We start from the raw sequence: 57,671 nt of genomic DNA, 5'->3' as shown, positions 1-57,671 counted from the left end.
ACCCACGTCGCCGACGGTCTCGAAAACCCGCTCGCTGGCATTTACTTTGCCAAGATGTACGAGGTTCAAAAGTATCTCTCCCGGACCAACCATATGTGGGACGGCTTCTGGATTCTCGCCAATCGGGACAACTTCGAGATGTTGCCTGAGGACTTGCGTGACATTGTCGTCACCGAGATCAATCGCTCGGCTCTCGTGCAACGCGCTGATGTCGAAAAGCTGAATTCCGAACTCCAGGCAGAGCTGACGAGCAAGGGTCTTGAATTTATCGACGTCGATGTTTCCAAGTTCCGCGCGACGCTGCAAGCTTCGTCGTTCTACTCCGATTGGAAGGGGCGTTTTGGCGAGGAAGCATGGGCGTTGCTGGAGTCTACCTCGGGCAAATTGATCTGAGGCGTTGACATGGCTACTTCTGAAAATGTCAGCCCCCCGGTGATCGGCGCGTGGCCAGTCCTGGCGAAAGCTGAAGCGGGCGTGGTGCGCCTGATTGAATTGATCGCCGCAGCACTTGTTGTCGTCGAGGTACTCGTGCTGTCGGCGGGCGTCTTCGCCCGCTATGCATGGGGCGAGCCGCTCATCTGGTCGGACGAGCTCGCCTCCATGTTGTTCCTCTGGCTTTCGATCGTGGGCGCGGTCCTCGCTTTTCACCGCGGACAGCACATGAGGATGGGCGTTATCGCGGACGCGATGCCGCCCGTCGTAAGGGCAAGACTGGAGGTGGCTGCACTTGTCTTTTGCCTTTCGGTCTGCGTGCTTCTTCTGCCCAAGGCCACGGCCTACGCTCTTCATGAAGTTCCGGTCGTCACTCCCGCGATGGAAGTTTCGGTCGCATGGCGTTCTTTTGGTCTTCCGATCGGACTTGGCCTGATGCTTATCCTTGGCGTGACCAATGCCCTTCAGCGCATCACGCTGAGCGATTTCCTGATCGGGGTCCTTGTAGCCGCGTGCTTGATAGGGTTGGCGATTGCGGCGAAACCGTTGATCATGGCGATGGGCAACTGGAACCTCGTGCTTTTCTTCGTAGCCTTCATCGCACTAGGTGTGCTGAGCGGCGTACCAATCGCGTTCGTGTTCGCTCTCGCTGCCATCAGTTATGTGGCCCTGGGTACGAGCCGTCCGATAAGCGTGATCGCGGGTCGGCTTGATGAGGGAATGTCGCATCTTCTCCTGCTGGCGGTCCCGCTGTTCGTGTTGCTGGGTATGCTGATGGAGGTTACGGGCATGGCAAAAGCGATGCTGAACTTCCTGGCGTCCTTGCTCGGACATGTCAGAGGCGGCCTGTGTTACGTCCTCGTAGCGGCAATGTACTTGGTATCTGGGATATCGGGTTCGAAGACCGCCGACATGGCTGCTGTCGCCCCGGCACTGTTCCCGGAGATGAAAGCGAGAGGATCAAAACCGGGCGATCTCGTGGCCCTGCTTGCGGCTACGGGTGCGCAGACGGAGACGATCCCGCCGAGCCTCGTATTGATCACCATCGGATCGGTTACGAGCGTATCGATTTCGGCCCTGTTCATAGGCGGTCTTCTGCCGGCTTTCGTCTGCGGATTGATGCTTTGCGTTGTCGTCTGGTGGCGCTATCGCAACGAGGACATGTCGGGTTTTCGCAAGCCGCCAGCCAGGGAGATCTTCCGCACATTCCTGATTGCGCTTCCGGCTTTGGCCCTGCCTTTTATCATCCGTACAGCGGTTGTCGAAGGCGTTGCTACCGCCACGGAAGTCTCGACAATCGGCATTGCCTACTCGCTGCTGGCGGGCCTCCTCGTTTACCGCCGGTTCGACTGGAAGCGGGTGGGTCCGATGCTGGTGGAAACGGCGGTCTTGTCCGGAGCCATCCTTTTCATCATCGCGGCGGCAACGGCTGTGGCCTGGTGCCTGACTCAATCGGGTTTTTCGCGTGGGCTGGTTCAGACGATGGCGGGTCTACCCGGAGGAGCGCCGATCTTTATGATCGTGTCGATCGTCGCGTTCATTGTGCTCGGTAGCGTGCTGGAAGGCATTCCCGCGGTGGTTCTGTTCGCACCCCTGGTATTTCCGATCGCCAAGGGATTAGGGATCCACGACGTGCACTATTCGATCGTGGTCATTCTCGCCATGGGAGTGGGCTTGTTCCTCCCGCCGTTCGGCGTCGGTTATTATGCCGCCTGTGCAATCGGCCGTGTGAACCCGGTGGAAGGGATAAAGCCGCTGTGGGGGTACATGATCGCCCTGCTTCTCGGGCTTGCGATCGTCGCAGCGGTGCCCTGGATCTCGATCGGCTTCCTATGACGTGCGACCGTAGGCGGCCGGTAGAGAAGTCGGCCATTCTACGGTCGTAACCATGTCGGATAAGGCGGAATGCCGGCCTGGCAACGTGCTTCAGAAGCATGCTGCTGGCTCCGCAATATGCCCGGGAAGAAATGTAGCGCCCACCGGAAGATCGTGACGTCCTCGCGGTTTTCCGTGGCTTCTTCCTCAAGGAGCGGTGCGCTCTTCGAGGGAAGAGGTAACATCTATCCTCCGACCGCTTAATGAACACCGTTGGCGGCCTGACGCAGAGCCACTCACATGACAATGAGGCAGCCAAGGCGATCCACGATAATCTTGCCGATATTCGGATGCGAGCCGCGTCCCGCAGTCAGGGAGCCAAGAGTTCTTTCGAACTCACCGAAAGCCAACGAGATCTGATGGCCGGAGCAACGCGGTACCCCGAAACCGGTTGTTTCGATTGATGAATCGCAGGGCCGAGCAAGATCATTTGTTGAGCGATGCTCATTGAAATGGACTTGCAATTCAATTGTCCTAGACCTGCCACTTGATACCTTTCAGATGCAGACAAAGCCGAAATCCGTCGCAAGACAAGCGCGGTCTGCAGACGCATTTTTACAAACGGGGAGGAGTGAAATGGGAAATGAAAGTTTCGAGATCGACCGCCGCAACTTACTATTGGCAGGGGGAGCTGCTTTGAGTGGAGCCGTTTTCGGTGCGAACAGTGTAGCGGCTCACGCTGGGGCGAGCCCGGTTTCCGGGGCACAAGCTCCGGACTTTTATCGATTTGCCATTGGGGACGCCCAGGTAACCATCGTATCAGACGGCCCACTTCCGCTCGGCGACCCGACACAAAGCTTTCTCGGCGTCCCGGCCGACGAGATAAGATCCATGCTAAACCACAGCTTCCTGCCCACGGATGAGGTCGTTCTCGCTCAGAACGCACCTGTCGTAAACATCGGTGGCAAGCTGATTTTGTTCGACACGGGGATGGGATCGCTTAAGCAATTTGGCCCGACGACTGGCCGTCTCAAGTCTTGCTTGGCCGCCGCGAATATTGCGCTGGAAGATATTGACGCTGTCGTCTGTTCGCATGCTCATTGGGACCACGTCGGCGGAATCTGGGGCGACGACGGGAAACCAACGTTTCCAAACGCCCACGTGTACATCAGCCAAACCGACTACGATTTCTGGACCGACGAGAAAAAACTTGGAGGCGATCTCAACGGTCTTGTTAAAGCCGCGATCCACAACCTCAAACCCGTGCGGGACCGCATGGTTTTTTTCCAGGACGAACAAGAGTTTCTTCCTGGTATTCATGCCATTAGCGCTCCTGGACACACACTCGGCCATAGCTGCTTTATGATTGAGTCAGCAGGAAAGACGATGTGCTATGGCGGCGACCTCACTCATCATCCTGTGCTTCTGTTCGAAAAGCCTTTGATGGAATTTGCGTTCGATACCGATCCCAAACTGTCGGCTCAATCGCGTGTGCGCATTCTGAAAATGCTGGCCTCCAATAGAATACCCTTCATGTCCTACCACTTCCCATGGCCGGGCTACGGGCACGTTGGCATAGCGGGAGAGGGCTTCGAGTATTTTCCTGAGCCACTACATCTTAGCCTGTTAGACTGAGTGGTAGAGGAGGGCGCGAGGGCAATGCCTTCGCGTCAATCCTATCCGGAGGGCAGTCGAACGAAATCATCACATGGCGGAAGTTACGCAACAAGCAGTGTGCGCCTTCATCGCGTTGCTAGACATCAAGTCTCGCGGGAACGCCAACTGAAATCAAGAGCGATCGGCGGACCGCACCTAAAGGCCATTCCTGATCGGAAACATATCCTCGCCGTAGTGGTGAAGCCTTGTGTGATGCCGTCGGCATAACCAGCGCACCTTTAAAGGGTCGTCGTATTGATCATGATGGGCGTCGACCGTTTCAATCCCGCAGACCTCACATGTTTGCTTTTCCAGCTCGCCTGCCTTTACGGCTCGCTGTACAGCAAGATGAGCATCATATTTCGCTGGATTAGCACGGCGCCAATTTGCTTGGCGGGTGTCGGTTTTCAGCATCGCCGCATCCTGTGCCTGTAATTTTGCGCTCTCGACCGATAGATACCTGGAAAGGGCTGCAGGCTCAAGTTTCCGCACAGAGCGACGGCGTCTGTCCGTGGCTCCGCGTCCGAAAACAAGATTTCGCATTGCCAGGAATGATCAGGGTTGGGCCATCGAGTTCCAACTTTGCTGCCCGCAATCTTCGCACCGGTGGATACGATATCGCTCGTGTCGATCGGTGCTCCCGATCTCAGCGCGCTGGATGACTAAGCTTGAAATTTCTGCTCGATACATACGTCCTGAAGGAGATCGGTCGAGCCGAACTGCACGAGAATGTGGCAGCCCTCGATACGATTGACGATTCCGATCTCGCGACAAGCGTGAGCTCAGTTCGAGAGACTGCGAAAGGCATCAAAAAAAATTGTAGGACCGACGCTGTCGCGAACGTGTCCGCCAACGCTTCCGACGCCTATGAAGGTCGGTATCCTTCCTGTCGATGACAATATCGCCCGTCTTGAGCCATTCTTTCACTCATTCACCGAGCTTCACCGCCACTGCGCTCTTTTTAGGACTCAACCACCACGATTCTCTGCACGATTAGAGCGCTAAGACAGCGCCCTTTTGCATGACAGTTCCACTCAAACGGATGTCGGTGGCCGAGAACCCAGCCATAACTGCAAATTCCCCCGTCTCTATCCGCCAGCACCGCTCGGTCGTGTCGAAGAAGGCAAATGTTCGGGCGTCAAGAATGAAACTGAGCCTTCGTTTCTCACCGGGTTCCAGGGCGATTTTCGAGAAGGCTTTCAGTTCTTTGACCGGTCTGGGTACAGATGCTTCAACATCGCCGACATAGATTTGCACCACTGCCGAACCTGGCCGCTCGCTGACGTTGGTCAATCCCAGTGTCACTGTCACCGCGCCGGCAGCATCCGGCAGCCCTACCGTCAGGTCTGACATCGCAAAGCTTGAATAACCGAGACCATGACCGAAGGGGAACAGTGGCTTAATGTCCTGGCGATCGTAGTGCCGATATCCAACGAACACACCTTCGTCATATCGCACATGGCCATTCTTGCCTGGATAGACCGCGTCATCCTCGGTATGTGTGGGATTGTCAGCCCAGCGCACGGGGAAGGTCTGTGCCAGTCGGCCCGAGGGCTCGGCCTTGCCGAGGAGCACATCGGCGATCGCGTTGCCAGCTTCCTGGCCGGGATACCAGCATTGCAGTACTGCACGAGCACTGGAAAGCCAGGGCATTTCCACCGGTCCACCAGTTTGTAGGACGACAATCGTGTTAGGATTGGCCGCAATTACCGCCTCAACAAGCTGGTCCTGCAGACCAGGAAGCGCAATGCCGCGGAGATCGGAGCCCTCGGTATCCCAGTCGCCCGTTCTGCCCACGAAGACTACCGCATGATCAGCCTTCGCGGCGAGGGCTGCCGCCTCGGCAATCTCCGCTTCGGCCGAAAACCTGCCTATTCCTACCCGAATTGCGGCGATATAGAGGTTGACGTGATCGTGCCGGGCGTACTCGGCGACGACCTCGTATTTACGGCCGGCTTCGAGCGTGATTTCACCCACGACCTCCTCGCAGCCTTCTTCAAAGAATGTGGTACCACGTGTCCAGGAAGCCCAGGCGTCCACAACAAGCCTGCCGTCCACATAGACACGGCCAAGCCCCGCCGAGGTCATGCCGACGCGATAGACGCCGGCTTCTGAGGCTGTGAAGACGGTGCGCATTCGGGCGGAAAAGCGATGCGGATCGACGGTGCCCCCGGCCACGGGGGGCAACCATACACCGAGGCTCGACGGTTCCTCGATAACCTTCACGGGCTCGCCAGCAAGCTCCCTCCCTTGGAAAAATTCGAAGGTTGTCGGGTTTTCGATCAGCGGCTGAAACCGATAGTTGCTGCAACCCTGAGCGTAGAACACGTTCTCCTCACCCAGGGCGTCCGCCAGCCCCTGCCACGGACTGACGACATAGTGGGGGTTCAACTGCGCCGAGCCGCCTCCCATAATCTGCGCGATCTTGGCATTGGGTCCAATGATGGCGACCGTACCTTGCTGAGCCAATGGCAGGATGCCGTCATTCTGTAGCAGAACTGCGCTTTCCGCTCCCGCGCGCCTGATGAGTGCCCTATGTTCCGGCCGATTAATGGCGTACTCCTTAAACTCGCGATGATCGTTGATTGCGCCGGTGCGTTCCATCAGGGTCAGGATATTGTGCACACAGGCGCGGACGGTCTCGACACTTACCTCGCCCGCGTCGATCGCCGCCAGAAGCTTGGAGCCGCGGTCGCGGGTCGGGCCCGGCATCTCCAGATCCAGCCCAGCATTCACGGTGGGTGCGGTCGAACGCGAGCCGAACCAGTCCGACATCACCACGCCGTTAAAACCCCAGCCACCGCGCAGTACCTCGTTCAACAGCCAATGGCTTTCCGCCGTGTAAGTACCGTTTAGTTTGTTATATGAAGACATCACGGCCCAGACCTTTGCCCGCTTCACCGCCGCCTCAAAGGGTATTAGGTAGACTTCGCGCAGAGTGCGTTCATCGATATCTGAAGAGATGGTTGTACGTTCGATCTCGGACTCGTTGCCAGCGAAATGTTTTATCGTGGCACCCACTTTCTTGGACTGCAGACCTTCGATATAGCCGACGGCAAGTTCCGCCGTCAGTATCGGATCCTCAGAGAAACACTCAAAGTTTCGGCCGTTTGTGACGCTGCGCTGGATGTTAACGGTCGGCGCCAGCGAGACATGGGCCCCTTTGGAAAGAACCTCGTCACCTAGCGCACTGCCGATTTCCCTGGCTAGGTCCGGGTTCCAACTCGCTCCGATGGCAATGCCTACCGGGAAAGCCGCTGCAGTCACACCCCCGACAAAAGACCCCGCCCCGCGGGCGCCGTTGGGGCCGTCCGTCAAGCGCAATCTCCCTATCCCTAGGCGGTCGATGGGCGGTAAAGACCAGAACGTATCGCCGGAAAGTAGCGAGACCTGCTCGGCCAAGGTCATATTATCGAGCAATGCTCTCGTATCAGTCATCTTCTCTGCTTCCTCAATCTCAACACTTACCGTTCCCAGATCGGGCATCTCGCTATGCATATTGGGAAAGCTGGTGAGGTCGCCGTCATCCGTGGAGCCGTCCATCCATGAGAAGGACCCGTTTGTTCCCCAAGGCGCCGTCACCACGACGACGACATGTTCGCAGCCTTCACATGGCCGAGATGCCGTCACCGCTTTCCACTGAAAACAAGGACATCGCGGTTTGATCGATGTCAGCGGTGAAAGTTGTGCCGGCTGCGGCAGTGCCGGTTCTGGAGTTATTCCTCCGCAAGTTCGCGAGACAATCTGATAAACCTGAACATGCTTTATCAGACAATCTGTTGACAGACAATCCTCAGTCGCGCAGCCTCGTGTCGTCATTGATGATTCGATGCTTCCATCGGAGGCGGATCCCGATTGATGAAGCTTCTTCACCGCCTATGGACAAGGATGGACCACAATGGACAGGCTGTTGTCCCGTTTCCGGCTACAGACAAAAGTAATCATTTTCGTACTGCCTTTCATAATCAGTATTTGCGCGGTGGGGTTTTTGGGGCACTACGCCGCGGGTCTCCTACAAAGCCGCCTGGAAACCTCAAGCCAGGTGATGCAGGTGCTCTCGGGTTTCCGTGACGTCTCCGCCTCGATGAGAGAGTTTCTCGACGAGGCGTCGGAAGAAAGGCGCGATCGCGTGAAGGCTGACCTGCTCGCGCAGCAATCGCATCTGCAGGCTTTGGTGACGAATGCCGGAGCTACGGCGGAAAGCGAAGGCCTCCAGTCGGCAAACGCGATTATGCTGGACGTGGTGAACAATTTTGGTTCTCTCTGGAGCATCCATGAAAGCGAAGAGAAACTGATAAGCTCGATCGCCAATCATTCTGAATCGCTGGTTTGGTCGCAGAATGAAATGCTCAGGCTAGCAGACGAGTTAAGGAAGTCCGGCGAGCAGTCCGAGGGCGCCGCCAAATCGATGTTGCGCGATGCCGACAGGGTGACAGGCTATGCAACCTTCTTCCTTGATCTTGCCGCGGGCTACCAATCCGCCGGAACGACCGAGCTGAAACTCAAATATTTGGGCGGCAAAGTGGGCGAGTTGCGTCGGAGCGCCCGAAATCTGCGGGCTTCCTTGCCATCGGACGCCACAAAACTGTCGAGCTCGGTCGATGGCGCGGTGAAAAGCGTAACACAACTTCTGTCGCAGGGCGCTTCATCGGACAACACCGTAGGCCTCGACACCGCAATGTCCGCGTTCAAGGAAATCTCCGTCGCGATTAACGCGGTAGCGAACCAGCAAACAAAGAAAGCAATCGTCGAGTTCGCAGGTCTCGACCAACATTTGGCGAAGATCAGCAGCGCCTTGGACGGCAGCCGAAGACTTTCGGACTCCAGCTATCTCATCAGGATAAACCTTGCGCGCTTCATAGCCGACCCTACCGAACAAAACCGTGCGCAGCTCGTCCAGAACTTTGACAGAACGAAGAAGGAGATATTGGACATCTGGAGTGCCGCTTCCGACCTCGACCTTTTCAAGGCAGTCCAGAATACGGTGCCGCCGGCGGTAGAGGGTATGACGCAGGACAGTGCGAAGCTCGTCGAGATCTCGGAAGTGAGGCGTGCGCAATATAGGCAAACGACAGACCAGTTGAACACCATATGGGGCCACCTCACGACGTTTGCCGACGCCCAGCGCGCAAGAGCCATTGAAGAGACGGCTTACGCGAATGGCATTGGCCTCATCACGACATTTGCTGGCGTCCTCGTCGCACTTCTCGCTGGCTTCGGGATGATTGCGACTTTCAAAAAACCTGTCGTCCAGTTGACCGACGACATGCGGCGTTTGGCGGAAGGGGACCTTGACATTGAGATCGGCGGTTCTGAGCGCGCTGATGAGCTCGGAGAAATGGCCCGGGCGCTCTGTGTCTTCAGGGAGAATGCCGCGAGGAAGATCGAGATCGAGAACGACGCGGATCGTCAACGATCGGCTTCCGAAGCTGAACGTCGGCACAACGAGGCGGAGAAAGCCGAGATCGACAAACAGATCGGCGACGCCGTCGACAGTCTTGCCGCTGGGCTGGAGAGGTTATCCAACGGTGATGTTTCTAGCACGATCGATCAACCGTTCTCCGGGCGGCTGGAACAATTGCGACGGGACTTCAACAATTCGTTGCTGCGTTTGCAGGCGACGATGTCGGAACTTCGCGGCAACATCGTGCTCATTCGGCAAAATGCAGACAACCTCAGCAGTGGCGCCGATGATCTCTCCCGCCGCAGCGAGCGTCAAGCCGCGTCGTTGGAGGAGACCGCGGCCGCTGTTCATCAACTCACCGCGACGGTGCGTTCCTCGACAGAGCAGGCACAAGCCGCAGCCCAGCTGGTAAAAGAAACCAAGCAGGCCGCGGATGCGTCTGCTTCAGTGGTCACGAACGCGGTTGACGCTATGGGACGAATAGAAGCGGCTTCCGGGCGCATTTCGCAAATCATCGGCGTCATCGACGAGATTGCCTTCCAGACCAATCTCCTGGCACTCAATGCCGGTGTCGAGGCCGCGAGAGCTGGAGAAGCGGGGCAGGGCTTCGCTGTCGTGGCCCAGGAAGTCAGGGAACTTGCCCAGCGGTCGGCTCTAGCCGCCCAGGAAATCAAGGAACTCATAGCAAGATCAAGCGAGGAAGTCGCCTCGGGATCGCGATTGGTGAACGAGGCGGGCAAGGTGCTGATTGCGATATCGTCGAATGTTGCCGGAATTTCCGAAAGGGTTGAGCTTATCGCTGCGGCGAGCAGGGACCAGGCGGCTTCGCTTATCGAAGTGAACCAGGCCGTTGGCGAGATCGATGACAGCACCCAGCGAAACGCTGCCATCGCCGAGCAAGCCCACGCCGCCACCCAGGAACTCACAAAAGAGACCCAGCGGCTGATGCAGCAGATCGAACAGTTCAACATCGGCAGGCCAAGGGGTCACGTGCTTTCGATCGTTTCCTGACTTCGTAGACAATCACCACTATTGTGTTGACAGATTTTCATACAATCTGTCAAATAGTGCAGCCAATCTGGGAGGATAAGCGGCGTGCTCAATGACCAAGCGCATCAGACTAAGTTGCCCTATTTCTATCCGTTCAAGTTCGGAAGCGGCGAAATAACGGTACTTTCGGACGGACCGTTGGAATTGGGCGACCCACGGGAGAATTTCCTCGGGGTCGACGCAGCCACGGTGACGGAAATGCTCGACAGGAACTTCCTGTCCAGTTCGTCGGTGACCCTCGAGCAGAACATCCCGCTGGTCAAAATCAACGGAAAGACCATCCTGTTCGACACCGGGATGGGGACGTCGAAGATTTTCGGGCCGACGACCGGTCGCCTGCTGAAGAGCATGCAGGAGGCAGGGATCGACACTTTGGAAGTCGATGCCGTGGTGTTGTCCCACGCACACATCGACCACACCGGCGGACTTTGCGATCAGGACGGCAAGCTTAATTTTCCCAACGCGGAGATCTTCATAAGCGAAAGCGACTTCGATGACTGGACCGACGGAGGAAAGCTTGATGACGGTTTCAAGGCCCAGGTGGAAAATGCCCGGAGGAACCTTCTTCCACACCGTGATCGGATAACGCATTTCGTGGACGGTCAGGAGTTTCTGCCGGGCGTGCAGGCAGTGCACGCTCCAGGCCACACCTTGGGCCACTTCTGCTTCCTCATGCAGTCGGGCAACGATCGGCTCTGCTTCCTCGGCGATCTGACCCATCATCATATCCTGCTGATGGAACGCCCGTGGATGGAGTTCAAGTACGACACCGATCCCAAGCTCTCGGCGCGGTCGCGCACACGGGTGCTGGATATGCTCGCGACAGACCGCATACCAGTGATGTCCTATCACTTTGCGTGGCCCGGGCTCGGCAACGTCGCCCGGGAGGGGGAAGGCTTCCGCTACGTACCCGCCGCCATGCAGATGCTCTCGAGATAGGAATACGCGACAATGCAGATGAAATCAGTCATTCTCCGAGAGTCAGGGCTTCCCAAGCCGTATGCAAGTTCGCGGCCTCTCAGTGTCGAGACCGTCGACCTGGCGCCTCCGGGCAATCTTGAGGTCCTGGTGAAAATCAAGGCCGCTGGTGTGTGCCACTCCGACCTGTCGGCGATAAATGGCGACCGCCCCCGTCCATTGCCTGTCGCGTTGGGGCATGAAGCGTCCGGCATTGTCGAAGAAATCGGACCCGGTGTGGATACAGTGAAGGTTGGCGATCACGTCGTGATGTCGTTCCTGCCCATCTGCGGACACTGCGATTACTGCGCGGGAGGACGCGCAAGCCTCTGTGAGCCGGGCTATCGCGCAAACGCCGCCGGGACATTGTTGAACGGTAGCAAGCATATCCGTCTTCGGGGCTACGATATCAACCATCACAGCGGTGTATCGGCGTTTTCGGAATACGCGGTCGTGTCGGCGCACTCGGTCGTTAAGATCACCAAAGACGTGGACGTCACCATGGCGGCCTTGTTCGGATGCGCCGTGATGACAGGCGTCGGTGCCGTCGTAAATACATGTGGCGTGAAGCCGGGGCAGTCGGTCGCCGTCATCGGCCTGGGAGGCGTGGGGTTGTCGGCCGTCCTCGGAGCGGTGGCTAGCGGGGCAAGCGAGATCGTCGCCATCGATTTGATGCCGGAGAAGCTTGAGTTGGCTAAGGCGCTGGGCGCGACGCGTACCTTCCTGGCAACCACGCCGGATGTCATCGGCGAGGTCAAGGAAGCGACCCGCGGGGGAGTGGACTACGCCATCGAGATGGCAGGGTCGAGCAAAGCGTTCGAAACCGCGTATGGCATTACGCGGCGCGGCGGCACGACGGCCACAGCGGGTCTGGCGAACGTGAACACCAAATTCGAGATCTCGCCGCTTCCTCTTGTCGGGGAAGAACGCGTCATCAAAGGCAGCTACATGGGGTCCTGCGTACCTTCGCGCGATGTTCCCCGCTATATCGACCTGTTCCTCAAGGGTAGGTTGCCCGTGGAGAGACTGTTGTCCAGCACTGGCCCGCTTGAGGAAATCAACGAGGCCTTCGACCGGTTAGACCGTGGCGAGGTGATCCGGCATCTGCTGGTTCCTTGAGCCTGCGGAAGGAGCGAGAATTTGACCGACTGGAAAGTCCTGGCGATACATTACGGCACTGCGGTTCGGCCCGTTGGCGAACTCGGCCTGGAAGCAGGAGATCCCCACGACGCCCCGGGCAGGATCGAGTATTTCGTTTGGTTGATCCGCCATGGTGAACGTCTGATCCTGGTTGACACCGGGTTTAGCCCGCAGGAGGCTGAAAGGCGCAGGAGGACCATGTTGATCCATCCGGTCGAGGCGCTTCGCCAGCTCGGGATTTCCGCATCGTCCATTACCGACGTCGTCATCACGCATCTTCACTATGATCACGCGGGAAACCTTGCGGACTTCCCCGAAGCCCTGTTCCACTTGCAGGATCGGGAGATGGCCTACGGTACAGGACGATGCATGTGCCATGATCGTCTTCGGCGTCCCTTTGCAGTGGACGCCGTAGTCGATGCGGTCCGCCTGACGTTTTCCGGCAGGGTGTGCTTCCACGACGGGAACGGCGAGATTATGGAGGGGCTCACTATCCATCTCGTCGGCGGTCATTCTAGGGGCCTTCAGGTCGTGAGGCTGGACGATGGCAATGACGTCGTCGTTATCGCATCGGACGCACTCCATTTTCAACGCTATCTGGAGCATGACGACGTCTTTCCGCTTTTCGCCGATTACGCCGACGTACTGGAGGGATACCGAACTCTCCGTGAGCTTTCAGGACCGTCCGGAGTACTCGTTCCAGGCCACGATCCCGCAGTCCTGACGAGTTTCCCATCGCTGTCACCGGATCTCGCATTTGCAAAGGTTCTGCGGTAATGGGGACGCATGGAATGTCCGGTAAGAGGCCAGGCTAGGGTGTTCTTCGCTTTCGTCAGACAATCGGGTTGTCTCATCGGGATAACCCACCATATAGTACCATGACTTGCGCGGCCGGTTCCGGCCTTGGTAAAACGGACTTTTGGATCCCATGGGTGATATGGATTTACAGATTGCACGGCAGAGTGCCACTTTGCGCACTCAGGTAGAAGATAAACTGCGGCAGGCGATATCCAGCGGCCGTTTCAAGCCGGGTCAGCGCCTCGTTGAGCGAGAACTCTGCGAGTCGATCGGTGTCGGACGAACATCAATCCGCGAGGCGCTTCGACAACTCGAGGCCGAGGGCCTCATTACCAGCTATCCGCACCGCGGCCCCGTCGTCAGCACTATCACTTACGAAGAAGCCGCTCAGCTTTACAGCGTCAGGGCTTTGCTCGAGAGCTATGCTGGAAAGGAATTCGCTGAAAACGGAACCGCCCAGGATATCCATACACTCAATGAGGCGGTTGCTGAGTTTGCGGAAGCCGCGGCAAACGGCGGCGGTAGCAGGCTCATCAAGGCGAAAACCGCGTTTTACGACTGCCTGATGCAAGGGAGCGGAAACGTCTTCGTCAAGCAAATGCTGACATCGCTCCACAATCGGGTGACGCTCCTGCGCATGACGTCGATGACGCAGCCGGGGCGCTTGAACCACAGTGTGGAAGAGATAAAGGAGATCGCTGCGGCCATTACCGACCGAAACGGACCGAAAGCCGCCGCAGCCTGCAAGTACCACATCGATATGGCGGCCAAGGTCGCGTTGGACTACCTGCGTAAAACCTCTGAAAACGACGGCGATTGAAGAAGCGGCATTAGCCGGTATTGACAGATTGTCTGATAATCTGCTTATTCGAAGTCGTGGCGCTGCCGACGCGTGCGGCCTGGCGCTCGTTCGAACAGGGAGGTTGCTTTGGGCATTTTTAATGAATTGCGGTCCCGCATGTCGGAGGCTCTTGGGGATCAGGAATTGCCCCGGCTCACTCCGGACCTGACGATAAAGATCGCCTTCTACGTCGGCGATCAGGTGATCGCCCTCGATTTCGCTGAAGGCGGCGCGGAGATCTCGGGGGAAAGCAGTGACCCCCAGGTGACAGTGAGGGCCACCACGGACGCCTGGGATCAGGTTCTGATGACGCCGCCGCCGGCTACCTTTCACTCCTTCACGGCGTTGCAGCTTGCAAACCCTCTCTTCGAGATCGCCGGCTCACCGCTCGACCTCGCGAAAGCACGCCCGGCTCTCGAACGGGTGTTCGAGCTCGTCGTCACGTCCCCCGAGATGAAAGCGGAGCGTGCGCAACGCGACCTGCGTCAAATTCGGGGGCAGTATGCCGTGGTCAATATCGATGACGTCCCCCATGAAATATATTACGAAGAAGCAGGTGAGGGGGTGCCGGTCCTGTTTCTTCACACCGCCGGAGCAGATAGCCGCCAATTCATGCCTCAGCTGGCGGACACCGAGCTTGCGAAAAGCTACAGGCTGATCGCGGTTGACCTACCATTCCACGGTCGGTCCATGCCGCCGCTGACGTGGGACGGAGCACCCTACAAGCTCACGGCATCGCTCTACCTGAAATGGTGCACGGCCATTCTCGAACAGGTGGTTCGCGAAAAGGCGATTGTCGCGGGTGGGTCCATGGGCGCGGCAATGTCGCTGGTTCTCGCGGCGGAACGGCCGGAGCATATCCTCGGGATCGTGGCGATCGAGCCACCTTTCCGCTCCAAGGGACGACGGAACCCCTACCAGCACAACGTAAACGTACACGGCTCACTTCATAACTCGGCATATGTCAGAGGGATCATGAGCCCACTGAGCCCCGCGGGGGAGCGCAGGAGGTCAAGCTGGATCTATTCGCAGGGAGCACCCGGAGTTTACCCAGGCGATCTTTCCTTCTACAGCGACGAGTTCGACGGAGCAGTGACAGCTCCCCGCATTGACCCGTCACGCACCCCGGTGGCGCTGCTCTCGGGCGACTACGACTACTCAGCCACGCCGGCCGACGGTGCCAAGCTCGCCGAACTTATTCCGGGATGCCTCCACCTCGTTATGGGCGGACTAGGTCACTTTCCAATGTGTGAACACCCGAACTTCTTCCGGAGCTATCTTGTCAATGGGCTCGATTTCGTACGGCAAGCCGCTCGCTAAGCGGTTGGATTGACTCTGGTCGCCCGGTGCAGCCGCCGGGCGATCGCATGCGAAAGCGGGCGGGCGCATACCGAGGCTTTGCAATTGGCGTCTCAGGGCCGGCATCGCAGGCGGCATCCCTCACGCGCTCCCGAGAAGTTCCGGTGTGGAATTGGGAAAATTCCCGCTATCTGGGGGAAGGATCAGGCGCGGCGATGCGCCTATAAAGCGCCGTAGCGACGTCTCATCGCAGGGTCTTGATCACGCAGCTTTGCGCGTGATCTCTATCTTTCCCCACCGCGGGTCTCTGTGTTTCCGACACGTAGTACCACAGTAAAAATGCCTCCCGTGGTCAAGAAGGAGGCACCCGCCAGCACCTATGTGCTTCAGCGCACCAAGTGGTTCCCGATCGACGATCCTCCGTCGACCGTGAGAATGCTTCCGGTCGCAAACCGCGAGCGGTCCGAAGCGAGAAAGAGCATCGCCTCGGCGATCTCTTCCGGGTTGCCCATCCGGTGCAAGGCTGCACGGGCGTTGAAGTCTTCCCGCAGGGCTTGTGGGTCCGCCGCTTCCGCAAAAATCTTGGTGAAATAGGGCGAGTCGATCGTCCCGGGGGCGACAGCGTTGACGCGGATCCCGTCTTTTGCGTGGTCCAGTGCCATGGCTCTCGTGAGTGCCGAGATCGCGCCTTTCGACGCTACGTAGGCCGTGCGGTTGGCGATGGCTGACACGGCGGTGTATGAGGTCGTGTTAATAATCGATCCGTTGCCCTGTTCCGCCATAATCGGAACCACGTATTTCGAGCAGAGGAAGATCCCCTTCACGTTCACCGCCATGATCCGGTCCCAGTCGGATTCGGCGATGGTGGTGACGTTTCCCGTCATTCCGAACCCCGCGTTGTTGACGAGAACGTCAATACGCCCCCATTTTTCCTTAACTGACCTGACCAACGCCTCGACTTCGGCGGAGGAAGACACATCGGCTTTTAACGCGATCGCATCCGTCCCAATTTCTCGGGCGACGTCTCGTGCTGCATCGATGTTGACGTCGACGACGCCAACCTTAGCGCCCTGGCGCGCAAACAGTTCAGCTGTTGCGCGCCCGATCCCGCTGCCAGCCCCGGTCACCACACAGACTTTCGATTCTAGATCCATAATCGTCTCCTCTTTCACTGCCCAAGAAAACATTTTCGCAGACAATCTGTCAATGACCAACAAAACGTGTTGACAGATTGTCTGCCAATCTGCTTATCTTAGGTCACGAATGACTTGGGGGAGGTAACGATGGCTGGTGCTGAAATAGCAGCGCAAGCGGCGTTCAAGACTGCTTTACGCCGGTTCACATCAACAATTTGCCTGATCACGACGGAATGGGAAGGTGCCCGTTACGGCATGGCTGCAACCGCCGTCCAGTCAGTGACGGCTGACCCTCCGACCCTCCTGGTTTGCATCAACCAATCCGCTTCGATCAGCGGCCCGCTCAAGCTGGCGGGGAAATTCGCAGTGAACATGCTGCATCTTAGCCATGCGCCTTTGGTTCCGCTGTTCAGTGGAAAACTGAAGGGGGAGGAGAGGTTCGCTCACGGTGAGTGGATCGGGGCTGGCGGAGTTCCCGTCCTCGGCGACGCCCAGGCCGCATTCGTTTGCAGCCTCAACTCCGCAGTCTCCGTTGGCACCCATGACGTCGTTCTCGGGGAAGTCATCGAGGCCCGGTTTATCGAGAATATTGCCCCGCTCCTCTACGAGGACGGGAAATTGGTTAGATCGGCAGCGCTGATCGATGCTGCCGCCTGAAACGTTTGGCCGAGCATTCGGCCTATGACATCCACCAAATGCCTTTCGGCCGATAATGAGGAGTTTGATCCGTGACTATTGCCACCGATATGAAATCGCAAGTGAATGGGCGTCCCGTCAGTGAACGGTTCGAAAAGGGTCTGCAGACCCGTCGGGAGGTTCTCGGCGGTGCATATGTGGACGCTTCGGTAAACAAGGCGACCGAGTTCAACTGGCCGATGCAGGAGCTTGTCACCGAGTATTGCTGGAACGAGATCTGGAACAGGCCCGGCCTCGACCGCCGTTCGCGCAGCCTTCTCAATCTTGGCATGATTTCCGCCCTTAACCGCCCCCACGAGTTGAAGCTGCACGTTCGCGGCGCGATCAATAACGGCCTCAGCAAGGACGAGCTTCGCGAAGTTTTCCTTCAGGTCGCGATCTATTGCGGCGTGCCCGCGGCGATCGACAGCTTCCGCGTCGCGCAGGAAGTCTTCGAGGAGATGGGTATCTAATCGCCCGGCTTTCGGGCCGGGAACAGACTAACTCTGTGGAGGAGACTTCAATATGACGACCAGCGATGATTTCCGCGCCGCCGGAAACCCGATGTTTAACGGCAACAAGCTGAAGCTTGGCGTATTCGGAACGAATTGTTCCAGCGCTTGCGCCATCACCACCGCGGAATCAACGTTCGAACCGACCTTCGAACACAATGTCGAAATTGCCAAAAAGCTCGAAGCGGCCGGCTGGGAATGCATGGTGCCGATCGCCCGGTGGCGCGGTTTCGGCGGGCCGACGAACTTCAACGGCGTGAACATGGACACGTTCACGTGGGCCGCGGCCCTGGCTGCCGTGACCACGAAGCTGCAGTTTTTCTCGACGACGCATATCCCGACCCTGAACCCGATCGTCGCGACGAAGATGGCGACGACGATCGACAACATTTCGAAGGGCCGATACGGCCTGAACCTGGTGACGGGTTGGTTTACCCCGGAAATGGAGATGTTCGGCGTTCCGATGATGGAACACGACACCCGCTACGAATATGCCACGGAATGGATGGAAATCGTCGAATCTCTGTGGACGAAGAACGGCGTCACCTTTGACGGCCAGTTCCTCAAGGTGAAAGACGCGTTCAGCGAGCCGAAGCCCTATAACAAAGAGACGGGTCGCCCGGTCCTCATCTGCGCCGGTTCGTCGGGCAAGGGCCTGCACTTCACGGCCAAGTTCTGCGACTTCAACTTCGGCTTCATGCAGGACATGGAATCGGGCGCAGCGTGGGTGAAGAAGGTGAAGGAGCTGGCTCGCGAGGAATACAAGCGCGAACTCGGAACCTTCACCGCGTGCCCGGTCGTCGTTCGCGAGACCGAAAAGGAAGCCCGGGATTACTACGACTACTACGTGAACCAGAAGGGCGATTGGGAAGCCTGCGAAAACATCTGCGAGGTTCTTCAGGTTCAGTCACAGAACCACTCGGCAGAGATGTACCAGAAGTTCAAGGAGCGCTTCATCGCTGGCTGGGGCGGCTACCCGATCGTCGGAACGCCGGAACAGGTCGCCGACAAGCTCGTCGCATTGAGCAACACGGGCGTCGACGGCGCGCTTCTCACAATGGTCGACTACAACGAAGAGCTGCCGTTCTTCAACGACCGCGTCATGCCTCTGCTGAAACAGGCTGGCCTCAGGAACTGACCGTTCCGCGGGCGGCGCAAGTCGCCCGCCACCAATCCGAAATCGAAACACTTTTAACCAATTCCGTGGCTCGACGCCAACGGCGTCAACTGCTGTAGCGGATGCACAGAGGGGAGGAGACCCTACACATGCTAAAGAAGGTTTACACCGCATTGAGCGTGATCACCGGGCTAGGCCTGATGACCACCGCCGCATTCGCGGACGGCTTAGACTCGCTACCACCGGACCAGAAGCAGCTTTACGAGCTCGTGGACCCGGCAATTCCCCTCGGTGGTACGCCGCTCAAGGATTTTGTGGCGAAGCGGCCGCCGCCATGGAAAATCGGCTACGCATCCACTTATGCAGGCAACACGTGGCGTGCCCAGATCCTCACTGAATTGAACGAGGTTCTGCTTCCGAAATACAAGGAGGCTGGACTGGTATCTGAGCTTGTCGTCACGCAGTCCGACCTGAAGGACGCGACGCAAATCCAGCAGATGCGCCAGATGGTCGACGACGGCGTCGATGCTATCATCATCTGCTGCTCGAACGTAACGGCCATCAACCAGACCATCGAATACGCGCACTCCAAGGGCGTTCCGGTGTTCTCGTTCTCGGGTTACGTGACATCGCCCTACGCGATCAATGCGACCGAAAACAACACCCAGGGCGGTTATACGGCCGCGAAATGGCTGGCCGAGGAAATCGGCGGCAAGGGCAACGTGCTGACGGTTTCGGGCATCCCGGGCTTCGCATCATCCGACAGCTTCAATGTCGGTGCCAAGAAGGCGTTCGACGAGTATAAGGACATCACCGTCGTGGGCGATGTCGCCGGCAAGTGGACCGATCAGGTCGCCCAGGTCGAAGTCCAGAAATTCCTCGCGACCAACCCTACCGAAATCGCTGGTATCCTCGTCCAGTCGGCCTCGGAAAACGGTGTCGTCAACGCGGTCCAGCAGTCCGGGCGCGACATGATGCCAATCGTCCTCGGCGGCGAGGCGTCGGCGGCGTGCTACTGGCGCAATAATCCCGACTTCATCAGCCAGAGCTTCCATTTCTGGCCGCCGCGGGCTGACGCCCGCCTGGTGTGGGACGTGATGATGAGGACGCTCCAAGGCCAGGGGCCGAAGATCCAGTCGATCCTGCGACCGGCTCTTCCCTACACGATCGACGATGTGAAGGAAGCAATTCCGGAAGATTGCGATCCGAACTCCACGGCGTGGATCGAGCCCAAGGGCGATGCATGGTGGCCCGCGGACGTAGCAGCACAGTACTTCGAGCGCCCGGAAGATCCGCTGGCCTGGCGGCCGAAGAAGTAATCGACGACCTCCCAAGTTGTCCCGCGACCTCCGCGCCGGCTTCATCCGTCGGCGCGGAGGACCCACGATAAGGAACCAGAAGTTGGAATTCCACAAGATACAGCGTTTGCCCCCTTACGTCTTCGAGCAGGTGAACCGTCTCAAGTCCAGCGCGCGCGCGGCCGGAGTCGACATCATCGATCTTGGAATGGGCAATCCCGATCTTCCCACGCCAAGCTGGGTTGTGGACAAGCTATGCGAAGCGGTGCAGCATCCGCGCACGCACCGCTATTCGGCTTCCAAGGGCATTATCGGGCTTCGCCGCGCCAAGGCTGCGTATTACGCCCGCCGGTTTAATGTGAAGCTTGATCCGGATACCCAGGTTGTTGCGACGCTCGGGTCCAAGGAGGGGTTTGCGAACATGGCACAGGCCATAACCGCCCCCGGGGATGTCATTCTCTGTCCGAACCCTTCCTATCCGATTCATACGTTCGGATTTCTCATGGCAGGGGGCGTGATAAGGTCGGTACCGGTCGAGCCGGATGAGACCTTCTTCCAAGCTCTCGAAATGGCGGTGCGGCATTCGGTACCGAAGCCTCTGGCGCTCATCATAAGCTACCCGTCAAACCCCACCGCTCGCGTCGCGACGCTCGATTTCTATAAGGACGTCATCGCCTTCGCGAAGAAGCACGATCTCATCGTTCTGTCGGATATCGCCTACGCTGAAATCTACTTCGACGGTCCCCCGCCGCCGTCTGTTCTCGAAGTCCCCGGCGCGATCGACGTGGCCGTCGAATTCTCCTCGATGTCGAAGACATTCTCGATGCCCGGTTGGCGCGTTGGGTTTGCGGTGGGTAACGAACGGCTCATCCGAGCGTTGACGCGCGTGAAATCGTACCTGGACTACGGAGCATTTACGCCGATACAGGTCGCCGCCGCTCATGCCCTAAACTCGGACGGGGAGGACGCCGCGCGGGCAAGAGACATCTACAGGACGCGCAGAGATACACTGGTGAAGACCTTTGCCGATGCCGGCTTCGACCTTCCAGCTCCTGCGGCGACGATGTTCGCATGGGCGAAGATACCCCCGCATTTCCGACACCTTGGCTCGCTGGAGTTTTCGAAACTCGTGCTCGAGAAGGCACAGGTCGCGATTTCGCCGGGTATCGGTTTCGGTGAGATGGGTGACGAATACGTACGGCTGGCTTTCGTGGAGAATGAAGACAGGATCCGGCAGGCCGCACGGAACTTGAAGCGGTGGCTTTCTGCAAGCGCGCGACAGCCACAACTCGATAAAGCGATGAAAGGATTTTGAAGATGCCGATCCTCGGATCTTGCCAATGTAAAGCGGTACAGTATGAAGTGTCGGAACTGGACGGCCCGATGTGGAACTGCTTCTGCCAGACGTGCAGAAAGTCCCATGCGGCCGATCATAACACTGCCGCCAAGGTGAAGAGTGAGAACTTCAAGCTGATTTCCGGCGAGGACGTCCTTCACAGCTTTGAGTCGACGCCTGGAAAACTGAGGTGGTTCTGCTCACGGTGTGGTTCGCACGTTTATGCCGAACGGCCTGCCAACCCGGAGATGAAGGTGCTGCGGGCAGGCACTTTTGACACTGATCCTGGTTCAGTTCCTATGTCCAACGTCTGGCTGTCCCACGCCAGGCCGTGGCTTGCCCAAGACCCCGCGAAGGAAAACTTCGAAGAATTCCCGTGATCCTTTCACGGTTGCGCACCCCTATGGGCTGATCGACAATGAGTGCGGTTTGCCCGGGCACCCCCGAGAAGGGGCTAAATCGAGTGGCACTTGCCGCGTTCGAAGCGTGGAGGTTGGGCTGTGACGTATCCCCCAATTGAAACGGTCGCCTTCATCGGAGTGGGTGCGATGGTAATTCCCATGACCGGACACCTTCAACAGCGCTTTGGTCTTGGCTTGATAGCGAAGGCCGCCAGATCGCTTCCGATCTGGCGGACGAGTTCCGGTTGAGAACCACTGACCAGACGTCAGGTGCGTGGCAACGCGCTTTCGCAAATATCGGGGCGTCTAGCGACCATATCATCGTGATTTCATCGAAGCCAACTCGACATCCCGACAAGGGCATGACGTCTCTATTGACAGATTAGCAGACAATCTGTCATTCTGCTGTTCGCCGGGTGAGTACTCGGAGCATTCAAGGACGGCAGTCACAATCCAGCAAGAGGCCGGGCATCGGATGCCCTGGCGCGATTTGCTGCTGCCTAAAGGGAGGATGGGCATGACGAATGACGTCGCCGTAAGCATGACGGCCGTTGCCAAATCGTTTGGCGAAACGAAGGCTTTGAAGAAATGCGATTTTGTCGCCAGGGCTGGAGAGGTGCACGCGATCGTTGGCGAGAATGGCAGCGGCAAGAGCACCATGGCGAAGATCATGTCCGGAGTTATCGCTGCCGATGCAGGATCTGTCCTGATCCTTGGCAAGCCCATCGCCTCACCAGTCGATGCCAAAGGGGTTGGGCTCGCTACGATCTTCCAGGAAGTCCTTGTCGCCGATGAGGCGAGTGTCCTCGACAACCTTTTCGTGGGAAGCGAGGACCTGTTCTCGCTTCGGAAATCCTCCAGGGAACGTGAAAGCGTTGCGCAAAGCCTTCTGGACCGCCTGGTCGGAAAGCATATCGATCTCAGGCAGAACGTCGGTGATCTTCCGCTCAGCATCAAGCAATGGATCGTGATCGCCCGGGCCGTTCTGAGGAAACCCAAGGTCTTGATCCTGGACGAGTCCTCGGCTGCACTCGATCTCGATGCGACCGTCCGGCTCCACGAAGAGATCGATCGGCTCCGGTCCGAGGGGTGCGCGGTAATCATCGTCACGCACCGCATCGCTGAGCTCGTCCGTATCGCCGACCGGGCGACAATACTGAGAGACGGTTTCACCGTCGGTGTCCTTGAGAAATCCGAGATCACCGAGGCGAACCTCCTCCGCATGATGACCCCTCAAGACCGCCAGATTTCCGCCGCCGCTTCAACGTCTGCAGCGGGCCTGTTGGGTGATCGCAGGGAGGTTCTTTCCGTGCATGGCGCGCGCCCCCAAGAGGCATCGCAACCGTTCGACTTCGTCCTCCCGCAGGGATCTATCGTGGGCGTTGCGGGACTGGACGGCCAGGGCCAGGACGCCTTCGTGCGACTGGTCGCGAGGATTATATCGCCGTTCGGAGGGGAGGTCCGGATCCTGGATCGGGAGAGCACCGGTCTCGTCAAAGTCAGCACGCTCGACGACGCCGCGAACAAGGGCATTGTGTACGTATCCGGAGACCGGAAGCGGGAAGGAATTTTCCCGCAGCAGAGCATTTTCGAGAACCTCGCCATCGGTATCTACCAAAAGAACCTGGGGCCGTTCGGTGTCATCAGGCGGAAAAAGCTGAAGCAGACGTTTGCCCGGGAGGTCGAGCGGCTCCGCGTCAAGATCGGACACCCGGACAACCGGATTACGTCTCTTTCGGGGGGTAACCAGCAGAAGGTCCTGATCGGTCGTGCCTTCGCCAATGATCCCAGAGTGATCGTTCTTAACGACCCTGCTCGAGGCGTGGACCTCAACACCAAACGCGACCTGTATCGCGAGCTTCGGCTGTTTGCCGAAGGTGGCGGCTCGGTAATCTACCTTTCGAGCGAGATCGAGGAGTTTCTCGGTTTCGCCGATCGCGTTGATGTCTTTCACAAAGGGAGCATCCATCGTTCCCTCGACGGCCCTGACATCAACGAAGAAACCATTCTCGCTGCAATGTTCGGTCGCTCGGTTGCCGACACCATGGAATTCTCCAAAGAGAGAAAGGCACACTGATGTCGCAACGTTTTGGATTTCCTGCGCTCGACAGGTCGCTGACCGTACCGCTCGTTCTTTTCGGAGTGTTGCTCGCCGCCGCAGCCGTGCTCTCGCCGCGGCTGTTCACCGCAACCGGAATGGGCGGAGCAATCATCGTCGCAGCACCTTTGATCCTCACGACGCTGGCCCTGACACCGATCGTGATGGCAGGCCGCGGTTCGGTCGACCTTTCCGTTGGCCCGCTGATGGGTTTCGTGAACGTCACCCTGATCGGCTGGCTCTCGGCAAGTGGTTACACGTCTCCGCTCGCGGTGATTTGCTGGGTGGTGGCAGTCGGCGCACTGTACCAGTTGCTGCAGGCGCTCATCATCATCTACGTCCGGGTCGCCCCCATCATCGTCACGCTCTCCAGCTTCCTCGTCCTTTCAGGCTTGAACCTCATGGTCATGTCAAGGCCGGGCGGTGTTGCGCCGGACTGGATGATGACGTGGGGAGCAGGAACGACGATCTTATCTCCGGTGCTGATCATCGTCTTGGCGGCGTTGGCTCTTTGGGCCGTTATGCGCCGGACCACCTTTTACTCTCACCTCCGCATGACAGGCGCTGACGAACGGATGGCCTACACGAGCGGGGTGAAAGTCGACACCGTACGCATCTGCGCCCATCTCCTCGGCGGCGTCTTCGTCGGCCTTGCCGCGCTCAGCTATACGGCATTGATCTCTTCGGGCGATCCTACTCAGGGAAGCAGCTACACGCTCCAGGCGGTTACCGCCCTGGTGCTCGGTGGCGCAAACCTGGCTGGCGGGAGAGGGGGAGCTTTGGGGTCCACGCTTGGTGCGCTGAACATGTTTCTCATCTCGTACCTGCTATCCGCCTTCAGCTTCGGAAGCGTGACGGGGTTCGTGACGCAAATGGCTTTCGGCCTGATCCTCGTGGCATCGCTCCTCGTCAACGTATTCATGACGGCCCGGCGCACGGCTTTCTAGAAAGGACTGGTAATGACTTCACTCGCAACGGAACAGACGATGAGCCAAATCAAAGGACGATCGGTAAAGCTGCAGCGCAGTATCGTAATTGGCTTTGGTCTGCTTGTCGCACTTCTCGTGCTGGGTACGATCCTTGTTCCGGGGTTTATCTCGCCCCGTAACGCGCGTTCGATATTGCTGCTTGCCGCTTTCCTGGGGCTTGCATCGTTGGGACAGACGCTATGTGCCATGGTCGGCGCGCTTGATCTCTCCATTCCCTATGTCATCGGGGGAGCGAATATTCTCTTCCCAAGCCTGTTGGTCACCGGGATGCCTGCCTGGCTGGCCGTGATCGTGGTCGTTCTCCTGGGAGCAGCAATCGGGCTTGCGAACGGCTTTTTGAGCTTCAGGCTGCAGGGCCAGGCTCTCATCATGTCCCTAGGGGTCGGCTTCGCATTTGTCGGCGCGGTACAACTCTACACCTCCATCGGTTCCGACTACGGCGGAACGGTTTTCGCCCCCGTACCGGACTGGCTCCGGAATATCGCAGCGTTCAACGGGAAGACCTTCGGGCTGCCCCTGCCGCCCGTGGTGCTGGTGTGGCTCCTCGTGGCGCTCGTCACCATCTGGGCTCTGTATAACACATGGTTCGGCCGCTCCATCTACGCCGTCGGCGGCAGCAGGACTGCAGCGGCACGGCTTGGCATTTCCGAAACCAAGGTCTGGACCAGCATTCACGGTATCAGTGGGTCGATGTCGGCACTGACGGGCGTATTGCTGCTCGGGTTTTCCGGCGGCGGCTTCGTTGGCGTCGGAGATCCATACCTCTTCACCACCGTTGCGGCCGTTGTGATCGGCGGCACCTCGCTGCTCGGTGGCGCAGGCGGATACGGGGCAACCGTTCTCGGGGTACTCGTATTGACGATATTGACGTCTCTGCTGGTTGGGCTCGGCCTCAGCTTTGCCGCGCAACAGGCGATCGTGGGTCTGCTGATCGTGCCGATGGTGGCCGTCTATGCGCGTACCCCGCATATCCGCAACCAGATCTGATCGGAGGGCCGGCAAAATGAAGATTGTCGCGATAACCGGCAATGTCTCGCGCCCCTCCAAGACGCGGGCGCTCGGGGAATATGCACTCTCGAGCGCCCCTCCCGGCTACGCCCGATATCTGTTTGACCTGGTCGATGTGCTCCCGGTGTTAGGAACCACCCTGTGGCGTTCGGAGGCTCCTGCTGAACTTGCGAACGTTCTTGACGCAATCCAGTCTTCAGACGTCCTCGTTGTGGGGACACCGGTCTTCAAGTCCTCGATGACCGGTCTTCTCAAGCATCTTTTCGACCTCTTCGAAATGACAGCTCTGCAGGGGAAACCCGTTTCGATATTCGCAACGGGTAAGGCCGAGGCCCATGGCGAGCATGTCGAGGCTCACTTGCGTTCATTGATGGGCTTCTTCAAAGCCGAGATTCGCGGTGACTTCATCTATGCGATTGACAGCGACTTCCCGGATTCGGCACCGTCTGCGGAACTTCGGGAGCGCGTCGACCGCCAACTCGCACGCACTCTGGGCCATGTTTAGTTCAAGGAGAAGAACATGAATTTTGCTTCCATCGAGAGCGCGGTTAAAGCAATCGCCGCCGGAGAGATGATCATCGTCGTGGACGATGAAGACCGGGAAAACGAAGGCGACATCCTCGTTGCCGCGGACAAGGTGACGAATGATCATGTTGCTTTCATGATGCGTTATGCGCGCGGCCTGATCTGCGTGCCGATGAACGGGGACCGGTTAGACGAACTGGATATCCCGCTCATGGTGGAGCGCAACTCGGATTCCATGCAGACGGCGTTCACGGTCTCGGTGGACCTGATAGAAGGCGTATCAACCGGTATTTCCGCAGAAGACCGCGCCAAGACCATCAGGGCGCTTGCCGACGCATCGACGATGCCGGAGGACCTCTCCCGGCCAGGCCACATATTCCCCCTGCGGGCAAACCCGTCCGGTGTTCTCGGACGCCCCGGCCATACGGAAGCCGCGGTGGATTTCGCTCGGCTCGCCGGGCTCGAGCCAGCGGGTGTTATCTGCGAAATCGCCAACGACGACGGCACTATGGCGCGTCTTCCCGAACTCAGCGAATTCGCCGCGCGCCACAACCTTCTCATGGTGACCATCGAAGCCCTGATCGATTATTGCCGCGAGATCGATGAACGCGGCCCTCGTTTAGAGGACGCGGGCGCGGCGGCGGCGCTGTCGAATGTTTCGTATCTGGCAAGCAGACGTACTACATGCCCCCAGCGGGAGAGCGGAACTACTGCGTTCGCAGTCTCTGATACAGCACAAGAAAAGTGCGTTTCCCAGGTGCCAACGGGGGGAACGGACCTTGGGTTCGCTGTGCGATGATTGGGCATGACAAACCGTGACCCGCTTTATCGCCCCCGCCGCTTTCCTGCTGAAATTATTGCGCACGCGGTGTGGCTTTCTTTCCGCTTTGCTTTTGCGCCTGCGGGTGATCGAGGCCATGCTGGCCGGTCTTGGGATCATTGTCTCGCACCAGACGATCCGCCTGTAGGCAGAGTAATTTGGTCATACCTCCGCCAACAACAAGCTTCGATCCTACCACGCTGTAAAACGAGAGTTCATGCCGGATGTAGCGCTTCGGCTCCACCCTGTTCCACACCCCACCCCATGACCTCACCACGAGCCATCGTCGCGAACTGGGAGTAGAAGCGATGAACCTATGGGCCCAAATTGCTCGCGCATCACTGACAAAATCGACCGGCGTCATGGGCTCGACTCTTTGCCCTTAAGTCTAAGATTCCCGTCGAAGTGACGGCGAAGGACCGGCTGCAAACCCTCAATTGCCCTGTTCGCCCGTCGATGGCGAAAGGCCGACCTCATGCTTGGAAACCGTTTCGGGAAGGAAGTGATGATGTGGAGAGTTGAGAGTGTCCCCTCCAAGATTGACCATTTCTCGCTCAAAGGCACTTGCAGCGAGGAACTCGCGGAAGCGCTTTCCAGGCTTTCCCCGCAATCTCCAGCGCATGTACAGGGCGACAAGACGATCGCCTACGATATACATGCGATTACCAATGGCCCGATTGCAGTTATTGCCGCGCATTACGAGGGCGACCTAACGGTCCAGCACCAGGGACCGGCGGAGGCAAACATTATCATGCTTCCACTATATGGGCGATCGGTCGTTACCGTGGACGGCAGACAAATCCTGTCAGAGGGAAGGCGTGGCGTTTTCGTGAACAGTATGTCGGCGAGTACAACCCAATTCATTGGGCCCAGGAAACATTTGGGTCTTAGGATCTCCCATGATGAGCTGACGCGCCGTTTAGCACGTCGGCTCAATACGCCAATAAGAGGCAGCCTCGATTTTTCGCCAGAAATCGACCTATCGGTCGGGTTCGGCTCCCTTTTGGTGCAACTGGTACCAGTGCTTTATGCTGGATTACGAGACGGAACCCTCCTTCAATCGCCGATAGCACTTAATCACCTCACCGAAACGACGATAGAGCTTTTGATCGAAGCTGCGCAGCATCGCTACTCACCTGAGTTATGCCGCGTTGCTGAACCACCCTTACCCAAGGCCGTTAAGCGGGCGGTCGACTATATGCGTGCCAATATTGCTCGGCCGCTATCTCTTGAGGAAATCGCAACTGCTTGTGGCGTGAGCCGACGCACTCTTCAGAGCGGTTTTCGCAACTTCCGAAATACGACCCCTCTGGCATTTCTGCAGCACCTACGGTTGGAATCAGTGCATCAGGAACTGATGACAGGTGAGCCTGGCATCTCGGTCAAGCAGGTCGCTCTGAAATGGGGCTTCATTCATAGAGGCAGATTTTCTGCGGACTATCGCAAGCGCTATGGAGTATATCCCTCTGAAACATTGCGTATATCGGAGGCGGATTGCGCCGACTGATCTACGATCAGTCAGCGCGCTCGACCGTCTTCGAGGCTTGATAGCAACAGAACTCTCCAGCAAACCGACTGGCTCGGCCCAAGATCTGTCTTGCAGATGATCCCCTGAACGCAACGATGTTCCGATCTGCGCAACGCAGTTTCAAATCAGTACAGGGGTTAATCATATGGTAAGTCTGCCGAGCTCATCTCATATGTAGCGGTCGATTTCACAATGTTCTTGACCGCGTCGCTAATGGAATCCGGTGTAATTTATAGTCCATGAGGAACGTATGTCCAGACTGCCGCTATCCCTACTTTTAATGATTTTGGCAATTATTCCGTTGACGGCGTTCGTACTCATCGGAGTATCAACATCACTGGGATATTACCACGAATATTCTATGTTCCGAAGCGCACAAACAACGCAGCAACTTGGGCGGGAAGGCGGATTCCTCGCCCAGGCTATAGCGGCGGAAGCGTTTGCAGGCGCCGACGTCCGTCGGGCAAAGCGAGCCGCATCGGACAGGGCTTTTACAGCGGTCTTTTCCGCTTACGACTCTTGGAAAAAGGCATTTGACGATCCGGCCATAGAACGGGCAGTGCAGATCATTCGTGAAAGGCGGGACAATATCGATAGCTTCCGCCGGCGCATCGATGACGGAACGGCGGGCGAGGCGGAGGGAGCCGTTGCCTTGCGCCCAGCTGCCGTTGCGGGTTTGGAGCTCGTCCGTCGCACTGGGGCGACTGTCAATAATTTGGATTTGGCACGCCAAATTACTGGTTTTCACGCGCTGATGCAGATCACGGAGGCTAGTTTGCTGGAGATCAGGCCCGGCCGAGCCTTCATCAAAAATTCAGCGATGTCCTTCGATCTATTTTCGTCCCTCTTACAATCAAAAAATCTAAAGCAGCTTTATGTGCCTACGATGCACGAATTTCTCCCTGCCGATCTCGTCAAATCTTATGACGACTTCGAGGCCAGCGCCGCAGGCAAGTTCATCGCGGGCGTTCGCGATCAGATGTATGCGAACCAGCCGGGCGTTTCCTTCCCCCCCGAGACGTTGGATCGATGGAATGAATTTACTCAACAACGGGCTGCTTTGTTGACCGAGCTCATAATGCGCACCGGCGACAAACTGGACGAGATGGCATTTCAGCGGTACGCCGATCTTCGCAATGCCTTTATCGGCTACACCGGCTCCACACTTCTGATCATGTCTACGGTACTCGTTCTGTGCATTTCGGTCGTTCGGAGAATTTCAAATTCCATTCGGACTCTGACAAGCCGAATGAAGGCACTCGCAGAAGGCGATACGTCGGCGCCGGTACCCTTGACGATCCGACGCGACGAGATCGGGGACATGGCGCGTTGCCTTGAGTTTTTCCGCGGCGCGGCCATACAGAAAAATAACCTGGAGACATCCGCGGAAGCTGAGCGCATTCGTTCTGACCAAGAGAAGCGGGATATTCAGGTAAGGGCGGAAAAAGAAGCAGAAGAGCGCCTCGTCCGAGCGACGACGGCATTGGCAACCGGGTTGAAGCGGATGGCGGATGGAGACTTGATTTATGAGATTGAGGAGCCGTTAGCGCCACAGTTTGAAAGTTTGCGCAGGGATTTCAACGCTTCCATTCGTCAGCTCCGGGACGCGCTTGTTACCGTCGGTCATTCAGTCGAAACGGTCACGAATGGCAGCTCGGGCGTCTCGGCCGCATCTGAAAATCTTTCAAGACGCACGGAGCAGCAGGCGGCTTCGCTCGAGGAAACTGCAGCCGCGCTGGAGGAAATAACCGCCAACGTTGTATCGACGACAAAGAGGACGGCTGAGGCGCGCGGAGCCGTCCGACAGATGCGAGATCATGCGGAAATGTCCGGTCGCGTTGTGCGCAATGCTATCGGAGCCATGAACCGCATTGAAAGCTCCTCTAAACAGATTGCGCAGATCATTAGCGTCATCGACGCGATCGCCTTCCAAACGAACCTCCTGGCGCTGAACGCCGGCGTCGAAGCAGCGCGTGCTGGCGACGCGGGAAAAGGCTTTGCGGTTGTTGCCCAGGAGGTCAGGGAGCTTGCACAGCGCTCAGCGACAGCGGCGAAAGAAATCAAGGATCTCATCGGCAATTCAGCTCTAGCCGTCGACGAGGGCGTAAGGCTCGTGAGCGAAACCGGATCGGGCCTGAGAACGATTGAAGAGCTTGTGCAGGATGTAAATCTTCATATGGACGCAATCGCAACAGCCTCCCAGGAACAATCGTCGGGCCTGCGCGAGATCAACGGCGCGGTTAATCATATGGACCATGCCACTCAAGAAAATGCGAACATGGTCGCGGAGATGAATTCTGCAGGATCACATCTCGCCCAAGAGAGCCAAAGCCTCGCCGCGTTGTTGAGACATTTCCACTTCGAAGAAAAGAGCGCGGATTTCCAGCCACAGACGGTGACGGGCGAACTTGGAAAAATGTCCCCGGCCGGTCAGACAAGGGTTGACCGCGGAATCTATCCGATGCGCCGCGGTAACCTGGCACTCGCGCCTTCGAACGATGATTGGCAAGCGTTCTAAATCGCATGGGCGGCGTCGCCGACGACAGTCAAATACGCATCTTTGATGATTCTAAATGAGAGCGATATCCCGGTGGGGTAGCGGTATGGTACTCCCGCCAAATGACTTGTGCGGTCCTAACAAAAAGCTGGCTTGACGCATGATTGCTCAGCCACGTGACAAAGCAGGACAGGCACATGAAACACGTACGTCAATCGGAACGCACATCCCGCCCCGAACAGCCTGTGGAAGCCGAGATGGCGACTGATGCTCAAATCAACCAGGGGCGTGGCCCCTTCCGCAACGCGGTCAATGCCAGCCCTCCGCTTGCCACGGGCACGGCACCGCCATTTTCGGAAGCCTCCGTCGTCCGGCGCTCGCACGGTCACAACGCAGATGTCGCAAGTCTAAAGCAACCGTTTGAGAAGGCTTTTCGGGCGAATCCCCGGCATCCTACGACAAACGTCGACTTGCCATTCAACGCCGAAGAGATGTCCAGTGCCGTCGTACTCGACGCGATCCCGTTACCCGTCTTCTTCAAAAACAGAGATGGGATACACCTTGGTTGCAACAGGGCCTTCGAAAGCTTCTCCGGCCGTTCAAAGGAAGATATCATCGGAAAAACCGTCTTCGATTTGGTACCCGCACCCATAGCCGAGACGTATGCAGCCTTGGACGAGGCGCTTTTTGCAAATGGCGGTGTTCAGCAATATGAAGCAAAGGCCACCGCCGAAGATGGTGGTATCGTTGATCTTTTACTCAGCAAAACAGCGATCACTGATATCGCCGGTAACAGGATCGGCTTGGTTGGCGCGATGTTGGACATCACAGAGCGAAAACGTGCGGAGCATGATCTCAAAGAGGCTCTTGAATTCGCAGAGGGAATTATTGCCGCCATTCCTGACGTTCTGTTCGAGGTAGATGCCGACGGTCGCTACCTGCAGGTCTGGGCAAGGAATCAGGAGCTCCTGGCGCAGCGAGAAGAAGTGCTGCTCGGTAAGCTTGTCCGCGATGTGCTCCCTCCAGATCAGGCCGACATCGCTATGCTGGCTCTTGAAGAAGCCGATGAAACCGGCGCCTCCTACGGTCGTTGTGTCCGTATTGCCCTACCAAACGGCGAATCCCGTTGGTTTGAACTGTCGGTGGCAAAGCGACCAAGCAGTGACCACTCAACCATCACTTTTCTGGTGCTATCTCGCGATATTACCGAACGGAAGCACGCCGAGGGCACAACTATTGAAGCTCGGGCTCGCCTCCTAAGTGTCCTGCAGACCATTCCGGATATGGTATGGCTGAAAGACGTAACAGGCAAATATCTGTTGTGCAATCATGCCTTCGAAGGGTTGGTCGGCAAGGCAGAAGCGGAAATCGTTGGGAAAACGGACTATGATCTGTTTACGCCCGAACTCGCCCAGTTTTTTCGTGACAAGGATGAGGAGGCCATGCAAGCCGGCCGTATTCTCATCAATGAGGAACGGTTCACCGCGCACGAGGATGGTCGATCAACGCTTTTGGAAACACGTAAGGTTCCGGTATTCACGGGGGGAAAGCTGATGGGGATTCTCGGCGTCGCCCGCGATATCACCGAACTGGACACGTCCCGTAAGAAAATCCATCAGATGGCATTCTACGATTCTCTGACCGGCCTGCCTAACCGGACACTTTTCAATGAACGGCTACGCGAGATGATCAGGGACGCGGCTTCGGCGGGCCAGCGAGCCGGGGTGATGCTGATCGACATGGACCATTTCAAAGCGATCAATGACACTATGGGACATCCCGTCGGTGACGAGTTGCTGCGGCAGGTGGCGACACGCATGAAAGAAGGCGTCCGCGCCAGCGACACCGTGGCGAGACTCGGTGGCGATGAATTTGCAGTCTTGCTGCCGAATGTTCAGGACAATGACGATTTGGCTCAAATTGCCAGCAGAATGCTCGCCGCATTTGGCGAACGCTTCATGCTTTCCGACAGGGAGATCTTTGTATCCTGCAGCATCGGGATATCGGTATTCCCAAATGACGGTGACGCTCCCGACGATTTGGTGAAATATGCAGATTCTGCGATGTATTTAGCGAAGCGCTCGGGGCGTAGCAAGTTCCGCTTCTACTCAAGGGATCTCACGATTGGGGCTGAAAAGCGCCTGGCGCTAGAATCAGACCTACGCCTGGCTGTGAAACGTGGGCAACTTGAACTCCATTATCAGCCAAAGGTCCTATTAGACAACGGAAAGGTGATCGGTTCAGAAGCACTGCTTCGATGGCATCATCCGAAGATGGGAATGATCCCTCCGGGAGAATTTATAGGTGTCGCCGAGGAAACCGGACTGATCATCGATCTCGGACGATGGGTGCTGCATGAGGCGTGTCGCACGGCTGCCATCATGAATGCAGATGGACTGCCCCCGCACAAGATCGCGATAAATTTGTCTCCTAAGCAGTTTCAATGCCCGCATCTGTCGCAAACGGTGGCGGACGTATTGCAGGAAACCGGTTGTCGTGCGGAGTGGATCGAGGTCGAAATAACTGAGAGTCTCCTGCTCCACAACTGCGAGGGCGTTTCGACGACACTCTCTCAATTGCATGCGAGCGGAATTTCCATAGCGATCGATGATTTCGGCACCGGCTACTCATCTCTGAGCTATTTGGCTAACTTTCCCATTGATACCCTCAAGATTGATCGGTCATTCATCAATCGATCAGACAAGCGAAGTAGAGAACTGGTGAAGGCAATTCTCTCGATCGCGCGCTGCCTAGGGCAAAATGTGGTCGCTGAGGGCGTGGAGACGGTCGATCAAGAAAAATTCTTGGTTGAAAGCGGCTGCGCTGTGGCACAAGGGTTCTACTATAGTAAGCCCGTCCCGAAGTCCGAACTTCTCGTCGCAAACGCACGCCCCGAGGCATTGAAACGTTAACGGACCTTGGGATTCGCTGTGCGATGATTGAGCATGACAGACCGTGACCACTTATCGCCGCCACAGCTTTCCTGCTGAATTGTTGCCCACGCAGTGTGGCTTTATCTCCGTTTCCCTTTTTGAGCCTTGGGATGGTCGAGGACATGCCGGCCGCTCGTGGAATCATTGTCTCGCACCAGACGATCCGCCTGCGGGCAGGTAAATTTGGTCGTACCTTCGCCAACGACATTCGCCGCCGCAGTTCCGGTCGGCTCGGCCACAAGTGGCATCTGGATGAGGCCGTTTCCGTGACAAGAAGCACTGGCTCTGGCGAACCCTAGATCAGGACGGATTTGTTCTGGATGTGCTCATACAAAGCCACCGCTATACCGTCGGCCATGGGGGCCGCACATCAGCCTGCTGCTGATGCTTGTTTCCATTCCAATCGTGATTGTTGCCGTGGCGCTGCTGATTGTGCGCGTGAAGCATGCGCTCGAGGCCGAAGCATAAACGTCACGGAATTTGATGTTCCGATGTGAGGGACTAGGGCGGACCGTCATTTTCACGCCAATGGGGGCGCATGAAAGTGCCCTTTATACAATGATTCTAGAGGCTTAGCGAAAATCAGGTAATCAACATTATGGAACAGGATCAGTGATAGCCCAGTAGAATATGCCCAGCATCCGGGGCGAGAGTGCCCAGGCCGGGCACATCGTCGTTCCTTCGGAACCGGATTGTTTCTAGAATTCCTGCTGACGCGACCAGCGGCATCCCCCATGTCGTCAACCCCGCCCCAGGCCGGGCGGGGTAGCGTTTCGCAGCCTATACAGCGTGCAAGATCAGTTTGTTGGCCTCCAAGAAAGCGGATCTGCTGGATTGTCGAAATATTTAGCGGCAGCGTCATCAGTCCACCAAGCTGCATCCTTCGGTTCGAGCCAGTCTTCACTATTGAGATCGCAATCGGCTGGCAAATCCGCTTTTACATCATCGATCGTGTAAGGAATTGCCGGTCGCAGAATGGTCTGTATTTTCGGACCTTGGCCCTCCAGAGTGCGCATCATCACGTCCCATACGAAACGAGCCTCGGAGCGCGGCGGCCAGAAGTGAAAGCTCCTGCTTACAAATTCAGGATTCTTACTCCAGAAGCATGATGCCGAAGCCTCTCCGCCAAGCACGATCGGCACTATCTCGCGCCCGGACTGGCGGACGGCGTTGATCACACCAGACTCAGCTCCCGACTGAACAATAATACCGTCAATTCGGCCAGGGTTAGCGGCGAGAAATTTCTGCAATTCTGATTGTGCGACGCTGTCTGTCCATTTCCCGTCAACCTGTCCGACTACGTTGATCTCGGGATAGTACTCCAAGGCTTTTGTGGCGCCGACCTGGAAGCTGTCTGAGGAGGCGAAGCCAGTGATTCCGGACACAAGCAACACATTGCCGCTGCCTTCGATCTCTTCCGCCAACCACTTTGACGCCTCAAAACCGCCTTGCATGTTATTCTCTGTCGCATTGATTGCGAACGGCGACGTCACATAACCGGAGTATGAGATAACAGGCACGCCTTTCGAATAGGCGTACTCTATTGTCGGGTTGAGCGCTGTAAGGTTGGAGCAGCATATGATTATGGCGTCGACACCATCATCTACCATCTGCCGCATTTGGCTGATCTGGGCGTTATCATCGAGATTGGACTGTGTAACGACGAGCTCGGATACCAGCCCAGCCTTCTTAAAAGTCGGCAGAAGCTCATTTGTAAACTCATCAAGGACGTTCGCACGCCATGTGTTGTCAGCGTAGCTCGAGGCGTAACCAATTTTCCACGGTGGCGCTCGCTTTGCTCTGAAATTCCGAAATACAGATTCTCCCGTGGGCAACCGCGGGTCCAATAACTCGTAGGTCTTCCGCTCTTCCCGTGGCAGTTCACTAAGCCCACCAGCCTTCACCGTCAGCGGCATGGCCAGCGTTGCGGCGAGAAAAAATCCAATAATCAACTCACGTACGCACACGGATAGACACCTTTCAAAGTCTGAGCACTGGAAGATAGCTTCTTTGTCTTTAGGTTGACCCGGCCGTACTGAATCCTGCGCGACGGAGAGCGACAAAGAGCTACCAGGAGAGAGACCGGCGCATCGAACCAAAATCGTGCGCTCGGTTATGTGACCTTCATTCGATTGGATGGCCGCATGGCGCGCCATCGGAATGCTTCGAATCTAACTACGGCTGCCTTATGCAGCGAGACTTACCCGATGAGCCGGCCTATCATCTGTCAACTTGAACCCAGCAAGCCGTTCGCTGAGTTCGATAGTCTGATCAGAAAGCGTCTTCGTTGCAGCGTTTGTCTGCTCAGCCATGGCTGCATTCTGTTGCGTCCCCTGATCAAGAACATTGACGTTGTTATTGATCTCAGCCAGCGAACTCGCTTGTTCGCGGCTGGAACTCACAATCTGGTCGATGCGATCAGAAATCTGCACGATTGATGCCGCTATACTGTGCAGAGCCTCCCCGGTCCTGCCGACGTAATCCGAACCGACGGCCACCTCTGACGAAGATTCTGAAATCAACTGCCGGATCTCGAGCGCTGCGGCTGACGATCTTTGGGCAAGCTCGCGTACTTCTTGTGCAACGACCGCGAAGCCTTTTCCAGCATCGCCGGCACGAGCTGCTTCAACGCCGGCATTCAGCGCAAGCAAGTTCGTCTGGAATGCAATCGTATCGATCAATCCTATGATCTGACCGATCTTGTAGGATGCATCCTGAATTCGTGCCATGGCGCTTATAGCATCAGTTACAATGATGGCCGCGCCCTCTGCATGTTCCTTGACTGCAGAAACAAACGCTTGTGTCTCGCAGGCATTCTCCGAGGAGTTCCTCACCGTCGCAGTCACCTGCTCAACGGCTGCTGCGGTTTCTTCGAGAGAAGCAGCTTGTCGTTCAGTCCGTCGTGACAAATCATCAGAGGCTTTGAAAAGTTCGTCGGTTCCCCATTTGATTTGTTGGGTGTTTTCGTCGATATGGGACACGGTTTCCCTGAGGACGCACAGTGAGTGGTTGAAGTCACGCCGCAGTTGCTCGAGATTGGGATGGAAGTGGCGGTCGATGGTCTGCGAGATGTCTCCTCGCGCCAATCTAGAGAGTGCCTCCCCGAGTGTTTGTACAGCGCTGGACACTTCTTTCTCAAGCTGAGCACGTTCAAACTCACGATCCGTTCGCTCCTGATCAGCCGTTTTACGGTCGTCTTGCGCGCGGGCTTCAACCTCGAGCTTCGAGACCGCATTTCCGCGAAAAACTTCAAGCGCGCGAGCCATATCGCCAATTTCGTCTTTCCGCTGGCAGCCAACGATGTCTGATTGAAGATCACCGGTCGCTAGCCCCTGCATGCGCCTTGCGATCCGTTCGATTGGAGCGCGCAATGTCACCATCAGGCCGGCTCCGGCCAAGAGGGCGACCAAAACACCGGAGACGGTAGCAGCTGCGGACAATAGTCGGGCGAAATCACTTTCCCGGTGAGCGTCATGTTCCTGAGTCGACGCGAACGACACGAGATTTTTCCATATCGACTGGACGGTTTTATCCGCCTCTGCGTATTGCGCCTGCCGCCCTTCCGCGATCTTGACCAACTTCTCGGTATTCTGTTCGATGGCATCCCCCTGTAAGTAGAGGACCTCCTCCATTTTGGGGAAGTCTGGCAATGAACCGGCTACGCCTCCAACCGCTACGGTGTCACGAGTCAGTTTCGTAAGCTGCTCAATGAGTCGCTCCTGGTTTTCAGTGCTGGCCGCCCGCAACAGGTTGTTTATCTCAATTTCTATCGAATCGGCATCCTGGCCTACCGATGCCACTGCCGCAATGAGCGTCTCCGATTCCGCCAATGGCTTATCCAAGGCTCGAACTGCGTGGGTTCCCTCGATCATATGCTGTATGGCGTCATCTCGCAGTCGCGGGGCAAACGCACTAAGGTCGATCCCTAGGCTGTGAAGGAAAGCGCTATCCAGCCCGGAATTGGCGACGACGCTGGAGATTGCCTGTTCCAAGTTTGCGACTGCTTGTCCACCATCGCCCGTTGCAACGACGCGCTTGACGGTTTTCATCGCCTTTTTGATCATGAGCGCCTGTTGCTGTGCCTCGGGGGTTTGCATCGCGCTGGCCGGCAGATTCACCAAATTTTCCGACAACCGCTGCATAATTGCCGCCGTGTCGATTGAGCGGGTAGCCTCTCTGAGCATCGTTTTGCCAGAGTTTTCCTGGTTGCGGACCTGCGCACGGACTTTAACCGCGGCCAGCTTCAGGTCGGCCGCGACCTGCTTGATCTCGGTCAAGCTTGCGGCAACGTCACGACGAATGGACAGCTCATCGTTGTGCAGGGACCACATGCGGTCCATGCTGTCAGAAATCGCGGACATCGCGGACTCACTGCTTTCAAGAGCACGAGTGTCACTACCAACGTCAGTGGCGACTTCCTGAAGCGACAGCATCGTGGCGCCCTGCCCCCTTAGACTTGCCAGGGCCTCATCACGGTTCTCCGTAGAACTCTGCGCCAAAAACCGGTTCATGCTCTCAGAGACGTCCCGAAATCCGCTCAAAGTCTCGAGAACTTCGCTCGATAGCCGAAGGCGAGATTGCAGCAATCCGGTCGCCTGTAGGCTCACGACACCGACGGCCGCCAGGATCATGACCAGCGGCACCAGTACTAATAAGACTTTCGCTCTGATGCTGAAAGCGGATAGCAAGCGATCGACGAACATAAAACCTCCAGATGACTAAAGCGGGCACTGCCACCCATTTCTGGAGTTTTAGTTATTCGACCTAAACGAAGAGGAAGAAAGTTCGACTGCGGAAATGCAAAGTGCTTTACATCTTGTTAGGATTTCCACGTCGAATTGACGCTCAAACTATCAACCTTAACGACAGGTTAATGTCTTCTCGAATTATCGTCGGAAAGGACTATCGTCAGGTTTCAGGTCGATGTGCAGGACGTTCCCCGTGAGCTTTCCAGACAGTTCTGGATTTGCGAGGAATTGGACAGCTTGAACAAGTGTCCTAAGCGTCTCACTTTGAACGTAAGATGTAGAACGCGCATTTCTGGTATGAACAGCGTTTATCCGAAGCCCCGAGTCGAAATACTTCTTCGCCATCGCACTCGTCGTAGTTCGTAAGGCCGCTTGGAGCACAGCTTCGCGGTCGGCCTCTAGCAGCGACTTCTCGTCGAACCAGGCGATATTCACAACAGCGAGTTCCTCTCCCTGGAGGCGGGAGCCGAAAGCACTTGTCACCCTTATCAGGTTGGAGACGGCATCAAGCCCAAGATCCGTAGCGGAAAGCGGTTCGGCGCATTCACGGCGACGGAAGGCTATGTTCACCAGAATATCGACCCGGCTCCAGCGTAGGTAGACCTGATCGACCATTGAATTGACATACACGTCCCTATTCAAATTGACCTTAACCGGAAACAAATTCGTCCCCGAGACTGCGGTTAATGAACTGAAGTCTGAAGGGTCGAGGTCACCTACGGCGACACGGTAGCCAGTTTCGAGGAAAGACTGCGCAAGACAGAAACCGACCGGGTTTGACGCGCCCACCAACACGCATACTTTGCCTGCATGAGAGCCGGCATCGGTTTGTCCTCCTTCGATAAACCCTTCCGTCGGCGGTGTCCGGCAAGCGTTGTGAGTCTTAGATCCTGGTTTCACGCGGAAAACGGTCCATGTGTGAAACCGTGAGATCTAGCAACTCGTTCGTATCTCAACAGGGAGACCACCACACACTTATCTCCAAATTACGTTGTCTCCCGCCTCTCCGACCCCAAGCCAAGAGGACATGGAAGATGATCGACGGACAATCCATCGATCCGGTTTCACGAGGTCTTTGGCGCGCGCCGGTTTGGTCTCGCCGTGCCACAGTTGGACCTTCCATGGAACAGCCCATGGATGTCTCTGGGGAACGGCATCTTTCCGGAAAGTCCTACGCTTTCACACGCGGCTCTCTGACGCGTATGGCATTCGTTTGGCCCTCAACGCTTGCACGCGCAGCATCGTCGAGCGCGTCAACGTCTATTGCAGACTGGCCTTCAGATAGGCACTCGCCATTCTCGCGTTCCACGGTCGAGGTCGGTGGAATGATAATGCTGTCTTTCAAAAACTCGCTCATGTTTCGTTCCTTCAATAGCTGCAGGTGACAAGGTCGTTCCGCGCAATGCCCACGAAAGCGTGGCGTGCTTCCGCCACGTCACTGATAAATCCCTGCTAGACCTCGTCCTTCAGCGTCTCCTTCTGGGTAATAAGGCGGGCAGAGTGGTGTCCGGAGGTAAATGCCCAAAGCCAGCTCAGCGCGACCGCCATGCGGCTCCGTGTTCCGATCAAAAAGTAGATGTGGGCAAAGCCCCAGATCCACCAGGCGATGGAGCCCTTGAGCCGAAGCCTGCCGAAATCGATCACCGCGGAGCTTGGCCCTATGGTGGCAAGATTACCAAGATGCCTGTACTTGAAGGGAGGCGGCGCTGAGCGCTGCTTAAGGCGGGCCTTGATCACCTGGGCGACGTATTTTCCCTGCTGCTTTGCGGCAGGAGCGATACCAGGAACCGGCATTCCCTCGCCGGTCTTAACGCTCGCGGTATCGCCGACAACGAAGATCTCCGGGTGTTCTGAGATCGTGAGGTCGGGCTGCACGATAGCCCGCCCTGCTCGATCTGTCTCCGCCCCGACCCATACGGCGGCCTTGGATGCCTGCACGCCCGCCGCCCATATGACCGTACGGCTCGGGACGAACTCGTCCCCGATCGATATACCTTCCTCGGTGCAGTCGGTTACCGGCCGTCCCGTGCGAACCTCGACGCCCATCGACGCAAGGGATCGCTCGGCGTATTGCGATAACGCCTCGTGGAAAACAGGCAGAACACGCGGTCCTGCCTCTACAAGAAGAATACGCGCCAAAGTCGTATCGATGTTTCTGAATTCCTCGACAAGCGTCCTTTGAGCCAGTTCGGCGATGATCCCGGCCATCTCGACGCCTGTCGGTCCGGCGCCGATTATCGAGAAGGTCAGCATTGCGGCCCGCGCTTGGGGATCGGTTTCCAGCTCCGCCTTTTCGAACGCCAGGAGAAGACGACGGCGGATGGTGGTGGCGTCTTCCAACGCCTTCAGTCCGGGCGCGAAAGGCTCCCATTCATCCCGGCCGAAATACGCGTGACGGGCCCCTGTTGCGAGAACAAGGGTATCGTAGGGAATGGCATGACCGCCCTTGAGCGAGACAAGCCGCTTCTCGACATCGACGCCCACGACCTCGCCAAGAAGCGTTGTGACATCTTTCCTTCCACGGAAGACCGCGCGAATGGGCCAGGCAATCTCGGAGGTTGCCAGGACGGTCGTTGCGACCTGATAGAGCAGCGGCTGGAACAGGTGATGATTGCGTCTGTCGACGATCGTGATCGAAAGGTTTGGACATTTGAGATCCTTGGCCAATTGGAGGCCGGCGAAACCGCCTCCCACGATGACAACTCGATGCTCCATTTAGTCCTCCCGCGAGCCTTTGGAAAAAAACCCGCCTCGGATCGAAGCGCGTCCTTCGGTGTTGCACGATCGCAAGCTCAGTCGCTGATGCGACTGCTCACAATGATGGAAGGGGGGCTTACCAGCAACGGAAGCAGCGGTTCGAGAACACGCTTGACGTTCGCAGATTCTCCGTGACGCGCGGCTGCCTCCTCGTTTGCCCAACCATCGAGAATGAAGAACGTATTCGGCTCGTCGGAGCGCTGGTAGAGATTGTAGTAAAGGCAGCCCTCTTCCTCGCGGGCAGGGCCGACAAACTCCTGGAGCAGTGTGTTGACACGGTCCCGGTTACGCGTCGATGTTTTAAACTCAACGATGAGATGCTGTTCGTCGGACTTGCTCGATGGCATGTGGGAAGCTCCTATTGAAGACGATGACGGGCTTGATCACGCGGCCAGCTTCAGCATCGGCGATGGCCTCGTTGATTTTCTCGAACGGGTACTTTGTGATCAGCTTCTGGAACGGAAACAGGCCGGCCTGGTTTAGTTCGACCAGTTGGGGGATGAAGAGCTGCGGGATCTGATCCCCGAGGATGGCACCCTGAATTTTCCGGTTGAAGACCATGAGGTCCAGCGGGATTGGAATATCCTTACCGAGCGCGTCGAGCCCGAGGAGGACGACATGACCCCCTGCCCGCGTGCATTTGATCGTGTTCAGGATGACGGGAACGATACCCACGGCGTCGATCGCAAAATCGGCACCGCCGCCCGTCAAGGCGTGGATCTGCTCCACGACGTCTGGGTCCCTGCCGTTGATAGCGTGGGTCGCGCCCAACGTCTCAGCCATGGCCAAACGCTGCTCGTTCAGGTCGATGATGATGATCTTGCTGCACCGCCGGACCTTGGCGGCCATCACCGCAGCCATGCCGACCGCTCCCGCGCCGAACACGGCAATGGTTTGACCGATCTCCGGCTTCATGGCGTTGATGACGGTACCTGCTCCCGTTGCCATGCCGCAACCGAGCGGGGCCGCATTCGTCAGGTCGAAATCCTTGGGAAGCTGCGCGGCGTTGTTTTCAGTCGCCAGGATGTGGGTCGCGAAGGATGACTGGCCGACAAAGTTGCTGCCGATGCCGACTTCATCACACAGCAAGGCCTTCTTGCCGTTCGGACGAAGCCCCGTCAGATTGTACTGGGTGTAGTTCTGGCAGTTCATCGGGTGAGAGCGCCGGCAATCGCCGCAGAAGCCACATGAACTCTGGCTGAGCGCAACGTGGTCGCCCACCCTTAAACCTTGGACGTCCGCCCCGATGGCCTCGACGATACCAACACCTTCATGTCCTGGTATGACCGGGGCGGGAGGTCCAAATATCCCATCACGGAGCAACAGGTCGGTATGGCAGATCCCCGTGGCGACCGTCCGCACGAGAATTTCATTGCCTTCTGGATCCGCCAGCTCAAGTTCACGAAACTCAAGCGGAGCTTTCGGTTTTGCGGCCACGGCCGCCGTTATCTTCACCATTCTTATCTCCTGCATTCTCCCGCGTTGACACCGGGAATGACCTGTTTGGCAGATCCTTGCGGCTAGACGCGACCGACGCGTGCTCCGTAAATGATCGCAGCAAGCGCGATGATCCCGCCCTGGACGATCAGCTTGCCGGGCTCCTGGATGCCGAACACCGTCAACATCGCGAAGAGGAAACTGAAGGCGACGACCGCCACGAAAGGCCCCGCGACGCCACCGCGGTCGACGCCGAACGTCACCCCACCGAGGATCGTCGCGGCGAGAGCGTTCATGAAGGTGTCGAAGCCGGGCTTGATCGTGCCAACGGCCAGAGCCGACACCTGAACCAGGGCGGCGATGCCTGTCAGCGTGCCCGCAAGTGTATGGGAGACAAAAATCGTGCGGGCCAGAGGTATGCCTGTTATCTCCGCCGCCCTCGGATTGTCGCCGACAGCGCGGAAGTAGCGCCCGAGGATCAAGAAGCGGAACGCTAATGCGACGAGAACGGAAATCCCGATCCAGACGATCACGGAGTAAGACAGGCCGTAGATGTTCCCGCTCGTCAGGACGCGAAGCCAGCTTGGTGTCGAACCCGGTGCACGGCCCGAACTCATGAATTGGATGATCCCGATGAGGATCGCCGATACGCTCAGCGTCGCGATGACCGCGGAGGCGCGGACATAGGCCACGAGGGCGCCGTTGATCAGACCGACGGCAAGGCCGATGACGATCGGCATCAGGACCGTGACGAAGGGCGGGTAACTGTTGAGGAGCCCGGAGCTGGCGAGATAGATCGAAAAAGCAAACACGCCACTGACCGAGAGATCAATAGAACGCACCCGCATGACAAGAGATTGCGCCAGCACCGCGATCCCAAGCGGCGCTGACTGTTTCAGGATCACGAACCAATAGTTTGGATTGATCAGCGTCGCGCTTACAGCGGGGGCCACAGCGATCAGGATTGCGAGCACGTAATATGCCGGGGGCAAACCGAGCACCCAGGAAAGTATGCGCCTGGCGGTGAGAGTGCGCGATGGCGTCTCAATTTTCGCATCCGTTGTGGTCATCGAGAGGTCCATCTCTTTCAAAGTCCGATCGTTTTGCGACGCTGTGAGACGACGAGTGCTAGCAGCAGAAGGCCCTTCACGACCGACTGGAGGAATGCCGAGACGTTAGCGAGGTTCATCACGTTGTTGACGATGCCGAGGATAGCCGCGCCGGCTACAGTGCCGAGGATGCTGCCGATACCGCCAGCCAGGTGAACACCCCCGAGCGCTGCTGCGGTAACGGATTCAATTCCGAATGTGGCGCCCCCCTTGGGATCGCCCGAGGCAAGGCGACCTGCGAGGAACATCCCGGCAGCGCAAGCAAATAGCGCCGACAGGATGTAGGCCTTGATGACTGTGCGCTCGACCGGGACGCCATTCATGCGGGCATTGAAGTCGTTACCACCCGAAGCGAACAGGTAAAGGCCAAACGGTCTGCGATAAAGCAACCAGGCAGCAACGAACGTGGCGACGATCAGCCAGAGCAGCGAGTTTGGCACGGGCCCAACGGAACCCGCGACTGACGCCGAAAGCCATTCGGGCACCTTCCCGCCGGGGATAGGAAGAATGATAAGCGCCAATCCCTGGCCGATACCCATGGTTGCCAGGGTCATGATGATCGGATGGACGTTGAGCCTGGCTACGCCGTAGCCATTCGACAATCCGAATGCGATCGCAACCGCAATGCAAAGCATGACACGGACAACCTCGGGCATGTCGAGTGTCATGATCGTAGTCGTCACGCTGATGATCGAACCAACGGAAACGTCTAGGCCGCCCGTCAGGATCACAAAGGTCTGGCCTAGCGCAGAAATGACAAGAACAGTGGATTGGGCCAGCAGGTTCGACAGATTCTCCGGCGCCAGAAATTGTGGAAGCAGGATAACCGAGGCGACCACCAGCACGAATAGCGTCCCGATCGACAGCCGGATCGCACCCGCCCTATAGGGTGCCTTCAGGAACTTTGCGACGGTATTCATGTATCCTCCTCAATGAACAGCGGCGCGCGGATCGTGCGCGAAGTTCGAACCTAGTGCGGTTCCCAGGATGGTTTCCTCTGTGGCATCGAGCGCGGGCATCTGCCCGACGATCTTTTTGTCGTGAACGACCAGGATGTTGTCACACAGCCCGATCAGTTCGGCGTGCTCGCGCGACGAGACGATCACTGCACCGCCACGATCGGCAAAATCGCGAAGCAGCTTGTAGATTTCCGCTTTCGCGCCGACATCGACGCCCCGTGTCGGCTCCTCGATGACAAGGATATCGACCCCCGAAAGCAGCCAGCGGCACAGAAGCACCTTTTGCTGGTTTCCACCCGAAAGTTTGCCGACGGGCGAGGCGGGGTCGGCAGCCGCAACACGGAGCGACTTTATGACATCGTGAACCCTGGAGATGGAACGCCATGCAACGCTCGCCATGTTCCGGTTCAACTGCTTGCCAAGTGCGATGTTGTCGTAGATCGGAAGCCGAAGAAACAGGCCTTCCTGCTTGCGGTCTTCAGGAATGAAACCAATGCCCGCTGAGATGGCACTCGAAAAGCCTGAGGATACGTTCACATCGATCATGCTGTCGTCGCGGCGACGCTGGACGCTCGCAGCTGCGGCGGGTTCGACCCCGACGACCGCACGCATGATTTCACGCTGCCCCTGGCCCTCCAGCCCGGCGAGCCCGATGATCTCGCCCGTGCGTACGGAAAAACCGACTGGCGGGCCATGGTCATTGAGACGAAGCCCTGCCACGACGAGCATCGGCGATCCAATGGCCTGTGCCCTCGGCGGAAAGAAACTCTGAAGTTCGCGTCCAACCATGGTTGCCACGAGCGTTTGGAGATTAAAGTCTTCTGCCCTGGCTGTCTTTACCCAAGCCCCGTCCTTCATGACGGTGATGGTGTCGCACAGTTCGAACACCTCGTTCATCCGATGCGAGATGTAGACGACAGCCTTGTTTTGCGCCTTCAGATCGCGGATGACCTTGAAGAGATGAGCGACGTCCGTTGAGTTTAGTGCCGCGGTCGGTTCATCGAAAATGAAGACATCGGCATTGGATGTCAGGCCTTTGGCGATTTCCACTGCCTGCTGCTGGGCAACCGTCAGCGTTTCCACAATCGCCGTCGCGTCCAGTTGAGGGAAAACGTCGGCAAGCAGCTTGCGGGATCGCTCGACGACCTCGGCGGTGTCTATCGACCCATCGGCACGCCGCGGTTCGTGTCCAAGAAACATGTTTTCGGCGACCGTGAGATTGGGGATCAGGGTGAACTCCTGAAACACTGTCGACACCCCGGCGAGACGCGCTTCCTTGGGGGACCGGAAGGTCACCTCTTCTCCTCGCAGACGGATGCGTCCAGCGGTCTGTTGATAGACGCCGGCCAGAATTCGCATCAGCGTGGATTTTCCCGCCCCGTTCTCGCCCATCAACGCGTGGACGGAGCCGCGTTCAAGCGAAAATTGAACATTCGACAGGACTTTGGTCGCACCAAAGGACTTGTTGATGCTGACCATCTCGACAAGCATACTCATGAACACTTCCATCTGCGAGGGTGAAGAGGGCGCGCTTTGTCCGCGCCCTCCATGCGTCAGGCCTTGAAGTACTCGAGGAGCTTCTCATTCGGCATTTCTGTCGGGGCCCAGTAAGCGTCCGTGAGATCGGAGCGGTAAAACTGTGCAAGATTTTCGTCGACGATCGGCTTGGGCCGGTTGGTCCAGTTGCGCTGGATCGGCTTGCCTTCGAGAAGCGCGAAGGACGCCCGCAGGGCTGCCGTCGAAAGGGCCGGAGGGCAAATGGGCCCAATCGAAGAGAGCTTTTCATCATTCCAACGACGCATCCATCCGTTCAGGGCTTCTCCCGTGATCGGTGGAATGGTGGAAGCCCCGGCTTCCTGCAGCGCGTCCAGGACCCCGAGCGACATATTTGCGCCGTCAGTCCAGACCCCGGCGACATCGGGATCAGAGAGATAGAGGCTTTCGGCGATCTTCTTTGAGTCCTCGTAGGACCAGCTGCCGTGCTGGGTTGAGGTGATTTGGAGACCGGACTTGCTGAAGACTTCCATCGCCCCGGCGTAACGATCAGCATCGATCGGATGCCCGGCGACGCCGCGCAGCACCCACACTTTTCCCTTGTTGCCTAGTTTGTCGACCAGGAACTGAGCCATCACCCGACCGAAATAGAAGTCGTCGCCTTGGACCTGCACCGTGAAATCCTCGGTGTCGACGCGACCGAGATAGACGACCGTCGGAATGCCGGCGGCCTTTGCCTTCCTGATGCCTTCCACGGCCGAGCCTGTTGTAAGCGGCGCAATGATGATTGCATCGACTTTTTGTGCGATCAGATCTTCGATGTCGGCGACCTGTTTTGAGGCGTTGAGGTCGGCGCTTCGGAATTGATAGTCGGCGACACGGGCCTTGTTCCTGCTAATCTCGTATTCGGCTTCGAACGCGGTCTGATAGGTGTGCGTTGAACCGGCCAGGCCATAGTGGCTGTGACCGATCTTCCAGGGACCTGCCTTGGCGAACTTACCAGCTTCGACGACGGGGTTTTCCCCTTCGGACGGCCAAGTGTCGGGCAGCAGGGCGATCGTATCGTCTGCCCGCAGGATGCCCGGTATTCCGAACGCGCCCGCTGCAATCAAGGCACTGCCCGTCTGCAGGAATGTACGTCTTTTCATCAGAAGTCTCCTCCTCTTGCCACCCAACGCGGCCATTTTGTCTGCGACCTGGAGCGCCGTTATCTTCCAGCCATCGCCGAATTCTCCCCAAACGGCAGATCGCATCATTATGAATAAGCAGACAATCTGTCAATAAACTATCTTGAATTTCGGCTTTTCGACGTGTCGTCTGTGTTATCACGCTGATTTAGTTATTCTTTTATTGCGGCTCGGTTCGATATAGCAATAAGACAAAGCAACCGTCCGTCACCTCACCCCAAGAGCACGCAACAGGAAACAGAGGAGACCGCGCCTCGCCGGCGAGGTTCATGAAAAGGAAGTTTGGCGCCATGATCGCTACCATTGCCCGGAAAACGAGGCTGCGAGGCAGGAAATATGGGCACCACCGTCAGCCGGAGCGTTCGATGAACGTCACGTCAGACTCAGTCAATCTGTCAGGTGAATTCCAGTTTTCAGACAGCCCTCAATTCGGACCAAGATCTAGTCGGCCGCATTGCCCTGAGGAAGCAATTGATATTACATTGCTTTGTTTCTTTATGTGTCGTGTAGCGCGCTGGCATGGCCCCAGCGAGCATTTCGTTCCCTAAAGATAATTGACTGATTGTCTGCTAACTCCTACAAGTGTCACCCACCGGCCGAGCGCACACTGAAGGAGTCATTTTATGAAAGAAGCATACGCTGCAATTTCGCGCGAAAAGGCAAAGCCTCTTGTTCTGGAGTGCATCGGGATCGATCAACCTCGCCCCGACGAAATCCTCGTCCGGATCGTGGCGAGCGGTGTCTGCCACACCGACATGGTTGTTCGCGACCAAGGATATGACGTACCGCAGCCCGTGGTTCTCGGCCATGAAGGCTCCGGCGTCGTGGAAGTGGTCGGGGCCGATGTAAAAGGGCTTTCGCCCGGTGACCACGTGGCTCTAAGCTACGCATATTGCGGGAAATGCGAGAAGTGCCGGGGGGGCACGCCTTATTATTGTGCAGACTTTTTCGGCAGAAATTTCCGTGGCACCCGGCCGGATGGCAGTTGCCCGCTACATGATTCACACGGTACCCAGATCAGCGGGTGCTTCTTCGAGCAGTCTTCTTTCGCCACCTACGCCATCGCCAGCGAGCGCAATGCGGTCAAGGTTTCCAAAGATGTTCCGCTCGAACTCATGGGACCGCTGGGCTGCGGGCTGCAAACGGGCGCCGGAGCGGTTCTCAACTGCCTCAAGCCCCAACCGGGATCTTCCATTGCAGTGTTCGGCGCGGGTGCGGTCGGCATGGCAGCCGTAATGGCGGCGAAGATCGCCGGATGCTCGACCATCATCGTGATCGACCTTAACGATGAACGTCTCGAACTGGCGATTGAACTGGGTGCAACCCACATCATAAACGCCCGAAATGGGGATAGCGTCAAGGCAATCAGGGAAATCATTCCCGAAGGCGCAGACTTCAGTCTCGAATGCACGAGCTCGCCGAAGGTGTTTCGCCAAGCGGTCGATTGCCTCGGCACCCCAGGAACCTGTGGACTGGTCGGATCGTCCGCACTCGGAACGGAAGGGATCGTCGATATCGGCAACTTTCTGTTCGGCCGTACGCTCGTCGGTGTGGTCGAAGGCCAGAGCATTCCCTCCAAATTCATACCCGAGCTCATCGAATACTGGCAGCAGGGACGGTTCCCGTTCGACAAGCTCGTCCAGTTCTACGATCTCAACCAGATCAACGAGGCAATGGCCGATTCCGAGAGCGGCAAGGTCATCAAGCCGATCCTGCGCATGAAGCACTAAGCTCTCGTCACGAACATTGTCCAGAAGTCAGCCTCCCAAGGCAACGTCCGGCGGGGCCGTGGTCGTCACGGTCTCGCCCGGACACTCTGGAACGCAGGTGTGAGGCGCAACACCGTTTCATCATTGCAACGCGACCAAGTCGCGGTAACGAGAGTGAGCTCTTCCAGGTCAAAATATTAGTCTGCGACGGCGCAGTTTCTCGGCGATCTGTGACCGCCGCATCAGGGCCTTGCGGCAGTTGACGGCCGCAAGCCATTGCAGAATCTGCAAATGTGAAGTGAGGTTCAACTGATGCTGCCCTTTAGTCATAAGAGCACTGGGGCGGGCAGGCACGAGCGTCCCGACACGTGCGCCTTGCGTCAACGTGCCACCAGGAAAATGCCAGACAACCGGTGATGATCTTGCCAGCGAGCGGCCGGTGGCGCGCTGTCCTCGTCCCGTCGAAAAATACCTACGAAACTATCGAGATGGGTCATCAGACGTTGCGTCAACGCGAGCCTTAAGCAGACAGACCCAGCACAAAGGTGAGTCTAGCGCCTGCCTCTCTCCGCACGTTCCGACGTTCCATTGCCGTTCTGCCCTCGACGTTCGCCTGGGCAGCGTGATCGGCCGGGTCCTGCTCGCGGTCGACCGCCTCTTTTTGAAGGCTGTCGGCGCGGTCTTGACCAAGAGTTTCCCCGCCTACTGCAGAATGTGTCATCGGGCCTCCGTGACCAGCTAAAACATTGCGGGTGGCGAGCCTTAAGACGCGCCACCAACCGTTGGACTACGACTGTATGCCGCCCATGCAGACGTATTTCATCGAAAGGAAGTCATCCATGCCGTATTTTGAGCCCTCGCGGCCGAACCCCGACTGCTTGACGCCGCCGAACGGTGCCACCTCCGTCGAGATCAGGCCGGTGTTGACGCCGACCATCCCGTACTCCAGGGCCTCCGTAACCTTCCAGACATTTCGAAGGTCGTTGGCGTAGAAGTAGGCAGCGAGACCGAACTCGGTGTCGTTGGCCAGTTCAATGACCTCGTCTGTCGTTTCGAACCTGAAGACCGGGGCGAGCGGCGCAAAGGTCTCCTCTCGTGCGACCTTCATTTCCTTTGTGGCTTCCGAGAGAAGCGTCGGCTGGACGAAGGTGCCACCACGCTCGTCCCTTGCACCGCCGACAACGACCTTCGCACCCTTACCGACAGCGTCATCGATGTGGCTGTAGAGCTTCGCTACTGCATCCTCGTTGATCAGCGGACCGATGGTGGCTCCATCCTCGAACCCGTCAAGGACCTTGAGCGCAGAAACCCGCGCCGCCAGTTTTTCTATGAAGCGGTCGTAAACCCCGCTCTGGACGTAGAGACGGTTGGCGCAAACGCAGGTCTGGCCGGCATTGCGGAACTTGGACAGCATCGCTCCTTCCACGGCCTCGTCGAGGTCGGCATCGTCGAAGACGATGAAGGGAGCGTTGCCGCCGAGTTCGAGGCTGAGCTTCATGATCTTTTGTGCGCCCTGCGCCATCAGGATGCGCCCGACCTCGGTAGACCCTGTGAAGGTCAGCTTCTTGACGACGGGGTTCGAGCAGACTTCTTCACCGAACATCCGGGCGTTGTCTGTCGGCAGGACGCTGAACAGGCCGCCGGGTATTCCCGCACGCTCAGCGAGGATGGCAAGAGCAAGGGCCGACAATGGGGTTTCGGCGGCCGGCTTGAAGATGATGGCGCAGCCGGATGCCAGCGCCGGGGCGATCTTGCGGCAGACCATGGCGGAAGGAAAGTTCCAAGGCGCGATGGCCGCCACCACGCCGACGGGCTGTTTGATGACTACTAGGCGCTTGTCGGCCTGATGCCCCGGAATGGTGTCCCCGTAAACACGCTTGGCTTCTTCCCCGAACCATTCAATGTAGGAAGCGCCGTAGGCGATCTCGCCGCGTGCCTCGGCCAGAGGCTTGCCCATCTCGGACGTCAGGATGATCGCGAGGTCCTCGGTGTTGGCCGTGACGAGGTCGAAGAACTTCCGCATGACGCCGGCACGTTCCTTGCCCGATCGTGCGGCCCACTTTTTCTGGGCGAGTTTGGCGACGTCGATGGCTTCGCGGACGTCCTGGAGTCCTGCGCTCGGGAGGCTCGCAATCACGTCCCCAGTCGAGGGATTGTGGACCTGGATCGTCTTGCCGCTCGCGCCCTCTTTTCGCCAGTCGCCTCCTACCAGCATTTCCTCGCGTACCAGGGAGGGGTCTTTCAGGCGATCCAGTAGAGCGGTGGAGATAGCCATTGATATTCCTTTCGATGCAACGTTCAAATCTGATTACGGATGTGTGGTGAGCGGGCGTAGATCGCGACCATGGGGACGATCAGCAGCCCTACGACGGCCTGTTGTGCCGGGAAACTGAGCCCCAGGCCGACGAGAAGCGAGGTCAGGACAGTAAGCACGAGGACGCCGAGGACCGTCGCTCCATACCCGCCGGCACCACCTAGAAGAGATGTTCCGCCGATAACGACCGCCGCCACGGTGGTGAACAGATAGGGATCACCGACCCCGACGAAACCGCCGCCGGAGAAACCGAGGAGCAGCATTCCGGTGAGTGCCGACATCGCCCCGCTGACGCTGTGGATCACTGTCCAGATCTTGAATTCCGAGATTCCGAGGCGGGCGGCGGCCGTGCGGCTCCCGCCAACAGCATAGAGGCTCCGGCCAAACCAGGTGTTGTGCATTATCCAGCCCAGGGCGACGGCGATGAAAGCCCATATGACGATAACCGGTGGAAACGGCAGACCGAAGAACTTGCCGTTGAACGCCGAAAGGTTGCGAAGCCATCCGGGGACGGGCGCAAAGACGGTACCGCCGAACTGCGATCCGAGCGAGGTGTAGATCTGGACCGCCCCGACGGCCGCGAAACCCAGGCCGAGCGACATGATCAGCGCCTGACCCTGCAGCCGGAAGCTGAGGGCGCCGTTGCAAGCCCCGACCAAAGTGCCAAGGACGAGCACGACGATCATGGCGACGGGCGCCGGAAGACCCGCCACCATGAGGCTTGGAAGCAGGATATTGGCGCCACCGATGATGTATGGGATGGAAAGATCCAGCGCTCCAACGAGCGCGCAGAGCGTCTGCCCGACAGACGCCAGCCCCAGGAAGGCGGCGAGCAGGAGGATCGATCGCGCGTTCTGCGGCGACACGAAGCCCGGCACGAGCAGCGCTCCAAGAATGAGCAGACATGCAAGGAGACAAAAGCCGATCGAAATACTCTTGTGCTTGCGCAAAGGGCTGGCGCCACGGGCCGCGCCGATTTCTGTGTTCAAGACAGTGGAGATCATTTCCTTACTCCCTCACGCGACAGTGCGGCGGCTGATGACGAAGACGTTCACGAGAAGTGATCCAACGAGGATCAGGCCAAAGGCCATTTGCGTAACGAAGCCCGAAACCGTACCGAAGTTGAAAGTGGACAGAAGATACGAGATGAGGAACATGTTGATCGCGCCGAGCGTCGAGCCGAGCGCACCGCCGCGCCCCCCGGAGAGACTGGCGCCACCAAGGACCAGCGCCGTGACTGCTTGCAGCGTGTAGGTGCTGCCCTGGGTCGGGTCGCCGGATGAGATCAGCGCGGTGTAGCTCAATGCGGCGAGCCCGGCAAAAACGCCGCCGACCATATGGGCGATGATGCGCACGACGTCGACCTGCACACCGCTGGTATAGGCCATCCGCTCGTCAGCGCCTGTCATCCGCAGGTTGCGGTAAAACATCGTGCCCCTCAGGACGCCCCAGATTGCGAAAGCGCCGAGCAGAAGCAACAGGACAGGCGAAAATACGCTCGTTCCCGCGCCCCAGCTTAGCATCCAGTCTGGAGCGACACCGCCGGGACGCGACATGACCATCAGGTTGACGCCCGACAGAACGAGGAAACCGGAGAGCGTGACGATGATGGGCGCGACGCGCACGTAGATGATCACGAGCGCTTGCACCAACTGGAACGCCGCTCCCAATCCCACCGCCCAGGCAATGATGGCGACAGGGTGCGTGATGCCGTTGCCGACCAGCCACGTAATGAGCGTGACGTTGATGAAGCCCATCAGCGGTCCGACGGAAAGGTCCACGGCTCCGCGGCCCGCCATGACGATCGGTGTTATCGCGAGCGCGGTGAGGATCAGCGGCGTTGCAACCAGAATGGCTCCGGCCAGACCATTGTTCGTGAACAGACCTTGGCCACGGAAGGCGACGGCGCAAAGGAGGACAAGGAAAAGCCCGGCCGGAACGTACAGCGAGCGGTCCTGCGTGACTTGACGGAAAGCGGTTGCAGACATCATGCGGTCCTTTCCAGATCGAAATCAACGCAAGCGTCCCGGGCTTTCCCGAACATAGCGGCGAGGATTGGTGCCTCGGCGATTTCCTCGCCGGTCAGGGATCGAAACAACGTTCCCCCAAAGAACACGTCGACGCGATCGGCAAACCCGATGAACTCCTCGATCTCAGTCGACAGGTAGATGACACTGCCGCCTTTTTCAGCAAACAGGCGGAGTTCGCGGTAGAGGTCGCGCTTGGTGCCGAGATCGACGCCGCGGGCGGGGTCATTCAGGAGGATGACTTGGGGATCGTTTGCGAAGGCGCGCCCGATGAGCACCTTCTGTTGGTTGCCACCCGACAGTGAGGTGATCCTGTTCGACGGGCTGCCGATCTTGATGCGCAGACGATCCACCTCGCGCTTGAACATCGGTTTCAGCGTGGGCTTGCGGATTACACCCAGGGGGCCGAGCTTCTTCCTGTAGACACCGATGGCGAGGTTTTCGAAGATGCTTTGTTGCGGGAAAATACCCTCGCGCTTGCGGTCCCCGGAGACGTAGGAAACACCGAGGTTTGCAGCATCGTCGAGCGATCGCAGCGGGACCATCTTGTCCGTATCCACCGAGCGGACCTTCACCTCGCCACCGAACGGCTGGATGATGCCGGCCAAGGCGCGGATAAAAGCGTCCTGCCCCTGCCCATCAAGCCCGGCTACGCCGACGATGCTCCCCTTGGGAAGGTCGAAATCGAACAGGCGCGCCGACCGGTGCGCGGCGAGACCTGTCGCAGTTAGTATTAGAGGGGCCGAGAGCGCCTTCATTCGGGAGGCGTATTCTGTCGCATCGCTGGCGCGCCGATCTGCCGGCGTCATCATGGACAGCAGGTTTTCCTCGGTAATCTCGTCCTTTCCGAGCGTACCGACAGTTATCCCATCACGCAGGATCGTCGCACGGTCGGCGATACGCACGAGTTCGGCGATCCGGTGGGTGACGATGAGGATCGTCGCGCCCTCGGCACGAAGGCGGTCGATTTCCGCATGGAGCCGGAGGGTCGAGTCGAGGTCGAGCGCGGCCGAAGATTCGTCGAGAATCAGCACCTGCGGCTTGCGAAGGATAGCCCGGGCGATGACGATCCACTGTTTGATGCTGAGTGGGAGGCTGCCTGCCAGCTGATCGAGGTCTACGGGTTTTCCGACGAGCCGCGCCACGATTTCAGCCGCTTCTGTCCGCCGATCGCCGGTCGACTGCGAACGAAAGACACCGTCACGACCGACATAGAGGTTCTCGAACACGCTGGCCTCGTCGGCAACCAGGACTTCCTGGAAGATGGTGGTCAGGCCGACCCGCTTGGCGTCGACGGGCGAGGCAACCTTTTCACCCAGGATCGTGACTTTGCCTGCGTCCGGATGCAAAACGCCCGACATGATCTTGGTCATCGTGCTCTTGCCGCTGCCGTTCTCGCCGACGATGGCGTGCACCTCTCCGGCGCGGGCCTCGAAGTCGCACTTCTTGAGTGCCCTCGTCTCCCCGAACGCCTTGGCGACATCTATCATTCTGACTGTTATCTCGCTGCCCATCGCAGACCTCCCACCCGCAACGTCCGCCAAGGCGGCTTTTACGATCATCCAAGGTCCCGCCCGGCGGTTAAGCCACCGGGCGGATCCGGCTTACTGGGCTACCGGCTTCCAGGGATCGGCAGGACGCTCGAAGTACTGGTCGGCAATCGCACTTGGGAACCATCCGTCCGCCTTCGGTTCGACGAAATCAGTCGAGTTCAAATCGCAATCCTCGGGGATCGCAGCGCGAACGTCATCGATTGTGAACGGCAGGACTGGGCGCAGGAAGGACTGCACCTTTGGCCCCTGCCCTTCGAGCGTGCGGAGCATGATCTCCCACATCTGCTGCATCTCGCGGCGCGGCGGCCAGATATGGAAGCCGGCATCAATCCATTCCGGATTCTTGCGCCAGTAACATGCCGCCGAAGCCTCGCCGCCCAGCGTAATCGGCACCATGTCGCGGCCCGACTGGAGCATGGCGTTCAACACGCCGTTCTCCTGCGCGCCCTGTGTCAGAATACCGTCAATCTGGATGGGGTTCGTCGCCAGAAATTTCTGCACCTCGACCTGTGCTACCTGGTCGGTCCACTTGCCAGCCACTTCGCCGACAATCTTGATGTCGGGATACTTTGCCAGCGCGTCTTTGGCGGCCTTGTCGAAGCTGTCGGATGAGGCGAAGCCAGGGATGCCCGACACGAGAAGCACGTTGCCTTTCTTGCCGATCTTGTCTGCGAGCCAGGTGGCCATCTGGCCCCCGCCCTGCGCGTGATTGGCAGCGCCGTTGATCGCGTAAGGCGACGTCACGTATCCTGAAAACGAGAAGACAGGAACGCCTGCCTTATAGGCGTACTCAATCGTCTGGTTGAGAGCGGTGACGTTCGAGCAGCAGATGATGATGGCATCAACACCATCATCAACCATCTGGCGCATCTGCTGGATCTGGACGGCGTCCTTGAGGTCGGACTGGGTGACCACGACTTCAGATACGAGCCCCGCTTTTTTGGAGCGCGGCAAGAGGTCATTCATGACGGCATCGAGGGCCGCTGCGCGCCACGTATTGCCGGCATAGCTACTGGCGTAGCCGATCTTCCAGGGCGGTCCCTTCTTCGGTTTGAAGTCCTTGTAGGCACTCGCTCCGAGCGGAACCTGCGGGTCGACGACCTCGTAGATTTTCTTCTCGTTGGCGGGGAGCTGGTCGACGCCGTCAGCCCAGGCCGTGGTCGTCAGGGCGCTGACCGCGATCAGCGCCCCCATGGTTCCGGTTAAACTCCGTCTCATTGGATGCTCCTCCCAAGAGATTGTTTCAGGCGACTTTCGCCCTGGTTGCGGATGCCTGCCGGATTTCCTCGAGGATCGGCAGCAGGTATTTTCTGAACTCGGTGTAGTCTTCGGTGACCGGGAAATGACCGAGCTTCTCCATCGTCCAGAACTTGCTGCCCTTGACGAGATCGGCGGCGATCTTGGTGTCGGCCGGGGAGGTATTCGGATCGTATTCGCCCGTCAGGAAGTACAGCATGCACTTCGACGTATCGATCTTGCTCGCCTCTTCGGGTGAGACATTGTGGTCGTAGTAGTAGTAATAGAGGTCACCTGCGAAGACGCCCGGACCGCCGCAGCTATATTCCCACTGGATTTCGCGGACATTGGCTTCTGGTGAGTAGGGCGAGATATTGAGCATCATGGCCGCGCCGATGGAGGTGCGGTTCACGTTTGGGTTGTCGAATTCTTTCCGAATGCCTGCCATGCCGACATCGACATATTCGGCAGCCGAGCGCAGTGCCCCTTCGACGGAGATGGTAGCGCGGAAGTTGTCGGGGTAATTCGACGCCAGATCGATAGCAAGATGTCCGCCCATCGAGCTACCCATATAAACGGGGCGGTCCAGACCAAGGGCTTTAGAGAGTTCCAGTTGGAAATCCATCATGAACTTCTTGGTCATGTTGTACTCTTTCTCCCACCAGCGAACGCCGTGTGGAGGAAGAGACTTCCCGTGATAGGGCAAGTCGAACGCGATGACGCGGAAGTTCTTGGTCACGTCTTCGTCGCAGAGCGTGTGGCGGTACTGGCGGCCGTCGGAGCCCGCCGTATGACCGACAAGCAAGGGAATGCCCTCTCCGGCTTCCTCGTAATAGACGCGATATTCGATGCCTTCGATCGTCAGGTAGACGTAAC

45 protein-coding genes and 1 pseudogene (1 of these 46 running past the window's edge) are annotated in these 57,671 nt (G+C 57.9%); 26 read left to right on the top strand and 20 right to left on the bottom strand.

Features of this window, described 5'->3' with window-relative positions; genetic code table 11:
* The 3 genes from CO656_RS22355 to CO656_RS22340 all read left to right on the top strand — a co-directional run.
* On the top strand, positions 1–393 hold the 3' end of the coding sequence (locus CO656_RS22355; RefSeq protein ID WP_097527168.1) for a TRAP transporter substrate-binding protein. Its footprint begins 624 nt before the window's first position; only the last 393 of its 1,017 coding nucleotides appear in the window; its start codon lies beyond the left edge, outside the window; it ends in the stop codon at positions 391–393.
* A 9-nt stretch (positions 394–402) separates the two neighbouring features.
* Positions 403–2,268 carry a TRAP transporter large permease subunit gene (locus CO656_RS22350; protein WP_097527167.1) on the top strand — a complete coding sequence of 622 codons (1,866 nt, stop codon included), beginning with the start codon at positions 403–405 and terminating at the stop codon, positions 2,266–2,268.
* Positions 2,269–2,883: 615 nt separating this feature from the next.
* Positions 2,884–3,882: an MBL fold metallo-hydrolase gene (locus CO656_RS22340; protein ID WP_097527165.1), complete on the top strand. Its 999-nt coding sequence runs from the start codon at positions 2,884–2,886 to the stop codon at positions 3,880–3,882.
* Positions 3,883–4,059: 177 nt separating this feature from the next.
* On the opposite strand, the gene CO656_RS22335 is transcribed toward CO656_RS22340, so the two are convergent.
* Together CO656_RS22335 and CO656_RS22325 are read right to left on the bottom strand one after the other, a co-directional pair.
* Positions 4,060–4,317 carry a hypothetical protein gene (locus CO656_RS22335; protein WP_041678048.1) on the bottom strand — a complete coding sequence of 86 codons (258 nt, stop codon included), beginning with the start codon at positions 4,315–4,317 and terminating at the stop codon, positions 4,060–4,062.
* A gap of 579 nt (positions 4,318–4,896) precedes the next feature.
* On the bottom strand, positions 4,897–7,341 hold the full coding sequence (locus CO656_RS22325; protein WP_097527233.1) for a glycoside hydrolase family 3 C-terminal domain-containing protein: 2,445 nt from the start codon (positions 7,339–7,341) through the stop codon (positions 4,897–4,899).
* Between the two features lie 460 nt (positions 7,342–7,801).
* On the opposite strand from CO656_RS22325, the gene CO656_RS22320 reads away from it, so the two are divergent.
* The 6 genes from CO656_RS22320 to CO656_RS22295 all read left to right on the top strand — a co-directional run bounded on the left by CO656_RS22320 (position 7,802) and on the right by CO656_RS22295 (position 15,413).
* Positions 7,802–10,318: a HAMP domain-containing methyl-accepting chemotaxis protein gene (locus CO656_RS22320; protein ID WP_015341915.1), complete on the top strand. Its 2,517-nt coding sequence runs from the start codon at positions 7,802–7,804 to the stop codon at positions 10,316–10,318.
* Between the two features lie 84 nt (positions 10,319–10,402).
* Complete coding sequence (locus CO656_RS22315; RefSeq protein WP_015341914.1) at positions 10,403–11,296, top strand: MBL fold metallo-hydrolase; 894 nt, start codon at positions 10,403–10,405, stop codon at positions 11,294–11,296.
* Positions 11,297–11,308: 12 nt separating this feature from the next.
* On the top strand, positions 11,309–12,433 hold the full coding sequence (locus tag CO656_RS22310) for a zinc-dependent alcohol dehydrogenase family protein (protein ID WP_013984731.1): 1,125 nt from the start codon (positions 11,309–11,311) through the stop codon (positions 12,431–12,433).
* A gap of 21 nt (positions 12,434–12,454) precedes the next feature.
* The gene (locus tag CO656_RS22305) at positions 12,455–13,231 is read left to right on the top strand and encodes an N-acyl homoserine lactonase family protein (RefSeq protein WP_097527163.1); all 777 of its coding nucleotides are present in this window, start codon (positions 12,455–12,457) and stop codon (positions 13,229–13,231) included.
* 151 nt (positions 13,232–13,382) lie between these two features.
* Entirely contained in the window at positions 13,383–14,072 is a 690-nt protein-coding gene (locus tag CO656_RS22300; RefSeq protein WP_088692725.1) for a GntR family transcriptional regulator, read from the top strand.
* A 108-nt stretch (positions 14,073–14,180) separates the two neighbouring features.
* Positions 14,181–15,413: an alpha/beta hydrolase gene (locus CO656_RS22295; protein WP_097527162.1), complete on the top strand. Its 1,233-nt coding sequence runs from the start codon at positions 14,181–14,183 to the stop codon at positions 15,411–15,413.
* A gap of 365 nt (positions 15,414–15,778) precedes the next feature.
* Here CO656_RS22295 and CO656_RS22290 read toward each other — a convergent pair whose 3' ends face one another.
* Positions 15,779–16,546, bottom strand: a complete 768-nt coding sequence (locus tag CO656_RS22290; RefSeq protein WP_004130089.1) for an SDR family oxidoreductase — start codon at positions 16,544–16,546, stop codon at positions 15,779–15,781.
* A 129-nt stretch (positions 16,547–16,675) separates the two neighbouring features.
* Between CO656_RS22290 and CO656_RS22285 the strand changes: the two genes are divergently transcribed.
* From CO656_RS22285 to CO656_RS30935, 16 genes and pseudogenes are all read left to right on the top strand, one after another.
* Positions 16,676–17,185: a flavin reductase family protein gene (locus tag CO656_RS22285; protein ID WP_013984728.1), complete on the top strand. Its 510-nt coding sequence runs from the start codon at positions 16,676–16,678 to the stop codon at positions 17,183–17,185.
* An 89-nt stretch (positions 17,186–17,274) separates the two neighbouring features.
* Positions 17,275–17,676, top strand: coding sequence for a carboxymuconolactone decarboxylase family protein (locus tag CO656_RS22280; RefSeq protein ID WP_013984727.1), 402 nt, complete (start codon positions 17,275–17,277; stop codon positions 17,674–17,676).
* Positions 17,677–17,728: 52 nt separating this feature from the next.
* The gene (locus tag CO656_RS22275) at positions 17,729–18,853 is read left to right on the top strand and encodes an LLM class flavin-dependent oxidoreductase (RefSeq protein ID WP_013984726.1); all 1,125 of its coding nucleotides are present in this window, start codon (positions 17,729–17,731) and stop codon (positions 18,851–18,853) included.
* 128 nt (positions 18,854–18,981) lie between these two features.
* Complete coding sequence (locus tag CO656_RS22270; protein ID WP_013984725.1) at positions 18,982–20,151, top strand: ABC transporter substrate-binding protein; 1,170 nt, start codon at positions 18,982–18,984, stop codon at positions 20,149–20,151.
* 67 nt (positions 20,152–20,218) lie between these two features.
* On the top strand, positions 20,219–21,445 hold the full coding sequence (locus CO656_RS22265; protein ID WP_176536670.1) for an LL-diaminopimelate aminotransferase: 1,227 nt from the start codon (positions 20,219–20,221) through the stop codon (positions 21,443–21,445).
* 2 nt (positions 21,446–21,447) lie between these two features.
* Positions 21,448–21,846 (top strand): GFA family protein, encoded by a 399-nt coding sequence (locus CO656_RS22260; RefSeq protein ID WP_028003115.1) that lies wholly within the window; start codon positions 21,448–21,450, stop codon positions 21,844–21,846.
* A gap of 538 nt (positions 21,847–22,384) precedes the next feature.
* On the top strand, positions 22,385–23,944 hold the full coding sequence (locus CO656_RS22255; RefSeq protein ID WP_013984721.1) for a sugar ABC transporter ATP-binding protein: 1,560 nt from the start codon (positions 22,385–22,387) through the stop codon (positions 23,942–23,944).
* On the top strand, positions 23,944–24,912 hold the full coding sequence (locus CO656_RS22250) for an ABC transporter permease (RefSeq protein ID WP_013984720.1): 969 nt from the start codon (positions 23,944–23,946) through the stop codon (positions 24,910–24,912). The genes CO656_RS22255 and CO656_RS22250 overlap by 1 nt, the downstream gene beginning before the upstream one ends.
* A 39-nt stretch (positions 24,913–24,951) precedes the next feature.
* Entirely contained in the window at positions 24,952–25,941 is a 990-nt protein-coding gene (locus CO656_RS22245) for an ABC transporter permease (RefSeq protein ID WP_234705217.1), read from the top strand.
* Positions 25,942–25,957: 16 nt separating this feature from the next.
* Complete coding sequence (locus CO656_RS22240; protein ID WP_013984718.1) at positions 25,958–26,467, top strand: NADPH-dependent FMN reductase; 510 nt, start codon at positions 25,958–25,960, stop codon at positions 26,465–26,467.
* A 15-nt stretch (positions 26,468–26,482) separates the two neighbouring features.
* On the top strand, positions 26,483–27,286 hold the full coding sequence (gene ribB / locus CO656_RS22235) for a 3,4-dihydroxy-2-butanone-4-phosphate synthase (RefSeq protein WP_013984717.1): 804 nt from the start codon (positions 26,483–26,485) through the stop codon (positions 27,284–27,286).
* A 16-nt stretch (positions 27,287–27,302) separates the two neighbouring features.
* Positions 27,303–27,455: a hypothetical protein gene (locus CO656_RS31425; RefSeq protein WP_317853151.1), complete on the top strand. Its 153-nt coding sequence runs from the start codon at positions 27,303–27,305 to the stop codon at positions 27,453–27,455.
* Positions 27,456–27,782: 327 nt separating this feature from the next.
* Positions 27,783–28,814, top strand: coding sequence for a helix-turn-helix domain-containing protein (locus CO656_RS22225; protein WP_176536668.1), 1,032 nt, complete (start codon positions 27,783–27,785; stop codon positions 28,812–28,814).
* A 271-nt stretch (positions 28,815–29,085) separates the two neighbouring features.
* Positions 29,086–31,353, top strand: coding sequence for a methyl-accepting chemotaxis protein (locus tag CO656_RS22220; protein ID WP_013984714.1), 2,268 nt, complete (start codon positions 29,086–29,088; stop codon positions 31,351–31,353).
* A gap of 176 nt (positions 31,354–31,529) precedes the next feature.
* Entirely contained in the window at positions 31,530–34,244 is a 2,715-nt protein-coding gene (locus tag CO656_RS22215) for a bifunctional diguanylate cyclase/phosphodiesterase (RefSeq protein WP_013984713.1), read from the top strand.
* A gap of 43 nt (positions 34,245–34,287) precedes the next feature.
* Positions 34,288–34,599 (top strand): annotated as a pseudogene (locus CO656_RS30935) (IS6 family transposase); the annotation flags it as partial.
* A 463-nt stretch (positions 34,600–35,062) separates the two neighbouring features.
* Here the strand turns inward: CO656_RS30935 and CO656_RS22205 are convergent.
* From CO656_RS22205 to CO656_RS22155, 11 genes are all read right to left on the bottom strand, one after another.
* Positions 35,063–36,181 (bottom strand): ABC transporter substrate-binding protein, encoded by a 1,119-nt coding sequence (locus tag CO656_RS22205; RefSeq protein WP_050577728.1) that lies wholly within the window; start codon positions 36,179–36,181, stop codon positions 35,063–35,065.
* Between the two features lie 270 nt (positions 36,182–36,451).
* Positions 36,452–38,968, bottom strand: coding sequence for a HAMP domain-containing methyl-accepting chemotaxis protein (locus CO656_RS22200; protein ID WP_088395853.1), 2,517 nt, complete (start codon positions 38,966–38,968; stop codon positions 36,452–36,454).
* A 183-nt stretch (positions 38,969–39,151) separates the two neighbouring features.
* Positions 39,152–39,913 (bottom strand): SDR family oxidoreductase, encoded by a 762-nt coding sequence (locus CO656_RS22195; RefSeq protein WP_013984709.1) that lies wholly within the window; start codon positions 39,911–39,913, stop codon positions 39,152–39,154.
* Positions 39,914–40,184: 271 nt separating this feature from the next.
* Entirely contained in the window at positions 40,185–40,370 is a 186-nt protein-coding gene (locus CO656_RS22190; RefSeq protein ID WP_013984708.1) for a hypothetical protein, read from the bottom strand.
* 95 nt (positions 40,371–40,465) lie between these two features.
* Positions 40,466–41,728, bottom strand: coding sequence for an NAD(P)/FAD-dependent oxidoreductase (locus tag CO656_RS22185; RefSeq protein ID WP_013984707.1), 1,263 nt, complete (start codon positions 41,726–41,728; stop codon positions 40,466–40,468).
* Between the two features lie 77 nt (positions 41,729–41,805).
* Complete coding sequence (locus CO656_RS22180) at positions 41,806–42,117, bottom strand: putative quinol monooxygenase (RefSeq protein ID WP_013984706.1); 312 nt, start codon at positions 42,115–42,117, stop codon at positions 41,806–41,808.
* On the bottom strand, positions 42,077–43,228 hold the full coding sequence (locus tag CO656_RS22175) for an NAD(P)-dependent alcohol dehydrogenase (RefSeq protein ID WP_013984705.1): 1,152 nt from the start codon (positions 43,226–43,228) through the stop codon (positions 42,077–42,079). Before CO656_RS22175 ends, CO656_RS22180 begins: the two co-directional genes overlap by 41 nt.
* Positions 43,229–43,290: 62 nt before the next feature.
* Positions 43,291–44,289, bottom strand: coding sequence for an ABC transporter permease (locus tag CO656_RS22170; RefSeq protein ID WP_013984704.1), 999 nt, complete (start codon positions 44,287–44,289; stop codon positions 43,291–43,293).
* Positions 44,290–44,294: 5 nt separating this feature from the next.
* Positions 44,295–45,161: an ABC transporter permease gene (locus tag CO656_RS22165; RefSeq protein ID WP_234819557.1), complete on the bottom strand. Its 867-nt coding sequence runs from the start codon at positions 45,159–45,161 to the stop codon at positions 44,295–44,297.
* Between the two features lie 84 nt (positions 45,162–45,245).
* Positions 45,246–46,772, bottom strand: a complete 1,527-nt coding sequence (locus CO656_RS22160) for a sugar ABC transporter ATP-binding protein (RefSeq protein ID WP_028753489.1) — start codon at positions 46,770–46,772, stop codon at positions 45,246–45,248.
* 56 nt (positions 46,773–46,828) lie between these two features.
* On the bottom strand, positions 46,829–47,917 hold the full coding sequence (locus CO656_RS22155; protein ID WP_004129668.1) for an ABC transporter substrate-binding protein: 1,089 nt from the start codon (positions 47,915–47,917) through the stop codon (positions 46,829–46,831).
* A gap of 662 nt (positions 47,918–48,579) precedes the next feature.
* Here CO656_RS22155 and CO656_RS22150 point away from each other — a divergent pair.
* Positions 48,580–49,686, top strand: a complete 1,107-nt coding sequence (locus tag CO656_RS22150; RefSeq protein ID WP_097527161.1) for an NAD(P)-dependent alcohol dehydrogenase — start codon at positions 48,580–48,582, stop codon at positions 49,684–49,686.
* 766 nt (positions 49,687–50,452) lie between these two features.
* Here CO656_RS22150 and CO656_RS22140 read toward each other — a convergent pair.
* The 6 genes from CO656_RS22140 to CO656_RS22115 form a co-directional block, all read right to left on the bottom strand.
* Positions 50,453–51,940, bottom strand: a complete 1,488-nt coding sequence (locus CO656_RS22140) for an NAD-dependent succinate-semialdehyde dehydrogenase (protein ID WP_004129672.1) — start codon at positions 51,938–51,940, stop codon at positions 50,453–50,455.
* A 23-nt stretch (positions 51,941–51,963) separates the two neighbouring features.
* The gene (locus tag CO656_RS22135) at positions 51,964–52,983 is read right to left on the bottom strand and encodes an ABC transporter permease (RefSeq protein ID WP_004129685.1); all 1,020 of its coding nucleotides are present in this window, start codon (positions 52,981–52,983) and stop codon (positions 51,964–51,966) included.
* 12 nt (positions 52,984–52,995) lie between these two features.
* Positions 52,996–53,970, bottom strand: a complete 975-nt coding sequence (locus tag CO656_RS22130) for an ABC transporter permease (RefSeq protein ID WP_004129689.1) — start codon at positions 53,968–53,970, stop codon at positions 52,996–52,998.
* Positions 53,967–55,520, bottom strand: coding sequence for a sugar ABC transporter ATP-binding protein (locus CO656_RS22125; RefSeq protein WP_097527160.1), 1,554 nt, complete (start codon positions 55,518–55,520; stop codon positions 53,967–53,969). Before CO656_RS22125 ends, CO656_RS22130 begins: the two co-directional genes overlap by 4 nt.
* A 90-nt stretch (positions 55,521–55,610) precedes the next feature.
* Entirely contained in the window at positions 55,611–56,753 is a 1,143-nt protein-coding gene (locus CO656_RS22120; RefSeq protein ID WP_234819554.1) for an ABC transporter substrate-binding protein, read from the bottom strand.
* Between the two features lie 49 nt (positions 56,754–56,802).
* The coding region (locus CO656_RS22115) for an alpha/beta hydrolase (protein WP_103452578.1) at positions 56,803–57,671 on the bottom strand (869 nt) is incomplete at its 5' end.

It is taken from the genome of Sinorhizobium sp. FG01, from assembly GCF_002531875.1.
Taxonomy (GTDB): Bacteria; Pseudomonadota; Alphaproteobacteria; order Rhizobiales; family Rhizobiaceae; genus Sinorhizobium; species Sinorhizobium fredii_C.
Note: the sequence above shows the minus strand (reverse complement) of the source record. Positions and strands in the feature narration are given on the sequence as shown.

What these genes read in the sequence shown, in the direction of transcription:
- CO656_RS22350 (WP_097527167.1), top strand. Translation starts at nt 403, where the DNA reads ATGGCTACTTCTGAAAATGTCAGCCCCCCGGTGATCGGCGCGTGGCCA.
- CO656_RS22340 (WP_097527165.1), top strand. Translation starts at nt 2,884, where the DNA reads ATGGGAAATGAAAGTTTCGAGATCGACCGCCGCAACTTACTATTGGCA.
- CO656_RS22335 (WP_041678048.1), bottom strand. Translation starts at nt 4,317, where the DNA reads ATGCTGAAAACCGACACCCGCCAAGCAAATTGGCGCCGTGCTAATCCA.
- CO656_RS22325 (WP_097527233.1), bottom strand. Translation starts at nt 7,341, where the DNA reads ATGACTGATACGAGAGCATTGCTCGATAATATGACCTTGGCCGAGCAG.
- CO656_RS22320 (WP_015341915.1), top strand. Translation starts at nt 7,802, where the DNA reads ATGGACAGGCTGTTGTCCCGTTTCCGGCTACAGACAAAAGTAATCATT.
- CO656_RS22310 (WP_013984731.1), top strand. Translation starts at nt 11,309, where the DNA reads ATGCAGATGAAATCAGTCATTCTCCGAGAGTCAGGGCTTCCCAAGCCG.
- CO656_RS22300 (WP_088692725.1), top strand. Translation starts at nt 13,383, where the DNA reads ATGGGTGATATGGATTTACAGATTGCACGGCAGAGTGCCACTTTGCGC.
- CO656_RS22290 (WP_004130089.1), bottom strand. Translation starts at nt 16,546, where the DNA reads ATGGATCTAGAATCGAAAGTCTGTGTGGTGACCGGGGCTGGCAGCGGG.
- CO656_RS22285 (WP_013984728.1), top strand. Translation starts at nt 16,676, where the DNA reads ATGGCTGGTGCTGAAATAGCAGCGCAAGCGGCGTTCAAGACTGCTTTA.
- CO656_RS22280 (WP_013984727.1), top strand. Translation starts at nt 17,275, where the DNA reads ATGAAATCGCAAGTGAATGGGCGTCCCGTCAGTGAACGGTTCGAAAAG.
- CO656_RS22275 (WP_013984726.1), top strand. Translation starts at nt 17,729, where the DNA reads ATGACGACCAGCGATGATTTCCGCGCCGCCGGAAACCCGATGTTTAAC.
- CO656_RS22270 (WP_013984725.1), top strand. Translation starts at nt 18,982, where the DNA reads ATGCTAAAGAAGGTTTACACCGCATTGAGCGTGATCACCGGGCTAGGC.
- CO656_RS22260 (WP_028003115.1), top strand. Translation starts at nt 21,448, where the DNA reads ATGCCGATCCTCGGATCTTGCCAATGTAAAGCGGTACAGTATGAAGTG.
- CO656_RS22255 (WP_013984721.1), top strand. Translation starts at nt 22,385, where the DNA reads ATGACGAATGACGTCGCCGTAAGCATGACGGCCGTTGCCAAATCGTTT.
- CO656_RS22250 (WP_013984720.1), top strand. Translation starts at nt 23,944, where the DNA reads ATGTCGCAACGTTTTGGATTTCCTGCGCTCGACAGGTCGCTGACCGTA.
- CO656_RS22245 (WP_234705217.1), top strand. Translation starts at nt 24,952, where the DNA reads ATGAGCCAAATCAAAGGACGATCGGTAAAGCTGCAGCGCAGTATCGTA.
- CO656_RS22240 (WP_013984718.1), top strand. Translation starts at nt 25,958, where the DNA reads ATGAAGATTGTCGCGATAACCGGCAATGTCTCGCGCCCCTCCAAGACG.
- ribB (WP_013984717.1), top strand. Translation starts at nt 26,483, where the DNA reads ATGAATTTTGCTTCCATCGAGAGCGCGGTTAAAGCAATCGCCGCCGGA.
- CO656_RS22225 (WP_176536668.1), top strand. Translation starts at nt 27,783, where the DNA reads ATGCTTGGAAACCGTTTCGGGAAGGAAGTGATGATGTGGAGAGTTGAG.
- CO656_RS22220 (WP_013984714.1), top strand. Translation starts at nt 29,086, where the DNA reads ATGTCCAGACTGCCGCTATCCCTACTTTTAATGATTTTGGCAATTATT.
- CO656_RS22215 (WP_013984713.1), top strand. Translation starts at nt 31,530, where the DNA reads ATGAAACACGTACGTCAATCGGAACGCACATCCCGCCCCGAACAGCCT.
- CO656_RS22205 (WP_050577728.1), bottom strand. Translation starts at nt 36,181, where the DNA reads ATGCCGCTGACGGTGAAGGCTGGTGGGCTTAGTGAACTGCCACGGGAA.
- CO656_RS22200 (WP_088395853.1), bottom strand. Translation starts at nt 38,968, where the DNA reads ATGTTCGTCGATCGCTTGCTATCCGCTTTCAGCATCAGAGCGAAAGTC.
- CO656_RS22190 (WP_013984708.1), bottom strand. Translation starts at nt 40,370, where the DNA reads ATGAGCGAGTTTTTGAAAGACAGCATTATCATTCCACCGACCTCGACC.
- CO656_RS22185 (WP_013984707.1), bottom strand. Translation starts at nt 41,728, where the DNA reads ATGGAGCATCGAGTTGTCATCGTGGGAGGCGGTTTCGCCGGCCTCCAA.
- CO656_RS22180 (WP_013984706.1), bottom strand. Translation starts at nt 42,117, where the DNA reads ATGCCATCGAGCAAGTCCGACGAACAGCATCTCATCGTTGAGTTTAAA.
- CO656_RS22175 (WP_013984705.1), bottom strand. Translation starts at nt 43,228, where the DNA reads ATGGTGAAGATAACGGCGGCCGTGGCCGCAAAACCGAAAGCTCCGCTT.
- CO656_RS22170 (WP_013984704.1), bottom strand. Translation starts at nt 44,289, where the DNA reads ATGGACCTCTCGATGACCACAACGGATGCGAAAATTGAGACGCCATCG.
- CO656_RS22160 (WP_028753489.1), bottom strand. Translation starts at nt 46,772, where the DNA reads ATGAGTATGCTTGTCGAGATGGTCAGCATCAACAAGTCCTTTGGTGCG.
- CO656_RS22155 (WP_004129668.1), bottom strand. Translation starts at nt 47,917, where the DNA reads ATGAAAAGACGTACATTCCTGCAGACGGGCAGTGCCTTGATTGCAGCG.
- CO656_RS22150 (WP_097527161.1), top strand. Translation starts at nt 48,580, where the DNA reads ATGAAAGAAGCATACGCTGCAATTTCGCGCGAAAAGGCAAAGCCTCTT.
- CO656_RS22140 (WP_004129672.1), bottom strand. Translation starts at nt 51,940, where the DNA reads ATGGCTATCTCCACCGCTCTACTGGATCGCCTGAAAGACCCCTCCCTG.
- CO656_RS22135 (WP_004129685.1), bottom strand. Translation starts at nt 52,983, where the DNA reads ATGATCTCCACTGTCTTGAACACAGAAATCGGCGCGGCCCGTGGCGCC.
- CO656_RS22130 (WP_004129689.1), bottom strand. Translation starts at nt 53,970, where the DNA reads ATGATGTCTGCAACCGCTTTCCGTCAAGTCACGCAGGACCGCTCGCTG.
- CO656_RS22125 (WP_097527160.1), bottom strand. Translation starts at nt 55,520, where the DNA reads ATGGGCAGCGAGATAACAGTCAGAATGATAGATGTCGCCAAGGCGTTC.
- CO656_RS22120 (WP_234819554.1), bottom strand. Translation starts at nt 56,753, where the DNA reads ATGGGGGCGCTGATCGCGGTCAGCGCCCTGACGACCACGGCCTGGGCT.